The organism is Methanobacterium petrolearium, from assembly GCF_017873625.1.
GTDB classification, from domain to species: Archaea; Methanobacteriota; Methanobacteria; order Methanobacteriales; family Methanobacteriaceae; genus Methanobacterium; species Methanobacterium petrolearium.
Genome location: NZ_JAGGKL010000001.1, coordinates 25,001 through 82,671, shown reverse-complemented (window position 1 = coordinate 82,671; position 57,671 = coordinate 25,001). Strand labels below are relative to the sequence as shown.

The 57,671-nt window shown below is 39.2% G+C and carries 57 protein-coding genes and 2 tRNA genes (1 of these 59 cut by a window edge); 27 read left to right on the top strand and 32 right to left on the bottom strand.

Translation table 11 applies throughout. The features are described 5' to 3' along the window. From J2743_RS00390 to J2743_RS00380, 3 genes are all read right to left on the bottom strand, one after another. Nucleotides 1–1,013 carry the 5' portion of a CoB--CoM heterodisulfide reductase iron-sulfur subunit A family protein gene (locus J2743_RS00390; protein WP_209624274.1) on the bottom strand. It extends 964 nt beyond the left edge of the window, so 1,013 of the gene's 1,977 nt are visible here — the first part of the coding sequence; it begins with the start codon at nucleotides 1,011–1,013; the stop codon falls past the left edge of the window. A gap of 655 nt (nucleotides 1,014–1,668) precedes the next feature. Continuing rightward, nucleotides 1,669–2,604 (bottom strand): DNA repair and recombination protein RadA, encoded by a 936-nt coding sequence (gene radA / locus J2743_RS00385; RefSeq protein ID WP_209624272.1) that lies wholly within the window; start codon nucleotides 2,602–2,604, stop codon nucleotides 1,669–1,671. 116 nt (nucleotides 2,605–2,720) lie between these two features. After that, complete coding sequence (locus J2743_RS00380; protein ID WP_209624270.1) at nucleotides 2,721–5,096, bottom strand: OB-fold nucleic acid binding domain-containing protein; 2,376 nt, start codon at nucleotides 5,094–5,096, stop codon at nucleotides 2,721–2,723. 257 nt (nucleotides 5,097–5,353) lie between these two features. Between J2743_RS00380 and J2743_RS00375 the strand changes: the two genes are divergently transcribed. From J2743_RS00375 to mmp11, 7 genes are all read left to right on the top strand, one after another. Beyond that, nucleotides 5,354–5,779 (top strand): MarR family winged helix-turn-helix transcriptional regulator, encoded by a 426-nt coding sequence (locus J2743_RS00375; RefSeq protein WP_209624268.1) that lies wholly within the window; start codon nucleotides 5,354–5,356, stop codon nucleotides 5,777–5,779. 108 nt (nucleotides 5,780–5,887) lie between these two features. Next, a complete protein-coding gene (hacA, locus tag J2743_RS00370) occupies nucleotides 5,888–7,138 on the top strand; it encodes a homoaconitase large subunit (protein WP_209624266.1) in 1,251 nt (416 codons plus the stop codon). A gap of 94 nt (nucleotides 7,139–7,232) precedes the next feature. After that, nucleotides 7,233–7,733 carry a 3-isopropylmalate dehydratase small subunit gene (locus J2743_RS00365; protein ID WP_209624864.1) on the top strand — a complete coding sequence of 167 codons (501 nt, stop codon included), beginning with the start codon at nucleotides 7,233–7,235 and terminating at the stop codon, nucleotides 7,731–7,733. Nucleotides 7,734–7,802: 69 nt separating this feature from the next. Continuing rightward, entirely contained in the window at nucleotides 7,803–8,789 is a 987-nt protein-coding gene (locus tag J2743_RS00360; protein WP_209624264.1) for an isocitrate/isopropylmalate family dehydrogenase, read from the top strand. A 175-nt stretch (nucleotides 8,790–8,964) separates the two neighbouring features. Then, entirely contained in the window at nucleotides 8,965–10,161 is a 1,197-nt protein-coding gene (locus J2743_RS00355; protein ID WP_209624262.1) for an aminotransferase class V-fold PLP-dependent enzyme, read from the top strand. Between the two features lie 192 nt (nucleotides 10,162–10,353). Continuing rightward, nucleotides 10,354–10,764 carry a 6,7-dimethyl-8-ribityllumazine synthase gene (ribH, locus tag J2743_RS00350; protein WP_209624260.1) on the top strand — a complete coding sequence of 137 codons (411 nt, stop codon included), beginning with the start codon at nucleotides 10,354–10,356 and terminating at the stop codon, nucleotides 10,762–10,764. A 108-nt stretch (nucleotides 10,765–10,872) separates the two neighbouring features. Further along, complete coding sequence (mmp11, locus tag J2743_RS00345) at nucleotides 10,873–11,805, top strand: methanogenesis marker protein 11 (RefSeq protein ID WP_209624258.1); 933 nt, start codon at nucleotides 10,873–10,875, stop codon at nucleotides 11,803–11,805. 128 nt (nucleotides 11,806–11,933) lie between these two features. Here the strand turns inward: mmp11 and J2743_RS00340 are convergent, their stop codons facing one another. Beyond that, nucleotides 11,934–13,655 carry a glycosyltransferase gene (locus J2743_RS00340; RefSeq protein ID WP_209624256.1) on the bottom strand — a complete coding sequence of 574 codons (1,722 nt, stop codon included), beginning with the start codon at nucleotides 13,653–13,655 and terminating at the stop codon, nucleotides 11,934–11,936. Between the two features lie 196 nt (nucleotides 13,656–13,851). Here J2743_RS00340 and purE point away from each other — a divergent pair, with 196 nt between their 5' ends. Beyond that, complete coding sequence (gene purE, locus J2743_RS00335) at nucleotides 13,852–14,916, top strand: 5-(carboxyamino)imidazole ribonucleotide mutase (RefSeq protein ID WP_209624254.1); 1,065 nt, start codon at nucleotides 13,852–13,854, stop codon at nucleotides 14,914–14,916. A gap of 446 nt (nucleotides 14,917–15,362) precedes the next feature. Next, a complete protein-coding gene (locus J2743_RS00330) occupies nucleotides 15,363–16,646 on the top strand; it encodes a UbiD family decarboxylase (RefSeq protein ID WP_209624252.1) in 1,284 nt (427 codons plus the stop codon). 134 nt (nucleotides 16,647–16,780) lie between these two features. Here the strand turns inward: J2743_RS00330 and amrS are convergent, their stop codons facing one another. The 4 genes from amrS to J2743_RS00310 form a co-directional block, all read right to left on the bottom strand. Then, nucleotides 16,781–17,785, bottom strand: coding sequence for an AmmeMemoRadiSam system radical SAM enzyme (gene amrS, locus J2743_RS00325; RefSeq protein ID WP_209624250.1), 1,005 nt, complete (start codon nucleotides 17,783–17,785; stop codon nucleotides 16,781–16,783). Between the two features lie 151 nt (nucleotides 17,786–17,936). Next, a complete protein-coding gene (gene thiL, locus J2743_RS00320) occupies nucleotides 17,937–19,022 on the bottom strand; it encodes a thiamine-phosphate kinase (RefSeq protein ID WP_209624248.1) in 1,086 nt (361 codons plus the stop codon). 5 nt (nucleotides 19,023–19,027) lie between these two features. Then, nucleotides 19,028–19,483 carry a sirohydrochlorin nickelochelatase gene (cfbA, locus tag J2743_RS00315; protein WP_245247878.1) on the bottom strand — a complete coding sequence of 152 codons (456 nt, stop codon included), beginning with the start codon at nucleotides 19,481–19,483 and terminating at the stop codon, nucleotides 19,028–19,030. After that, nucleotides 19,455–19,853, bottom strand: coding sequence for a Zn-ribbon domain-containing OB-fold protein (locus J2743_RS00310; protein ID WP_209624244.1), 399 nt, complete (start codon nucleotides 19,851–19,853; stop codon nucleotides 19,455–19,457). The genes cfbA and J2743_RS00310 overlap by 29 nt, the downstream gene beginning before the upstream one ends. A 330-nt stretch (nucleotides 19,854–20,183) precedes the next feature. Here J2743_RS00310 and J2743_RS00305 point away from each other — a divergent pair, with 330 nt between their 5' ends. Both J2743_RS00305 and J2743_RS00300 read left to right on the top strand, forming a co-directional pair. After that, nucleotides 20,184–21,188 carry a hypothetical protein gene (locus tag J2743_RS00305; protein ID WP_209624242.1) on the top strand — a complete coding sequence of 335 codons (1,005 nt, stop codon included), beginning with the start codon at nucleotides 20,184–20,186 and terminating at the stop codon, nucleotides 21,186–21,188. A 21-nt stretch (nucleotides 21,189–21,209) separates the two neighbouring features. Further along, nucleotides 21,210–22,220: a hypothetical protein gene (locus J2743_RS00300; RefSeq protein ID WP_209624239.1), complete on the top strand. Its 1,011-nt coding sequence runs from the start codon at nucleotides 21,210–21,212 to the stop codon at nucleotides 22,218–22,220. Between the two features lie 85 nt (nucleotides 22,221–22,305). Here the strand turns inward: J2743_RS00300 and J2743_RS00295 are convergent, their stop codons facing one another. The 20 genes from J2743_RS00295 to J2743_RS00200 all read right to left on the bottom strand — a co-directional run bounded on the left by J2743_RS00295 (nucleotide 22,306) and on the right by J2743_RS00200 (nucleotide 44,397). After that, nucleotides 22,306–22,605, bottom strand: coding sequence for a hypothetical protein (locus J2743_RS00295; RefSeq protein WP_209624237.1), 300 nt, complete (start codon nucleotides 22,603–22,605; stop codon nucleotides 22,306–22,308). A 34-nt stretch (nucleotides 22,606–22,639) separates the two neighbouring features. Next, complete coding sequence (locus tag J2743_RS00290) at nucleotides 22,640–23,569, bottom strand: hypothetical protein (protein ID WP_209624235.1); 930 nt, start codon at nucleotides 23,567–23,569, stop codon at nucleotides 22,640–22,642. A gap of 14 nt (nucleotides 23,570–23,583) precedes the next feature. After that, complete coding sequence (locus J2743_RS00285; RefSeq protein ID WP_209624232.1) at nucleotides 23,584–24,774, bottom strand: hypothetical protein; 1,191 nt, start codon at nucleotides 24,772–24,774, stop codon at nucleotides 23,584–23,586. Then, nucleotides 24,761–25,744 carry a hypothetical protein gene (locus tag J2743_RS00280; protein ID WP_209624230.1) on the bottom strand — a complete coding sequence of 328 codons (984 nt, stop codon included), beginning with the start codon at nucleotides 25,742–25,744 and terminating at the stop codon, nucleotides 24,761–24,763. The genes J2743_RS00285 and J2743_RS00280 overlap by 14 nt, the downstream gene beginning before the upstream one ends. Nucleotides 25,745–25,805: 61 nt before the next feature. Further along, on the bottom strand, nucleotides 25,806–27,224 hold the full coding sequence (locus J2743_RS00275; protein WP_209624228.1) for an Ig-like domain-containing protein: 1,419 nt from the start codon (nucleotides 27,222–27,224) through the stop codon (nucleotides 25,806–25,808). Nucleotides 27,225–27,264: 40 nt separating this feature from the next. After that, nucleotides 27,265–27,429, bottom strand: coding sequence for a hypothetical protein (locus J2743_RS00270; RefSeq protein WP_209624226.1), 165 nt, complete (start codon nucleotides 27,427–27,429; stop codon nucleotides 27,265–27,267). A gap of 38 nt (nucleotides 27,430–27,467) precedes the next feature. Continuing rightward, complete coding sequence (locus J2743_RS00265) at nucleotides 27,468–27,698, bottom strand: Ig-like domain-containing protein (protein ID WP_209624224.1); 231 nt, start codon at nucleotides 27,696–27,698, stop codon at nucleotides 27,468–27,470. Between the two features lie 47 nt (nucleotides 27,699–27,745). After that, nucleotides 27,746–28,621 (bottom strand): hypothetical protein, encoded by an 876-nt coding sequence (locus tag J2743_RS00260; protein ID WP_209624222.1) that lies wholly within the window; start codon nucleotides 28,619–28,621, stop codon nucleotides 27,746–27,748. 68 nt (nucleotides 28,622–28,689) lie between these two features. Then, a complete protein-coding gene (locus tag J2743_RS00255) occupies nucleotides 28,690–29,586 on the bottom strand; it encodes a hypothetical protein (protein WP_209624219.1) in 897 nt (298 codons plus the stop codon). 11 nt (nucleotides 29,587–29,597) lie between these two features. Further along, nucleotides 29,598–30,620, bottom strand: coding sequence for a hypothetical protein (locus J2743_RS00250; protein ID WP_209624217.1), 1,023 nt, complete (start codon nucleotides 30,618–30,620; stop codon nucleotides 29,598–29,600). A gap of 37 nt (nucleotides 30,621–30,657) precedes the next feature. Then, on the bottom strand, nucleotides 30,658–31,587 hold the full coding sequence (locus J2743_RS00245; RefSeq protein ID WP_209624215.1) for a hypothetical protein: 930 nt from the start codon (nucleotides 31,585–31,587) through the stop codon (nucleotides 30,658–30,660). Nucleotides 31,588–31,603: 16 nt separating this feature from the next. Further along, on the bottom strand, nucleotides 31,604–37,558 hold the full coding sequence (locus tag J2743_RS00240; RefSeq protein ID WP_209624213.1) for an Ig-like domain-containing protein: 5,955 nt from the start codon (nucleotides 37,556–37,558) through the stop codon (nucleotides 31,604–31,606). Between the two features lie 474 nt (nucleotides 37,559–38,032). Next, nucleotides 38,033–38,629 (bottom strand): HemK2/MTQ2 family protein methyltransferase, encoded by a 597-nt coding sequence (locus J2743_RS00235; RefSeq protein ID WP_209624211.1) that lies wholly within the window; start codon nucleotides 38,627–38,629, stop codon nucleotides 38,033–38,035. A 144-nt stretch (nucleotides 38,630–38,773) separates the two neighbouring features. After that, entirely contained in the window at nucleotides 38,774–39,097 is a 324-nt protein-coding gene (locus J2743_RS00230) for a carboxymuconolactone decarboxylase family protein (protein ID WP_209624209.1), read from the bottom strand. Next, nucleotides 39,094–39,936 (bottom strand): 16S rRNA (adenine(1518)-N(6)/adenine(1519)-N(6))-dimethyltransferase RsmA, encoded by an 843-nt coding sequence (gene rsmA, locus J2743_RS00225; protein WP_209624207.1) that lies wholly within the window; start codon nucleotides 39,934–39,936, stop codon nucleotides 39,094–39,096. The genes J2743_RS00230 and rsmA overlap by 4 nt, the downstream gene beginning before the upstream one ends. 36 nt (nucleotides 39,937–39,972) lie before the next feature. Beyond that, the gene (locus J2743_RS00220; protein WP_209624204.1) at nucleotides 39,973–40,551 is read right to left on the bottom strand and encodes a DUF655 domain-containing protein; all 579 of its coding nucleotides are present in this window, start codon (nucleotides 40,549–40,551) and stop codon (nucleotides 39,973–39,975) included. Nucleotides 40,552–40,650: 99 nt separating this feature from the next. Next, on the bottom strand, nucleotides 40,651–40,986 hold the full coding sequence (locus tag J2743_RS00215) for an RNA polymerase Rpb4 family protein (RefSeq protein ID WP_209624202.1): 336 nt from the start codon (nucleotides 40,984–40,986) through the stop codon (nucleotides 40,651–40,653). A gap of 5 nt (nucleotides 40,987–40,991) precedes the next feature. After that, nucleotides 40,992–41,285 (bottom strand): 50S ribosomal protein L21e, encoded by a 294-nt coding sequence (locus J2743_RS00210; RefSeq protein ID WP_209624200.1) that lies wholly within the window; start codon nucleotides 41,283–41,285, stop codon nucleotides 40,992–40,994. A gap of 331 nt (nucleotides 41,286–41,616) precedes the next feature. Further along, a complete protein-coding gene (locus J2743_RS00205) occupies nucleotides 41,617–42,837 on the bottom strand; it encodes a tRNA pseudouridine(54/55) synthase Pus10 (RefSeq protein ID WP_209624198.1) in 1,221 nt (406 codons plus the stop codon). A 228-nt stretch (nucleotides 42,838–43,065) separates the two neighbouring features. Next, complete coding sequence (locus tag J2743_RS00200) at nucleotides 43,066–44,397, bottom strand: signal recognition particle protein Srp54 (protein WP_209624197.1); 1,332 nt, start codon at nucleotides 44,395–44,397, stop codon at nucleotides 43,066–43,068. Between the two features lie 276 nt (nucleotides 44,398–44,673). On the opposite strand from J2743_RS00200, the gene hpt reads away from it, so the two are divergent. The 16 genes from hpt to J2743_RS00120 all read left to right on the top strand — a co-directional run bounded on the left by hpt (nucleotide 44,674) and on the right by J2743_RS00120 (nucleotide 55,743). After that, a complete protein-coding gene (gene hpt / locus J2743_RS00195; protein WP_209624195.1) occupies nucleotides 44,674–45,252 on the top strand; it encodes a hypoxanthine/guanine phosphoribosyltransferase in 579 nt (192 codons plus the stop codon). Nucleotides 45,253–45,402: 150 nt separating this feature from the next. Further along, the gene (dph2, locus tag J2743_RS00190; protein WP_209624193.1) at nucleotides 45,403–46,392 is read left to right on the top strand and encodes a diphthamide biosynthesis enzyme Dph2; all 990 of its coding nucleotides are present in this window, start codon (nucleotides 45,403–45,405) and stop codon (nucleotides 46,390–46,392) included. A gap of 543 nt (nucleotides 46,393–46,935) precedes the next feature. Beyond that, nucleotides 46,936–47,505, top strand: coding sequence for an exosome complex RNA-binding protein Csl4 (locus J2743_RS00185; protein WP_209624191.1), 570 nt, complete (start codon nucleotides 46,936–46,938; stop codon nucleotides 47,503–47,505). 1 nt (nucleotide 47,506) lies between these two features. Then, complete coding sequence (locus tag J2743_RS00180) at nucleotides 47,507–47,872, top strand: DNA-directed RNA polymerase subunit L (RefSeq protein ID WP_209624189.1); 366 nt, start codon at nucleotides 47,507–47,509, stop codon at nucleotides 47,870–47,872. Beyond that, nucleotides 47,766–48,473: an endonuclease dU gene (locus tag J2743_RS00175; protein WP_209624187.1), complete on the top strand. Its 708-nt coding sequence runs from the start codon at nucleotides 47,766–47,768 to the stop codon at nucleotides 48,471–48,473. The genes J2743_RS00180 and J2743_RS00175 overlap by 107 nt, the downstream gene beginning before the upstream one ends. Nucleotides 48,474–48,633: 160 nt before the next feature. Next, the gene (locus J2743_RS00170) at nucleotides 48,634–49,044 is read left to right on the top strand and encodes an NUDIX domain-containing protein (RefSeq protein ID WP_425342789.1); all 411 of its coding nucleotides are present in this window, start codon (nucleotides 48,634–48,636) and stop codon (nucleotides 49,042–49,044) included. 101 nt (nucleotides 49,045–49,145) lie between these two features. Beyond that, nucleotides 49,146–49,460, top strand: a complete 315-nt coding sequence (locus J2743_RS00165) for a transcription factor S (RefSeq protein ID WP_209624184.1) — start codon at nucleotides 49,146–49,148, stop codon at nucleotides 49,458–49,460. Nucleotides 49,461–49,482: 22 nt separating this feature from the next. Further along, nucleotides 49,483–50,172 carry a CvpA family protein gene (locus tag J2743_RS00160; protein WP_209624182.1) on the top strand — a complete coding sequence of 230 codons (690 nt, stop codon included), beginning with the start codon at nucleotides 49,483–49,485 and terminating at the stop codon, nucleotides 50,170–50,172. A gap of 17 nt (nucleotides 50,173–50,189) precedes the next feature. Further along, nucleotides 50,190–50,924: a proliferating cell nuclear antigen (pcna) gene (gene pcn, locus J2743_RS00155; RefSeq protein WP_209624180.1), complete on the top strand. Its 735-nt coding sequence runs from the start codon at nucleotides 50,190–50,192 to the stop codon at nucleotides 50,922–50,924. A gap of 14 nt (nucleotides 50,925–50,938) precedes the next feature. Then, a complete protein-coding gene (locus J2743_RS00150; protein ID WP_209624178.1) occupies nucleotides 50,939–51,886 on the top strand; it encodes a DNA replication complex GINS family protein in 948 nt (315 codons plus the stop codon). Nucleotides 51,887–51,999: 113 nt separating this feature from the next. Then, nucleotides 52,000–52,281, top strand: coding sequence for a 50S ribosomal protein L44e (locus J2743_RS00145; protein ID WP_209624176.1), 282 nt, complete (start codon nucleotides 52,000–52,002; stop codon nucleotides 52,279–52,281). A 9-nt stretch (nucleotides 52,282–52,290) separates the two neighbouring features. Further along, entirely contained in the window at nucleotides 52,291–52,467 is a 177-nt protein-coding gene (locus tag J2743_RS00140) for a 30S ribosomal protein S27e (RefSeq protein ID WP_209624174.1), read from the top strand. 9 nt (nucleotides 52,468–52,476) lie between these two features. Further along, a complete protein-coding gene (locus J2743_RS00135; protein WP_209624172.1) occupies nucleotides 52,477–53,256 on the top strand; it encodes a translation initiation factor IF-2 subunit alpha in 780 nt (259 codons plus the stop codon). Beyond that, the gene (locus J2743_RS00130; RefSeq protein ID WP_209624170.1) at nucleotides 53,253–53,432 is read left to right on the top strand and encodes an RNA-protein complex protein Nop10; all 180 of its coding nucleotides are present in this window, start codon (nucleotides 53,253–53,255) and stop codon (nucleotides 53,430–53,432) included. Before J2743_RS00135 ends, J2743_RS00130 begins: the two co-directional genes overlap by 4 nt. A 147-nt stretch (nucleotides 53,433–53,579) precedes the next feature. Beyond that, nucleotides 53,580–54,353 (top strand): proteasome assembly chaperone family protein, encoded by a 774-nt coding sequence (locus J2743_RS00125; protein ID WP_209624168.1) that lies wholly within the window; start codon nucleotides 53,580–53,582, stop codon nucleotides 54,351–54,353. Nucleotides 54,354–54,477: 124 nt separating this feature from the next. Beyond that, nucleotides 54,478–55,743 carry a TIGR00375 family protein gene (locus J2743_RS00120; protein WP_209624166.1) on the top strand — a complete coding sequence of 422 codons (1,266 nt, stop codon included), beginning with the start codon at nucleotides 54,478–54,480 and terminating at the stop codon, nucleotides 55,741–55,743. A gap of 358 nt (nucleotides 55,744–56,101) precedes the next feature. Here the strand turns inward: J2743_RS00120 and J2743_RS00115 are convergent. The 4 genes from J2743_RS00115 to J2743_RS00100 all read right to left on the bottom strand — a co-directional run bounded on the left by J2743_RS00115 (nucleotide 56,102) and on the right by J2743_RS00100 (nucleotide 57,551). Next, nucleotides 56,102–56,176, bottom strand: a tRNA-Arg gene (locus tag J2743_RS00115). 124 nt (nucleotides 56,177–56,300) lie between these two features. After that, a tRNA-Arg gene (locus tag J2743_RS00110) sits at nucleotides 56,301–56,374 on the bottom strand. An 8-nt stretch (nucleotides 56,375–56,382) separates the two neighbouring features. Then, a complete protein-coding gene (locus tag J2743_RS00105) occupies nucleotides 56,383–57,102 on the bottom strand; it encodes a proteasome assembly chaperone family protein (RefSeq protein ID WP_209624164.1) in 720 nt (239 codons plus the stop codon). Continuing rightward, nucleotides 57,102–57,551 carry a PepSY domain-containing protein gene (locus tag J2743_RS00100; protein ID WP_209624162.1) on the bottom strand — a complete coding sequence of 150 codons (450 nt, stop codon included), beginning with the start codon at nucleotides 57,549–57,551 and terminating at the stop codon, nucleotides 57,102–57,104. The genes J2743_RS00105 and J2743_RS00100 overlap by 1 nt, the downstream gene beginning before the upstream one ends. Nucleotides 57,552–57,671: the final 120 nt, after the last annotated feature.

The following is a 57,671-nucleotide window of genomic DNA, read 5'->3' as shown; positions in this document are numbered from 1 at the left end:
CCGGTGGCCACTATGATGGTACCTACATCAATTTCAATGGTTTCAGGTTTCTGGTCATGGTCGATTGCTCCACGTTCACATACACTGTCACAGAGTTTACATTCAATACAGTAATCTTTGTCTATGGTTGCCACCAGTGGCACTGCTTGTGGGAATGGTATGAATGCTGCTTTGACCATACCCATGCCTTCATCAAAGTAGTTAGGCATTTCGATTGGGCATACTTCTGAACAGCTTCCACAACCGGTACAAAGGTCTTCTATAACGTATCGAGGTTTCTTTTCAATTACTACTTGGAAGTTACCAATGTAACCATGAACTTCTTTAACTTCAGCGAAGGAGATGAGTTCGATGTTTTCGTGTTTACCAACGTCCACAGTTTTTGGGGCTAGAATACACATGGAACAGTCAAGGGTAGGGAATGTTTTGTCCAGTTGTGCCATTCGTCCACCGATGGTTGGTTGTTTTTCTACCATGTAAGTTTTGAATCCCATATCGGCCAGGTCAAGGGCGGACTGGATACCAGCCACTCCTCCACCGATTACCAGGGCTTTATTGTCCACAGACACTTTTTCGGCTTCCAGAGGTTCGAGTAGTCTGGCTTTGGCAACTGCCATTCTTACCAGGTCTTTGGCTTTTTCGGTGGCAGCTTCTGGTTCGCTCATATGCACCCAAGAGTCGTGTTCTCGGATGTTAGCGAATTCGAAAAGGAAGGGGTTCAATCCAGCTTCTCTGATACACCTTCGGAAGGTGGGTTCGTGGAGTCGGGGTGAACATGCTGCTACCACTACTCGGTTAACTTTACCTTCTTTAATATCCTGTTGGATCATGTCCTGTCCAGGGTCAGAACAGAAATACTTGTATTCTTTGGATACCACTACATTAGGGAGTGTTGCTGCGTATTCTTCAACTGCTTCAACATCAACTACACCACCTATGTTGATACCACAGTGACATACGTAGACTCCTACTTTTGGTTCTTCACTTGCTTCTTGTTTATTTTCATCTGCCAATTAGATCACCTAATTTTTTTCTCATGTGATAGTTACTTAATCTTATGATGTAGGGTGTCATCAATTCTATAAATAAAGTTTTCTATAAAAAATTTTAAACAAGCTTTATATAGGGGAACATCAATTCCATTATGAATCGGTTATATAACTCTTAAAATTCTATAAAAAGTTTCATTAATCAATAATTCTACAATATATTATTGAATTCATTCTTATATTATTTTTTAATTACAAATCAATCTTCATTACTTAAAAAAAACCCTTGTTTAAAATATATACATTCTATGGATGTACTGATCTAATATTGAGAAATTATAATATATACACAATTATTCTATGGATTGAAATTGCATGCATTGAAATTGTAGGGGTTCACATTGGAATGCTTGAAACCTGCAAGGTTTAATGAGGATTGGAATAAATTAACTTAAAAATCATTGAAATGAGAGAAATACAGTTATTTACAGGTTTTCCACGTTAAACACATTGTAATCAATGCAATTTTAGTATAATTTATCATAAAATAATGCCACAACCCAAATAAGTTATACAGTACTTTTCGTGGGGAAATACACTTTTCTAATGGTGAAATATATATGGGGTGGTGAAATTAAAAAATAAGGAAATTGGAGTTGATATACTCCTTTTTCGTAAGTTAATCCACGATTCCTTCGGTGGCTATTTTGAAAACAGATTCACCCTCTGGAAGGTGGGGGCTGTCCACTAAACGGGCGATACGTTTACCTGCCAGTCCTTTTTTCAACCATATTCTGTAGGTGGCAGCGTGTCCCAGGACGTGCCCTCCAATAGCCTTGGTGGGACTGCCGAAAAAGGCATCAGGACGTGCCTGGACCTGGTTAGTTACAAAAACTGCCACGTTGTAGGTGTTGGCGATATTCTGTAGTGTGTGAAGGTGCTGGTTCAATTTCTGTTGTCTGGTGGCCAAGGACTCTCTTCCCACGTATTCTGCCCGGAAATGAGCGGTTAGGGAATCTACAATCACTAAACGAATATCAACATCTTTTTGTATGAGTTCGTTAACTTTATCAGCCATTAATATCTGATGAGCGGAGTTAAAGGCACGGGCGATATGAATATTGCCTAGAACTTCATCCACATCCAGTTCGAATCCTTCTGCAATCTGTTTTATTCTTTCTGGTCGGAAAGTATTTTCAGTATCGATGTAGACACATTGTCCGCCGAGTCCACCTTTTTCAGGTGCTAATTGCACGGTGACTGCTATTTCATGAGATATCTGGCTTTTACCCGATCCGAATTCTCCGAAAACCTCGGTAATTGCCTGGGTCTCTATCCCCCCACCAATTAACTCATCCAATCCTGTGCTTCCAGTGGTCACACGACCAACATCTTGTCTGCGCTCCATCACATCTAAAGCTGTTTCAAAATCGATTTGTTCAGCTTTACGGGCAGCTTCTATCACTTTTTCTGCTACCCCTTCTCCAATTTCAACTTTAACACTGAGTTCCTTGGCAGTTGATGTGGCAAGCCTCATCATATCTGCAAAACCAGCGTCTCTTAATTTTTGGGCGGTTTTTTCTCCTACATTTGGTAAATCTTCCAGTTCCACCATAATTAATCTCCCCTTTGAATTTTATTTATTTTGATTATTTAAATCTCATTTTGCCTTTTCAATGGATTTTGCCTTTTTAAATTATTGTATATTTTTTAATATTGCCTTTCAACTAATTAAAGTTTGACATCCACCAGTTTTTTGGCGTTTAAACGCACTTCTTCGTTGTATTCATCAAAGTTGGCATCTGCGATAACTGTAATCTGTCTACCCACCAGATCACCCACTTTTTCTTCCAGGGATCCTTCGTCTCCAGTGGCAGCAATGATTTCTTCTGCTTCGGCTGTGGTCATTCCCAGCACTTCCTCGGCTGATTGGCGGAAGAAGGTCATGCTAATGGTCCCGGTATCATCTTCCATCAGGAGTCCAATGATCATCAACATGTTGGGGTTTTCTATCTCTTCACCACAGATATCACATATGTAGGCATCGTCAACATAATTCACTCTCTTGTTACAGTTGGGACACATTTCAAAGAGTATTTTGTTTCCACGGATATCAACAACCTCTCCAGTTACCTTGATATTCTGGTCTCCCTCTTCAATATCTTCAATCTTTTTAAAAGGATATAATTTTTCTTGAATCTCATCCAGGGAGGGTAGGGATACTTCATCTTCTTTGGGTTTGGTTATAAGAGTTGTTCTGCCAACACTAATTTCCACACGGTCATTTCTCAAATTAACACGAGGATTTTCTATTTTAACCAATTCACCTTCTTTTAATGGGGCATTAGATTGGTCATCCCAGAGAGAACCCCTTATTACTCCGGTATCATCAGCTATTTCTATTGAACGGACAATCCCCGTGCTGCCATCGCTTTTGGTGAACTGGTTGGGTTCGTTTACACTTAAAATTCGGCCGATGATGCTAACATCCCGGTCTCCTTCAGCCAATGCTTCAATTTTTTTTGTCTGGTAGAGCATGGATTCTGCGTCTTGCAGGGAAGGTAAACTTGAGATCTCTTCCTCTGTGGGTTTCAGTATTCGTGAAGTTCTGCCCACACTCAGGTCAACCTGATATTCTCCCAGACGAGTACGTGCATTCTCGATTTTAAGGGCATCTCCTTCTTTCATGGGATATTCTGCTTTACTATCCCACATGGAAACTCGTACCATGCCTGTTTCATCTGCCATTTCTGTCGTTCTCACCAGACCCGTGGTTCCATCATCTCTCTGAAACTCATTGGGTTCGTAAAGATTAACCACTCGTCCAATGATGTCTACTTCTTCCCCGTCCTCTTCAATATTGTTTAAATCATTGATTTTAACTGGTTTTATATATTTACCTACTTCACTCAGGATTTCCTTCATTTTTTCATCTAGAGGAGGGTTTATTATGAGTTTACTGTTCCAATTAGTGTTTATTCTGTAATTGGTGCCAGAATAATCGTCAAATTCAATGTTTCCTCCTATGATTTTCATGATGTCTCCTTTTTTAATCTCAGTTTCAGTATCTTCGTTCCACATGGTCACCCGTATAGCTCCAGTATCATCCTCTAACTCCAGGGATTTAACTTTTCCGGTGCTTCCGTCATCTCGTTCAAATGTTATAGTATCGTAGACTTTACTCACCAAACCTATCAATGTAACATTCCTTATTTCATGAGCGTCTCCGAGTTTAATAATATTTTCCTGATATTCAGGGGCATCAAAATCTCCTTTTATTATTCTACCGATCCAGGAGTGATTTAAAGATATTTCACCATTACGGGCCCTGCTTTGGGCTCCCAGTACTTTAATGGCATCTCCTTCTTTTAGATCAAGATCATCTATTAACTGGGTGTCTTTGTTCCACAGTGTTAACTGCATGTTGCCACTTTCATCTTGGAGTTCCAGGGATACCACCTTCCCGTCTCTCCCGTTCCGGTCAAAGGATCTTATCCTGGGTATCCTAACGATACGGGCAACTATATTAACTTCCATATCTTCTTTAATCTCTTTAAATGGGGTTATCTTATCATTGTATGGGGGGAAATCAGGATAATCTTTTGACTCAAGCTTTTCCACGGATGAACGTATGTTCATGTGGGTTTCATCCTCTCTGAAACCCTGTTTCACATCCACGTCATTGATTTTAACCACATCTCCTTCCTGAAATTTATCGAGAAGTTTGATGTTTTCTGTCCAAAGGACAACTCTTATCCTGCCGGTGGCATCGGCAAGGATCATGTTAGCCAGTTTACCTTCCTTACCTTTTTTACTGGTGAATTTTTTCACATTGGAAATGCTCATTACTCTCCCAAGGAGGTTAACATGTTGTGTGCCTGTTTCTAACTCGTTTATCTTCCAGAATTCCTTTTTTTCTCCGAGAGGTTCATTTTTTTCGGTAATGTAATCTCCTACAACCATATGTGCAAAACTAACGTCGTCGATAAAACTTACATCGGCATTTTCCTTCTTATATTCATCCATTTTATTCAAAAATTCTTCAAATGAGATTTTATCCTTAATTTTCTCGTACTCATCCTTTATTTCTTGGCTGACTTCCCTCATTTTATGTCCCTCACAAAATATCTCTCTTCCATCTCTATACTTAATAATATAATATCTCATATACAAGTGAGTATTACCTAATATATATATTTTATTACTATCTGGAGTTATACTGTTCAGTGATTGTTCATTGGTGTTATGGTATAATGGTATTTTTCCGAGCTTGTGAGAAGTAATCGACTGATTCAATTAGGGGTAAGTAAAACTTTTATAATAGTTAGTTAGATAAAACTATGTATCTGGTGGAATGATAACCCATGAATCAGGAACTTGAACTGGTAGAATCAATGGATAAACTAAGCAAATTAATGAGAAAATTCCAAACACAACTTCAAACAGGGGATTTAAAAGAATATACTTTACGACAATTGTATTATATTGAATTAATCGATAAAAATGAAGGAATAAGCGTATCTGAACTGGCAAAAACCATGAACGTAAAAAAATCAACAGTTTCAGTAGCCATCAACCAGTTGATTGACCTAGGCATTGTAACCAAAATACAATCCAACGATGATAAACGTTTTTATTTCCTTGAATTAACTCCCAAAGGTAACCAAATAATGGAAATGCACAAACAAGTGCATAAAAACACAATTAAAAAAATTTTAAACATATTGGCCCCGGAAGAAGTTGAAAGCTTCGTGAATATTGTAAACAAGATCACCACTTCCAAATTATGAAACCTTATAAAAAAAGAAGCCTTACGAGAAAAAGAAGCCTTAAAAACCCAAAATATATCAGAATTTTTCAAATAATAAGATAAATTTTGTTTAAATGGAGGATATCCAATGTCAATGACCATGGCAGAGAAAATACTTGCAAAAGCAGCAGGATTAAAAGAAATAAAAGCTGGTAATATTTTAATGGCCAACATCGACGTGGCCATGACTCACGATCTAACTGGACCATTATCTGTGAAGTCATTCCAGAAAATAGGAGTGGACCATGTCTGGGATCCAGATAAAATCGTGGTTCTTTTTGACCACCAGGTACCAGCAGACTCCCTGGAAGCAGCTAAAAACCACATATTCCTGAGAGAATTCGTGGAAAAACAGAAAATAAGCAATTTTTACGATGTCAGAGAAGGAGTATGCCACCAAGTACTACCTGAAAAAGGCCATGTAGTTCCAGGAGAAGTGGTGGTAGGAACAGACTCCCACACCTGCACCCATGGGGCATTAGGGGCATTTGCCACAGGAATCGGATCAACAGACATGGCCATGGTATTTGCCACCGGAAAACTCTGGTTTAAGGTTCCAGAAACCATAAAATTTGAAATAGAAGGAAAACTCGGCAAATATGTATATTCAAAAGATGTGGTACTGGATATAATCGGACAAATCGGAGCAGACGGTGCAACCTACCAGGCCTGTGAATTTGGGGGTGAAACCACCCGTAACATGTCAGTATCCCAGAGGATGGCAATGTGTAACATGGCCATAGAAATGGGAGGAAAAACTGGTATGGTGGAAGTGGATGATGAGACCATCAACTACCTTAAAGGCCGTACAAACAAACCTTACCAGACATTTACAACTGATGAAGATGCAAAATCCCTTACTACCATGTATGTGGATGTGGATGATCTGGAACCTCAAATCGCCTGCCCACATAATGTGGACAACGTCAAACCAGTAGGTGAGGTAGAAGGAACACCCATAGATCAGATATTCCTGGGATCATGTACCAACGGACGTCTGAACGATCTTCAGGTAGCAGCAAAACTACTCAAAGGAAAACAAGTAGCCAACGGTGTGCGAATGCTGGTAATACCAGCTTCCAGAGAAATTTACAGCCAGGCACTGGAACAGGGATTGATAAACACATTTGTGGATGCTGGAGCTTTAGTATGTAACCCCTGCTGTGGACCATGCCTGGGTGGCCATGTAGGGTTCCTGGGACCTGGAGAAGTGAGCCTCTCCACTTCCAACCGAAACTTCAAAGGAAGACAGGGAAGCCCTGAAGGAGAAGTTTACCTTAGTTCAGCAGCAGTAGCAGCAGCATCAGCTATCAAAGGTGAAATAACCGATCCCAGATAGTTAATCCAAAAAGGTAGTTCCAACAAAAATAGTTGATTAAAAACATTGATCACGAGTAACGATACGTAAAATGGTGGTAAATATGGAAAACATGATTAAAGGTAAAGTTTGGAAGTTTGGAGATGATGTGGACACTGATATGATTCTCCCGGGCAGATATCTGGTTTTAAGTGAAGAGGAAGAGCTTGCAGCATGTGTAATGGCCGGCCATGACTGTGAATTTTCCAAAAAAGTGAAAAAAGGGGATATTCTTGTGGCGGGAAAAAATTTTGGTTGCGGATCATCCCGGGAACACGCACCCATAGCTATCAAAGCGGCAGGAATATCTGCAGTGGTGGCAGAATCATTTGCAAGAATATTCTACAGAAACTCCACGAACATAGGTTTACTACTTATAGAGGCCAAAGGAATCTCAAAAAACATCGAAGAAGGAGATGAAATCGAAATAAACATGGAAAAGGGAGTATTAAATGATTTAAATAATTCTAAAGAGTTCGAAATAAAACCACTCCCTGAATTCATGATGGATATCATGAACGAAGGAGGGCTCATCAGTTACCTGAAAAACCACTTTGCAGAAATAAAGGGCGAGTAAAATAATGATAACAAACTTAAATTTGAAATAACTAACGAATAACCAATAATACAAAGAAGGTGTTAATATATGTACAATATATCTGTTATACCTGGAGATGGAATAGGTAAAGAGGTTATGGAGGCCACACTCCATGTTTTAGAAGCAATAGATCTTGAATTTGATTACACATTCGCTGATGCCGGAGATGAGTACATGGAAAAAACAGGGGTGGCCTTACCTCAAGAAACCATGGACATAGTCAAAGCATCAGAAGCATGTCTTTTCGGAGCGGCAGGAGAATCAGCAGCTGATGTTATTGTTAGAATGAGACAGGAACTCGAATTATACGTCAACCTCAGACCAGTGAAATCATACCCTGGCACCAAATGTCTTTCCGATAACCTGGACTTTGTCATAGTCCGGGAAAACACAGAAGGATTATACATAGGATTAGAAGAGGAAACTGACGAAGGAGCAATTGCTAAAAGAGTGGTAACCAGGAAAGCCTCAGAAAGAATATGCAAATTCGCATTTGAATACGCTAAAAAGACCAAACGAAGCAAAGTAACCGCAGTTCACAAGGCAAACGTTCTCAAAAAAACAGATGGAGTTTTCAAGGGCACCTTCTATAAAGTGGCAGAGGATTATCCTGAAATGGAGTTGGATGACCGTTACGTGGATGCCACTGCCATGTTCTTCATCACCAAACCAGAAATGTTCGATGTAATTGTAACCACCAACCTCTTCGGGGACATACTGTCAGATGAAGGAGCTGGACTGGTAGGGGGATTAGGATTAATCCCATCAGCTAATATTGGAGATAAACAAGGGTTGTTCGAGCCTGTTCATGGTTCTGCACCTCGGATTTCCGGGAAAGGAGTTGCGAATCCTGCTGCCATGATGTTATCTGCAGTGTTAATGCTGGAATACCTGGATGAGAATGAAGAAGCACGCAGACTTGAAAATGCCCTGGTAAAAGTCCTACAAGAGGGTAAAGTAGTAACTCCAGATCTGGGTGGCAGTGCATCCACCATGGAAATGGCTGCAGAAGTCAGGAAAAAGTTGGAAGTATAAAAAATATTAACCTCCACTGTTTTTTTAGTTATTTTTTTTTATTTGTTCCAATTTTCTATATTTTTTTTATTACAGTAAGATGTTAACAACTTGTAATTAGACGATTATTTTCAAATTTTATATACCACATCAAATCATATCATAACTAGATTTAAAGCAAAATTTAGGCTATGCTATGAAAACTGATGATGTTAGAAGAGATATTCCCCTACTGGATGAGATCATATATCTGGATGCTGCCAGCACCACTCCCACACCTCGACCAGTGGTAAAGGCCATGTGTGACTATTTTTATAATTACAATGTTAACACCGGGAGAGGAGCGTACAGATTAGCACTTAGAGCAACCCAAGAATTGGACAATGCCAGAGAAATCATTGCTAAATTCGTTAAATCAGATCCTAATGAGATAATATTTACTAAAAACACTACAGAAGCCATAAACATTGTGGCCCATGGAATTGAATTTCAAAAAGGTGAAAATATCGTGGTTCCCAACATTGAACATCACTCCAACCTGGTTCCATGGCTCAACTTGCAAAGTCAGGGTGTTGAAGTCAGAATAGTGAAAGCCGATGATAATGGTATTGTACACCCAGAAACAGTTGAAAACCTGGTTGATCGGAACACTAGGCTGGTAAGCATCACCCATGTTTCTAACTCCATCGGATCGGTCCAACCAGTGGATGAACTAGGTAAAATAGCAGAAGATAACGATGCACTTTACCTGGTTGATGCAGCACAATCTGCAGGGCACATGAAAATTGATGCAGGCAAGTTAGGGGCAGATTTTATGGTATTCCCGGGACATAAAGGATTACTGGGTCCGGTGGGGACAGGGTTCCTCTACTGTGCTCATGATTCACATGGAAAATTGGAACCCCTTAACCTGGGAGGGGGAACAGTGGAAGATGTCACTGAAGAAGATTTCAAACTTATTGAAGCACCATCCTGTTTTGAGGGCGGAACTCAGAATATTGCCGGGTTCATTGGCCTGGGGGCAGCAATAACCTATTTGGAAAAAATTGGAATGTCGGAAGTTGAAAAACACACCAGAAAACTCACCAAAGTCATGTATAATGAGATCCGGGAAATAGAAACAGTCCGGATTTATGGAAGTCCAGAAAATATTTATGGTATAGTTTCCTTCAATATAGATAATATAAACCCTCATGATCTGGCTAAGATCTTGGATGAACTTAAATCCATATGTGTTAGAAGCGGATATCACTGTGCAATACCATCTATAAAGCATGTAGGTGCTTATCAATTAGGGGGCACGGTTCGAGCATCTATACACTACTACAACACCAGAGAAGAGATAAAGGAATTAGGTGAAACACTTAAACAAATTTCCGAATTCATGGCATAACTAAGAAAGGAGATAAAAACATGGAACGATCTCAAATCATCGCTATTTTCATAATATTGGTAATGCTTTTTAGTTCAGTAGCATATTTCATAACCATGGCCTTATAATGGAAAGTATAAAATGGTTTGATGGGCTTGGTTAAGTGAGTAAATTTGATTTATATAAATAAAAGTGTTAAAAGAGGTATAAATAATGGTGAAAGTTAGATTAGGGGCAGTAGTTGCGGAATTTAACTATGACATCACCCACATGATGTTAGAACTGGCCAAAGAACATGCCAAATTTTTAGAATCAGAGATAACTGAAGTGATAACCGTTCCAGGAGTTTTTGACATGCCACTGGCCATCAAAAAACTTTTAGAACAGGATGACATCGATGCTGTGATTACCCTGGGAGCGGTAATTGAAGGATCCACAGACCATGATGAAATCGTGGTTCAGCATGCCTCCCGTAAAATCGCTGACCTGGCCCTGGAATACGACAAACCAGTATCTTTAGGTATCACTGGACCTGGCATGACCCGTTTAGAAGCCCATCAGAGGGTGGACTATGCTAAACGTGCAGTGGAAGCCGCAGTAAAAATGACGGAACGGCTTAAATAATTGGATTATTATTTTTTATCATTTTTTATCCAATTTACTTTATTTTCAAGGGACTCTAATAAATAGAGACTCTGTTATTTTTGAACCCATTTTCTGGAGAACTATATCATGGAAACACTCACTCCTAAAGATTTAAAGGATAAATTCAAGGACCCCTGGATCGCACCATACCAGAAAATCCTCACCATGGTAGAGGGGAATATGGTGGAGATCGTGGAGTACCATCCCTGCATTTCAGGATCCCAGTGGATGATCTACCAGTACCAGCACAGCAGTGACATAGTCTTAAAGGCTAAAAGGGATGGAAACCGGCACACATTTCTAGTAAAGGTGGGAAAATCCAATTTAAGGCTTAAACCCAGCCTGCACGCTGCAGGAATCGAAGAAGTCTCTGTTGTGGGTGATGAAGTTAGAGTGGTACATGCTGGTCTGGCTGGTGCAGGTGTGGGAGCTGCCATGTGCCGTGGAATGGCAGAAGGTGTTAAAAGAGTGGAACTTCGGGACGTGGGGGGAGGATCCAAGGTGGGAAGGGCTACTGTGGTAACACCACGTCTTCAAAAAGTAGTTATTGGCATCGATGATACTGACACTAAAGATGAAGGTGCCACCTGGACACTTGCGCACAATGTAGGCGTACAAATAGCTAAACAAGGATATGAATATCTGGATCATGTAACAGTCCAATTATATCCTCACAACCCCAACAAAACCCAGAACTGTGTGGGTATAGCACTGGTCTTCGCGGTCAAACCCGGACAAAAAGATGATCTGGTTCGTGAGGTAGTAAAACTACTTAAAAAGGGTACATTATCTGATAAAACAGCTATTGCAGTTCTTGAAGGGATTGAAGTTCCGGAAAAACTTAAATTTTATGGTGAAGACGCTAAAAAGTCCATGATAACTCTTGAAAAAGCTGAAAATGTGGCTGAGGCTGTTGGGGTGGAATTAATCGAAGTTACCGGTTCTCAGGGAAAAATAGGCGCTTTAGCTGCTCTGGGGATGTATGATGATATCGAAGAGGCAGTTAAAGTTTACTATTAAATCATTTTAATTTAATCCCAATTTTACTTATTAATTTTTCAATTTCCTTATTTTCTTACCAAGATGTGGCAAATTCAGTGAAGAATCTCCAATTATTTTTCATGTTTTGGAAAAAATTAGGTAAAAAATTAGAAGTTGAAATAGAACAGAATCCCATTATCTGAAGTAGGGAACTCATTACTGGACTTAACATCTCCAGCAACTTCAATTTTAATCACATCGTCACCATCAGTTACCAAAAACGTTTTTTGATTGGCATCTTTGTCAATAGTGATTATTTTGTATAGATAACCATCCACATAGATCCGGTAATTCCCATCTTTCAAAATACCAGATGTACTGCCAATTTTTTTATTATTAAGATATAAATTGATGATTTTGGCATCTTTGGCTGTGTTTTTTATTATTGTTCCTTCGGTAGCGGTTATGTTGGATGTGTTTAGCGAAATTTTCTTCTCAGCATAGATGTCTTTAAATAAATTACGCAGTTCACCGTCGCTGATAACATCACCCACATTTAAACCCATGGTGGTTCTGGCATCATAGGGTATCCTCATTATGCTGTCTTCACCATCAATAGGTGGTCTAAGGGCATAACTCTCATCACCTATTATTATACTATCTCCGTAATTTAATTCAAGTGTTTTCATGGCATCTTCAGGCATTCTGATAATGGAACTCTCATTTTCAATGGCACTGTCCACAGTGTAAGGTCCTCTGATGTCGATGGTCTGGTTTTCTACGGGTTGCTTCCAAAATATCACATTTCTGGCTGCAGGTTCAATGGAAATCTTCCCTTCGTCCACATGAACCGAGCCCAACATGGTAAAAAGAACTGCGAACATGATCAAAGCAGAAACTATCAGGGGCGAATGCATATAGAAGAAGGATCTAAGGTTACGGGACTTAGAATCCGGCCTTAAGATGGTTTTGATGGATGCTCGGAGTATTTTAACTATATAATAGGCGGCCATTATAATGCCGATTATGATTATAGCGAAGCCCAGATACAGGGCTAAGTATGAAGGTCTAATTCTGATGAAGAACAGAAAGAAAAATCCTAAAGTGGTTAATGAAAGTCCTAAAACTCCCATCCTTATGTATCTTCCCAGGGAGTCGATCATGGTGATTCTACCGTAGATGTTGGCCCGGTCCACAATGGTCCGCACCACTTCGGTAGCCACAATGTTTAGTTCATAGAGCGAGGACATGGTATGGCTTATATTCCCAATATCCACCTCCTTTACCCGTGCTCCCATAACATCTGCGTCCAGTACTATTCCCACATCCACACCGTAGTCATCTTCCAGTTCGATGTTTTTCAGGAAAGATCTTTTGGCTGCAAATTGACCACTGAGAGGTTGTTCAAACTTGATTTCTGGGAAAAAAAAGTTTAACAAAGGTTTAGCTGTGAGTTCTGTTACTCTTCCAGCTTCTCTTTTGAATTTAGTCTTGACAACGTCAGATTCCCCATTTAAAATGGGTTTGATCATTTTATCCACTTGTTTGGGCATTAATTTATGGAGATCAGCATCTAAAAATAGTACTATCTCTCCTTTAGAGTTTTTAAAACCAGTTTTAATAGCAGCACCCTTTCCCTGATTTTTGACGTGGCTTAAAACAGTTGCTCCTGCTTCTAGAGCCTTCTGCTCTGTGCCATCTACTGATCCATCGTTAACTACAATGATCTCGTCAACATAGTTCAAGGATTTAACCACACCTACAACGTTAGCAACGGTTTTTTCTTCATTGTAGGCAGGTATTATGACTGATACGCTCATCGGTTTTTTTGAATTCATGGTTCGCACTGAAGCGATGATCAGGACAAGTAGTAAAATAATCCAAGACACTTAAATTACACCTCTAATTCTTACCTTACATGTTAACTATACTGACTTATAAAAGATGTTATCAGAATTCTGATTTTTTTAAATGGTTTATTTACAAAAGTATATTATCAGTTTTGGGCATAAAACATTTTATGTGTAATGGTTTACAGCCAGATTAAAATTATATTACAATACTCATTAGAAAGTGGAGTTTATCATGGAACCAAAGGTTATGATCATACTGGGCAGTGCTTCTGATTTTAAAATTGCCGAAAAAGCCATTGGCATACTGGAAAAACTGGAAATATATTATGATTTGAGAGTGGCTTCAGCCCACCGAACCCACGAAAAAGTTAAAAAAATAGTAAAAACTGCAACCCAAAACGGAGTCGATGTTTTCATAGGCATAGCAGGACTATCAGCACACCTACCTGGTATCATAGCCGGAATCACCCATAAACCTGTGGTTGGAGTGCCAGTGGAAGTTAAAGTGGCAGGGTTGGATGCACTTTTTGCATCAGTGCAGATGCCATTAGGCGCACCAGTAGCGACTGTAGGGATTGATAGGGGGGAAAACGCTGCAATACTGGCGGCTCAAATTATAGGAATCCAGAATAGGGACGTGAGAAAAAGGCTATCCGTCTTCAGGCACGATTTTTATTCTAAAATTTCTATAGATGAAGCAAACCTTTCCCCAATGTTAAAAGGAAAATATTACAGCAAAATCAGCCAGGATTCATATGATGAAACCAAAGCCAGAGAAACTAAAAATGCAGGTTCTAAGGATAAAACTCAAACCACAACTCATCCTGGAGAACTAGTAGATAATCCCCACCCACCACAGGTAGCGGTGATTTCAGGGAGTTACAGCGATATCAAAGTGGCTAAAAAGACAACTATGTTCTTAGATAAACTAAACATTACCCACGACTCTACAGTGGTATCACCAGTCAGATCTCCGGAAAAATTTGCGAGTTTCCTTAAAAGAAATAAAGATGCCAAAATATTCATTGCCATATCTGGCCTGTCTGCCCACGTAACAGGAGCAGTAGTGGCCTACACAGAAAAACCAGTCATTGGAGTGCCATGTGCAATAAGGATGGAAGGAATAGATGCACTACTTTCCATGGTGAACATGCCTCCTGGAGTGCCGGTGGCAACTGTGGGTGTAGATTCAGGTGGGAACGCAGCCATACTCGCCGCTGAAATGTTAAGTATTGGTGATGAACTGATTAAAAATGATCTTTTAAGGTTTAAGGGGAATATTAACTGTAAACGGTAAATATCATAATAAGTTTATTTAAAATTAAATAAGTTTATTTAAAATTAAATAAGTTTATTTAAAATTAAATAAGTTTATTTAAAATGTTCTTTTGTTGTGGTTTTATAGATAAGTTGTTTTAATAGTTTATTTATAAAATATTTGGCATAACGTTATAAATAAAAAATGTTTTTATTGAATGTTTGTTTGGCTATATTGCCTGGCCTGAATCATTTTTTGGGAATATCTAGTTTATTCACGAGAATTTATATACGTTAAATATATTCATAAAATGAGCCATAATAATGATATGTGAATTACAATGGAAAAAAAGATGAAAAAAATACCAAAAACCTGTTCTACAAGCAGATTTTGGTGTCCTGGAAATTTAATATGGTTCTTAATATTTGCAGTACTCCTATTAACGTTTGTTATAATATAGTATCAGATGAATTGTTGGTGATTTTATGCAGAAATTTTTAGAAATCCTTAAAAAAGATTTTAATGTTATTGAAATTGAAGATGAGGTTTCAACCAATCTTGAAGCCGCTGAATTTTTGAGAAAATACCCTAAAGACACTCTCATCATGGGAAATGTAAAAGAATCAGATATGAAGGTGGTGTCCGGGATCTGCAACACCCGTGAAAAGATCGCAAGGGCTTTAAACACCGATGTGGCAGGAATCACCCAAAAAATAATGGATGCAACCAACAATCCTCAGCCCATAAATGATTATGTAGATGTGAGGGACTGTTTCGGCGTGTCTAAGTCAGCAGATCTCACCGAAGTACCTGTTCTGACCTATTACCAACGTGATGGGGGTCCCTATATCACTTCAGGGGTGATCATTGCCAAGGACCCAGAAACTGGAATTCGCAATGCATCCATTCACCGTATGCTTTTACTGGGAAAAGACCGACTTACGGCTCGAATAGTCCCTCGTCACCTTTATACCTATCATAAACGTGCTGAAGAATTGGATGAACCACTGGAACTGGCCATTGCCATAGGAATGCATCCAGCTACTCTGCTGGCTACCACCACTTCGGTGCCCATTAACGTGGATGAACTGGAAGTGGCCAACCATTTCCACCAGGGAAAAATGAAACTCATAAACTGCGAAACGGTGGATTTGAAGGTTCCTGAATGCGAAATACTCCTGGAAGGGCGTATGTTACCTCATGAAAGGGCTGAAGAAGGCCCATTTGTGGACCTCACCGATACTTACGATGTGGTACGTCAAGAACCGGTAATTGAACTGGATAAAATGCATTACCGTCATGATTCAATTTATCATGCAATAATGCCTGCTGGTTTCGAGCACAAACTCCTGCAGGGCCTTCCCCAGGAACCAAGAATATTTAACGCAGTTCAAAACACAGTACCCACAGTGAAAAACGTTGCCCTTACAGAAGGGGGCTGTTGCTGGTTACATGCTGCGGTATCCATACAGAAACAGACTCAGGGTGATGGTAAAAACGTTATAATGGCGGCTCTGGCCGCTCATCCCTCACTTAAACACTGTGTGGTAGTGGATGAAGATGTGGACATCTTCGATGCTGAAGATATTGAATACGCCATTGCCACCAGGGTGAAAGGTGATGAAGACATACTCATAGTCCCAGGTGCCCGTGGATCATCCTTGGACCCCTGTGCCAAGCCTGATGGCACCACCACTAAAGTAGGGGTGGATGCAACCAAACCATTGGACAAGTTAGAGAAGTTTGAAAGGGTTAGTTTCTCTGATTAGATTTTTTGAGCATTTAACTTAGATAAAACCCCTATTCTCTTCTATTTCTTATTTTATTTTATTTTTATAATTTTCAGATTTTACTTTTTTTAGAATTTTTTTTTTTAAACGTTTAAAATTTCTTAAATTCAAAATTAAACCACAATATCAATCTTCTCTCCACAAATAGGGCATTTTTTATCTTTTTTCAGATTGTTGGCTCTGATACTGAAACCATCTCTGTTTATGAGCAGTTCTTGGCATTCAGGACACCTTGTATTCTCACCATCACTGCCGGGAACATTCCCCACATACACATATTTAATCCCAGCGTCCATAGCCATTTTTTGAGCTTTCTCCAGGGTGGCCACTGGAGTTGGAGGCACCTGTTTCATATGGTAATGGGGATAGAAGCGTGTGAAGTGTAGAGGGATCTCCACACCTACATCAGCTATGAATTTTACCAGTGCATTGAGATCCTCTTCTGAATCATTGTATCCGGGTATCACCAGATTGGTGATTTCAATATGGATGCCATTATCATGCATGGTCCGGATGTTTTCCAGCACAGGTTCCAACCGGGCCTGGCACAGTTCCTGGTAGAACTTATCTGACATTCCCTTCAGATCAACATTGGCCGCATCCAGATATGGGCTGATGAGATCCAGGGATTCTTCACTCATGTACCCATTAGTTACATAAACGGTCTTTAAATTGTCCTTTTGGGCGAGTTTAGCCGAGTCATAGGTGTATTCAAACCACATGGTTGGTTCGTTATAGGTCCAGGAGATGGACTGGCAGAGATTATCCTGAGCCATCTTCATAGCCTCCTCAGGAGGGATATCTCTGGTTCCTATTTTCTCCAGATCTGCCTGTGATATGGTCCAATTCTGGCAGTAGGGACAACGGAAATTGCAACCAACACTTCCCAAACTTAATGAAAGACTACCTGGATAAAAATGGAAAAGAGGTTTCTTTTCAATTGGATCTACAGCCACTGAGGAAGCAGCAGCATAGTTAAGAGTGTACATTACCCCCTCTTCATTTCGTCGCATACCACAAAAACCAGTCTTACCATTGGAAACAATACAGCGACGGTTGCAAATCTGGCAGTTTAAAACCCCATCTAACTTTTCATAGAGAATAGCTTCCTTTTTCATAAAAAACCCCCAGTTTTCCATTTCCAATACAGTGAAATGTCCTTTGCCAAATCAAACTTTTTACTAAATTAAACAATTCAATGAACCTGAATAATAAAGGTCCTAATTAAAAAAAATTTACAATCAGGATGATTAGATTATAATTACATAATCACTTAAAGTGCTGGTAACCTTTTGGCTCTAATATTTTTGTTTTTCCAGCTTTATCTACTATTTCCATCTGACCCGAATCGGTCACCACACCCACAGGAATAAGATCAAATTCATCCTTCAATTGTTCAAATTCATCTTTTTGAACTGTTAAAAGGAGTTCAAAGTCCTCACCATAATATAATGCCAAGTCCAGAGGGTTTTTGTTTAAAGCAGCTGCAACCTCCTTCACCTCGGGAATGATAGGGATCATATCCTGAAAAAGAGTTATTCCCACCCTGCCTGAGGAGGCTGCCACCAGTTCACCCACTTCACTGGCCAAACCATCGGTTATATCTGTGGCAGACGTCACTGCACCACTATCTGCCAGCAATATTCCTTCTTTTAACCTGGCATGGGGTTGAAGTGCATGTTTCTCGATTAATTCGAGGGTAGTAGGTTTAAAACGTTCTGCAAATTTTTCTCCATGATCATTTGATTTAGAACCATCATTTGATGGGGGATATAATAAAAATTCAAATCCTGCCGCTGCCACACCCAGGGGCCCAGTAACTGCCACTATGTCTCCTTTATGGGCACCTTCTTTCAAAAGAACCTTTTCTTTATCTACCATACCTAAACAGGTCCCACTGAGGATAAGTTCATCTGACTGATTGGTGTCACCACCCATAAGTCCCATTCCATATTCCTTGCAGGCTTGCAGCACTCCTTCCATAGTTGCATCGAATTCATTCAAGGAAAGTTCCCGGGGTAATCCTAGAGACAATATAAAACCAATGGGTTTAGCCCCCATGGCCGCCAGGTCACTCACATTAACTGTAACTACTTTCATACCTTTTTGATAGGCACTCATTTTTGATGGAAAATGGGTTGATTCAATTAAAAGGTCAGAAGTAACTACCAGATAGTTATCATCAATATTTAGTAGTGCAGCATCATCACTGAGGCTTTTAAAATAAAATTCATCAAAAAAAGGTGAATCAGGTTGAAGGGCACGGCTCCTTGAGAGGAGTCGTTTGATTAGTTTTTTCTCACCCAAATGGGAAATTTTAAGATTTTCCTGATTTTTAAAATTTTTAGAAGGCATTATCTTTAAAGAGCACCATCAATCCTTTCCTTTATTATGTCAACGATTTTAGGGTCTGGACCTAAAGGTTCAGTGTAGATTATCTCCCCATTGAAATCGATCTCTTCGTTTTCGTCGTGTTTGTGGCTATGCCCATGTTCGTGCCCATGCCCATGCCCATGGGTGTCATCTCCATTGTTCAATCCTAGAATACCTGGAATGTCTTTAGTGGTATGCACTCCATGTGCTAGGAATACTGGAGTTACTACAATCTTTTCCACACCCTTCTCGGCTAATTTATTAAGGGATGTTGGGATGGATGGTTTACTCATCTCCATAAAACCTACTTCCACAGGATATTCTGATTTTTGACTGTAAAGATCTGCTAACTGGCTTATGACTTCTTTACTATAGGGTAACCTGCTTCCGTGGCCCACTAACAGCACACCTATCTTACTGTTTGAGTTTGAATTTGTAGCCATATGATATAACTCCTTCATCGCCTTCTGCTCTAATTTTCCTGAATACTAACTCCACATCCTGGCCTATCTCAACATCATCGATGTTACAGTCCACAATTTGGCTTGTAATTTTTGCTCCTTCTTCAAGTTCAATGATTGCAACAGCATAGGGAGATATGTTCTTAAATTCATCAGTTGGTGTGTGTATAACTGAGTAACTGTGGATTTTACCATTACCACTGAACTTTATATCTTCTAATTTGCCCTTTCGTCTGCATTTTGGGCAGATGACTCTCATGGGGAAAAACACTTCACCGCACTGTAAACACTTCGATCCAATGAGATTATAACGTTGTGGAATATGACGCCAACCTCTTACGATATCTTTCATTTTATACCTCGCTAATCTTTGATTTAATTGTAATTTAACAAAAAATTTAATCAGTATATTTTTAGATTTTAGTTATAATAATCGTGTAATCCCTTTTATATAAATCCTGATGTTTTAATGTTTTATGATGATGCAGTGAATAGATACAAATTTTTGATGCACCTTGGCTGGAGTTATATTCGAGTGATTAATATATTTTTTTGTTTTTGGAATAACTTTATATTGTATTACATTTTTATTAATTAATATTAATTAATACTATTATTATAACAAATATTAATTTGTACTCAGGCTGTGATCTCCAACAAAAAAAATGTCAGGAAAAAAATAATGAATGATAAAGGTTACGTAATGAGCTTAACTTCATTTTTGCTTATCTTACCGGCGGTTCTAATGGTATTGGTATTTATTAATATGGCAGTTGGCCAAGCAGATGTTCAACAATCCGTTCTAACGTCAGAAGATGTCTTGGGTGTAACAAAAGATCTGGAAACAAATATGCCTCAAATAGGAAGAGAAGTGGTAAAAGATAAAACTGAAGGGGTAATTAAAAGCGGAGTTCCTCTTTCAGATAGTAGAAAGACGATTAGGGATGAAATGCAGAGACGGATGGATATTTGGTGTTCAAGATATAATTATTTGGGTATTAAGGCTAATTGCGATGTAGTGTACGTGGATAATAGTCAAGATCCCTTTCAGATAGAGGTTAAATCGAAAATTAAGGTAGAAAAAGGTGAACTTAAACATCAAGAGAATTTGACTCAAAATATTTCTCTTATCAACGATTCTTTTCCAATTATGGATCCTTTACCCTTTGTTAAGTGCAGGGAACATGGGGGTGCAACTATCGGGGAAGATAAAATAATATATGGTCATAGTTTGTCTAATTATCTCAAATCAAGGGGGATTACCAATTCAGAAGCTTATGAAAACGCCACATCACCATTATACATAAAAAAATGCCCATATGATCCTTATGATCTTCATGGAAGTTCTCAAGATCTTATGAACCTCAAAAATTGCTTAGATAACGGTTTTTATCATGAAAGTAGTGATGGGGCCTGTTTTCTCTGCAGGCTGGAGGGGAAGGGTGTATGTCCACACTATGGTATGGAAACCTTCATTGTACCTGCACCATCAGTTAACCTATCTTCATCAAATAATTCCTCTGCAACTGCTACTAGTGCTCCGGATCATGTGATTTTTGATGATACAGGTCATGGAACATATCCTGGGCACGTACTCGTGTATTTCAACAATGGAACCCACTATTTTTACCTTTATTTGGATGATTCCCACCGTAAAAAGTATGGGTTGCCCCTATTTGATGATTAGTAATTCTATTTCAGTGATGGTATGTTAAGTTATCAAATTAAAGAAGAAAACAGTGGAATGGTATTTTCTATGGATTTAATGCTGGCTTTGATTATAATAACTGTGTTGTTGGGACTATCAGCTGATGCCATGGATATTGCTGGCTGGAAGATTCAAGATTCTTCTTATGCCAATTTTTTGGAGAGGATAACCATAGGTGCCGCAGATATGTTAATTAAAAATCCGGGATCACCAGAAAATTGGGAAGAGTCAGGGGATTTTTGTGGGGTAACACCAGGATTGGCTGAGGTTGATCCGGTGACTATGAAAGTTCGCCCCAACATTCTGAGTGTTAGAAAAATCAACTGTCTTAAAGAAAATTATGATGAATTAATGAGGGGAAGAGTAATCCCTCCCTATTGTAACTCAAGTTTGACCATCGCTCCTATGGATCAATCTCTGGAACCGGTTACCATGGGAAAACTAAACTCGTCCTCTTCTACAGATGTGATAGTTGTAAACAGGTCTGTTCTTTGCAATTTTTTCAACACCACCACCGTGGTGTTCATTGATACTATGAAATACAATTCCAGTTTACCAGAGAATAGCTATGAATATCAATGCCCCCATCATGGTATTGAGGGAAAATCAGATCATCTGAATGTGGATTATCCAAATAAAAAACCAGGATGGATTTGTTACCCGTTTAGAATCACTCAAAGTATGCTGAATTCAACTGATTTTTATGTGATGACTGATCCGGCTGAAATATCAGATTCATCTGCTTGTTGGATAATTGATTGCCCGGAAAACACCACAGACGATACTCATTTTTTCAGTAACTCGCCGATTCTGGTCAATGACATGATAGGTGAATGTTTAGGAAATAGAAGTACTGCAGTATTATGGGTACATGTTTTTTCCTGTGGAAATTCAGAAAAAACATTCAACACGTATTTGGCAGGATTTCCCAAAGGAACACCTATTGAACTGGTTAAAACGCAGTATTTAAATCTCCAACCATGTTATTTCATTTTTAAATTACATACCTGAAGTTTAAAAGTCCTTAATTAAGTTTAAATTAGTTATATTCCATATTATCAATTTAGGGGGATTTCTTAAATTATCTTTTATCTATTCAAATCCAAACATTTCTTGCATTGATGGTTCCTTCTATTCGTATGGTGTGGATGTCGAATGTGCTATCTGGTGGTATGGTGTAATTGGTGGTCCAAATTCCGGTTCCGTTGGTGAAGGTGAGGTTGATTCTTTGTGTGCCTATGATGACCACTACACTCTGCGTGTCAGGGGAGGCATGGACGGTTATGTTTATTGTTTCTCCAGGTTTAGCTGCTTCTGGGTTGATTTCAGGGTTGATTATGGGGGGAGTGTTGTCTACTGTGAATGTGAGTGGTGTGTGGTTGGTGTTACCGACCATGTCCCGGGCCATGAGTAGGATGGATTTAGGGTTTTTAGTTGTGCGGTGAGCCCAGGTATTTTAATTTGCCTCCGCATTCGCATTCATTGGAATAATCGTCTGCAGATTCACCTTCGGGGATCTGATAATAGGTTCCGCATTTTTTACAAACCAGATAGGCTCCATGATCTTCTAAACCGATTATGCGTTTAGGGATGGCTTTGTATTTTGTGACATCTGTTTTAATCAACTTTAGAAAAGTTTTATAAGCCACAATAGTATCATTAACTCCAATACCCAAACGGCCATTATTCACAGCATTACAAGCAGCCAAAAATTGAATAAAAAGATCCTCTGTAGATCTATATTTGGAATAAGAATATTTAACGCCGGGATAATTCAAACTAAAATCCATGACTTCAAACATTAACTCGTTTAGTTTTTTATAGAGTTCTTTTTCAGCCCAATAGGTTTTGCCGAGTGATTTAATGTATTCTGGAGTTGGTTCTGGTAGATCTTCAAGTTTAACTTGGTCAAAATTTTCTAGAGCAAAAATTATACGTTCATCTAGTCCGCTAAAATAAATGTTCAAGAGATCTTCTTTTTCTAATGGATTTTTATGCAGATAATATGTTGTTTCAATGAAAGAATACAAGGTGAGAGTGTCTTGGACTGTGATTATTGATTTGGTGAAAATAGTGGTTAATAGTCCTCCTTTTTTTAGGTTATCATATGCTAAGATTTCTATTCTGTGTTTTGGCAGATCTCCTAAAAAATCAACATTTTCTTCATATTTATTATTATTTGAAGCCTCAATGAGCTTTTTATAAAAACCCGAATCTCTGATTTCTTTAATTTCAGAAAGAATACCATCTAACCCCACAATATCAAGATCACTCAAATAATTAAACAGGTTCCCCATATCCTGCTGACGTTTCTCATCCATTTCCTCTATTTTCTTTTCCATTCTATCAGTAAAGCCCATAATAAGCCTCTGTTTTATTTATCTTGTACTGGGTCGAAAATAAATATTTTCTCAAAACTTTCACGGTCGGGAAGTTTTCCTTTCATAATGCTCGTGATTGTGTCAATTATGGCGTTTATTGTGCCATAGGGGTCATTGAGGAATTGCCAGCTTGAAAATAATAATAATAGGGAATCTATTTCAGATTTTTTGTCTGGGAATAATTTATATAGTCCTCTTTTGAAAACTGACATTCCATAATTGAAACCGACTTTGTTTAAAAAGCGGTCCCACGCTTTTAAAGCCTTTTGGACAGTAGGGTTATTAATAACTTTATTTACTTTAGTTAAAGCGTTCGAAATTTGCTCCACGTTCTTCATTTTATTAAAGTAACTAACTATTGTATTAAGTGCTTTGAAGTTGTTTAGAAATGTGCTTTTTATTCCTTGTAGGTATTCTCCGGTTGCTGAACCACCACTGGGTGTGAATTCAATGAATGCTAAAATAGCTACTTCCACGGAGAATTTTAGCATGGTATTTAACCATCCTTCATATTCTTCATTGGTGGGTGGTGGGCTTGGATCTTCCTTCCAGTCGGGTATAAATGATCGGTTCATTTCGTCTTGGAAGCTGCCTTGTTGCACTGCCTGGCGTACTCCGGCTATGTCACGTTGTAACTGTGTGCTTAGGTTTAAGGGTTCGGGTGTTGGTTCTGGTTCAGGACTAGGCCCAGGTCCTGGCCCTGGGTTGGGCCCGAGATTAGATCCAGGTCTTGGATTGGGATTAGGATCCAGTATTTCGTAACTGGCGGTGTTCTTTCCTACATTTCCCACGGTGTCTGTTCCTTCTATTCGTATGGTGTGGATGTTGAAGGTGGTGTCTAGTGGTATGGTGTAGTTGGTGGTCCAGATTCCGTTGGAATATGTTAAAGTGATTCTTTGTGTGCCTATAATAGCCACCACACTTTCTGTGTTGGGGGAGGCATGGACGGTTATGTTTATTGTTTCTCCAGGTTTAGCTGCTTCTGGGCTGATTTCAGGGTTGATTATGGGGGGAATGTTGTCTACTGTGAAGGTGAGTGGTGTGTGGTTGGTGTTACCCGCTAGGTCCCGGGCCATGAGTAGGATGGAGTAGACTCCATCACCAATTTGTGGTGTGGTGTATTCCATGCTCCAGGTGTTGTATGGGGTATTGAGGGGGTCTCTATTTTTTTTAGGTTCTTTCATCATGAACCTGCTTCAACTCACCTCCACAATGGCAGCTTTCGAAATCATCCACTGATTCACCTGGTTCCAGTTTATAATAGCTTCCACAATTTTTACACACTATAACATCCTCATAATCTGGATTATCCTCATCCATATCCCGTACGAGTTCTGGATCAGCTTTATACTGTGTTACATCAGTCTTTATAAGCTTGAAAAAAGTTCTATAAGCTCGAATAATATCTTCATTAACGATTTCTTCACGGTTATGTTGCACAGCACTACAAGCTGCTAAAAATTGGATAAATAAGCTCATTGTTGGCCAATAATCTTCGACAGAATTCTCAAATCCCATTCCAAATATTTCGCCCTCTATGTGTATTAGCACTAGCCCTATTTTCTCTTCGAGGTTTTTGGTTTGTTCGCTGGTCATGCTTGTTTCTTTTAGTTTTTGGAAAAACTCAGCAGTCGGTTCAGGAACCTCTTTCACTTCATCAAACCTATTTAACGCAAAAATCAGGCGTGTTTCCAAGTCACTGAATGCTAAATTTAACATATCCTCCCAATTAAACGCCCGCCCACTATTTAAGTGGTATATTGCCTCAATCATGGGTCCCATAGCACGAAACAAGTTTAAATCGGTTTTACCAGACATTAGGGTATTAAAACCTGTTGAAGGTAGATTGGTCGCAGCTAAGGTTGATAACTTATTATGGGCTAATTCTTCAAAGGTTAAAGGGCGACTTTCCATTTTTCGTTCCCCAAATGCCCATACAAAATCCTGATACAATCCAGAATTCCATGTATCTTGGATTTCATTCAATATTTCTGGCAGGCCTTGGACACTCAAACCTCTTAAATAAACACAATACTCCTTAAGCACCCTTTTATTCCACTCTGAACTTGTTTCTCGTCCTAAAGATGTGTTGATTTTGTCTTGGAAGTCTGATAAAACGTCGCTTATTTTCATCCAGGTTTTTACTTTTTTCAATTTTGTGGTGTCTCCTGGTGGTTGTTTAATGAGAATTTTTTAACTTTTATTATACATCCTGTTATGGTAGTGGATTAGGTATTGGTTCGGTGAAAGTTTTTCTAATGGCTTCCCAGAATTTTTGAGTGGTTTCTTCATAGTTGCCTTGTGGTATTCCTTTTGTAAATAGGCTGTATACTACATCTCCCCATGCTTTAAGTATGCCGAATGGGTCTTCAATAAAGTTTATGCTACCTAGGAGTGTGAAGAATGTTCGGATTTCTGGTGCTTGTTTTGGGAAAATTTTGCACAGGCCCCTCACTAATGCTTCTTGGGCAACATTGGGATCAAGCATGAAAGTTCTGTCTGATACGGACTTCATGAAACTATCATCAACAAAACTTTTACCAATAGTTTTAAATCCCTTTTTTATTAGATCAAAAGCAATTCTTCGGTCTTTTGTGAAGTATCTTAGGCCGGTTTTAATGCTTTTTATGCCTGTGCTCATGCCGGTTTGTACTTGTTGTAGGTATTCATTTCCTCCTGGTGTGGTTGCTACGTATCCGAGGAATAGTAGTTCTCCTGCTGCGTTTATTGTCATGTCGAGTATGTCCCATTGGTCTATGTCTGGTGGGTCGATGGTTAGTTTCCAGTTTGGTAGTTTGATGTCTTCAATGGTGTCTTGGGCTTTGGTAATTCCTGTGATGTCTCTGAATCTTTTTCGAATGTAATCAATGTCATCTTCAAGCTGAGTGGTGGTATTGGGGTTGTAGTTACTGCCTGTTCCAGAACCACTGTCTGAGCCATCATTGTCTGAGCCGCTGCCCGAACCTCCATTACCTGAGCCTCCATTATTTCCGGGTCCGGTGTTGGTTGTTATAGTTGGTTTATTTCCAGGGTTAGGTGTGTCTGGGTTTATCAGGTCTTCAAGCCAGGGAGGTATGGGGTTAGGATCCAGCACTTCGTAACTGGCTGTGTTCTTTCCAATGTTTCCCACGTTGTCTGTTCCTTCTATTCGTATGGTGTGGATGTCAAAGGTGGCGTCTAGTGGTATGATGTAAGTGGTGGTCCAGATTCCATTGGTGAAGGTGAGGTTGATTCTTTGTGTACCTATAATAGCCACCACACTCTGCGTGTCTGCGGAGGCATTCGCGGTTATGTTTATTGTTTCTCCAGGTTTACCTGCTTCTGGAATGATTTCAGGGTTTATAACTGGGGGAGTGTTATCCACAATGAAGGTGAGTGGTGTGTGGTTGGTGTTACCCACCAGGTCCCGGGCTATGAGTAGGATGGAGTAGACCCCATCACCCACCAAGGGTGTGGTGTATTCCATGCTCCAGGTGTTGTCTTGGTTCTTGGTGAGTTGGTAGGTGTTATCCTGGATGTATGCCTTCACTGATTGGGTGTCAGGGTCTGATGTGGTTGTTATGGTGATATTGTCACCTGATTTAACCAGTGTATGGTTTAAGGTGGGGTTTAGTGTGGGTGGGGTGTTATCCACTGTGAAGTTAAGGGTGTTTTGTGCCTGGTTGCCAGCTTTATCAGTGGCAGTGATATGGATGTTGTAATCCGTCTGTTGCAGTTGGTACTGCGTATCTGAGCATCCAGGTATTAGGGGATTGTTTTTTCAGTTTCAAGGTTTCCCCAAATATAACTGCAGTTACCTTCTCTGCATCAGAACTGGTGGTGGTAGTTATGGTAAGCACGTTACCTGTACGTACCAGTTCAGGTGTTAATAGGGCATCTAATTGTGGTGGGGTATTATCAAGGTGAAGGAGAGTGTGGTATTCTTTTGTGTGCCGTTGTTATCAGTGGCGGTGAGTTGTACAGGATAAGTTCCTTCAGGAGTGTTGGGTATGGTGTAGGTGAGTTTCCAGGTTCCATCTGCTTGTTGGATGGGGTTTGTATGATTGTGTGTTCTGGTATTCGAGTCCGAATGGGAAATTGTAAGTAACGTTGGTGTTGCTGCTATCATTTAGCTATTATTATCTGAGTGCGAAACTATTTTGGTGGTTTCTGTACTTATCCGTGTGAGATTCCTATTTTTAGGCTGAAATATACAAATCTGGCTTTGAGGCTGTTGTAATTAGTGTTATTGAATACATTTTTCCTGAGCTTGTATTGTGTCACATCAGTCTGTAGTAGTTTGAAGTAGGTGTTGTAGGCGGTTATTATGTCTTCTACTTTAATTTCGTTTCTTTTGTTTTTAATTGCTGAGGAGTGTACTAAAGTTTTGATAACATTTTTTTCCAGTTTGTGGTATGGTTGGCAATTTCCGAAGGTATTTTTTAATGATAGGTAGATTAGTTCTTCTAGTTTAATTAACATCATTTTTATGGTGTTATTTTGGTATTTAACATATTTTATGGCTTGGAAAAATTCTTTTGTGGGTGTAGGTATTTCTTCATCATTTATTTGGTCAAAATCGTCCAGGAAAAAAACCAAACGCTCATCTAAACCCCCAAAATAAAGATCCAAAAGATCATCACAACCAAGCTTCCGATTAAGTTGAATAAAATACAATTGTTCTAGTATTGTGTAAACATCAGAAAAGATTCCATAGTCATAGGTGGTTGAGGGCCAGCCTCGTCTCCAGTCTACAAAAATATTTGAAGTTCCAAAATTTAATGGTAAAATTTTGTATGCTAATCTTCGAAGTCTGATATCATATGCGTATTTGAGAAATTTTTTATGATCTTTTCGGAAAGCCCAATTATCACCACCAACGCCTTCGATAACAGGCCACCAAAAATCATTTTTAACTAATTCCCTTGAATAACCCAATTCCCATGGAGTTTCTAAGTTCAAGATAACATTTTCAATATTGATAAAGTCTCCAAAATAATCTATGAATTCGTTTGCCACGTTTTTAAGTTCAACATGTGTTTCAGCAGTCATTGGGGAACCTTATTTACTGGATTGATGTTGTATTACAGATAATTATGGTGTTTTTTGCTTTGTTTTTTTTAGCCATATAGAATTCCAATTCTTAGACTAAACTGAACAAATCGAGATTTTAAGCTATTGTAATTGGTGCTCTCAAAAACGTCTTTCCTGATGGAGTATTGGGTCACGTCTGTTTGTAGAAGTTTGAAATAAGCATTGTAAGCTTTTATGATATCTTCAGCTATTATTTCATTTCTTCCATCTGTAACTGTTGAGGAAAAAATTAACGTTTGTATTACGTTTTTTTCTATATGTAGAAAATTGTCACATTTACCAAACGTATTTGTTAAAAAAGCACCAATTATTTTCTCAAAATCAAAGAAAATATTTTTCAATATGTTATCTTGATATTTAACATACTTCATTGCTTTAAAAAATTCTTTAGTTGGTTCAGGGACATCGTCATCTTTTACCAGGTTAAATTCATCTAAAAAATATAATAAACGTTCATCTAAACCACTAAAATAGATATTTAATAAATCTTCACATCCAATTTTATGATTTACTTTTTTATCATACAAATTTTCTAATAAAGTATATGTTTCCATAAAATTTTGGTAAGAAAAAGTTGTAGATGGCCAGCCACGAGTCAAATCCACAAGAATATCAGTTCCCACAAGATTTGTTGGTAAGATTTTGTAGGCCACCCTTCTAAGTCTCACTCCATAAGCATATTTAAGAAAATCCTTATAATCATCAGCATAATCTCTATTAAATCCACTAAGGCCATTTATTAATGGATCTAAAATAACTGTGGAATTATTAACTAATTCATAAGTATAACCTAGCTCCTGTGGATGGTTTAAACTGGAAATAACTTCATTAAAGTCTATGAAATCACTATAAAATTCTGAAAATCTTGAAATTAATTCTTCTAGATTTCCTGATATATTTAAATCTAATTTTTCGTTGGACATCTTAATCTCTTTTAATCTATTGAAAATATATTTTTTAGTCTTGTGGTGATATCTTTTAAATCATTTTTTATTAATTCCATTTTATCACCGGGATAATTAGCAATTTTTGCAGCATATGATATGAGGATTAGGGATAGAATTGCAATACTATACAGTGTCATTAATGTGCTATTCATCATCTGCGCAATGAAATTAAAAAAGAATCCTAATGCTCCAATTAAAAGTATAATGGCATCAAATACGTTAGGATTTATTGTAAAACCAAACCAAGATGCAACAGTTAAAACAGCTGAAAGCCAATTAACTTCTATTTTACCACTTTTAGTTTTTTGATAACCATATAATTCGCCAAATTTACCAAAAAAACCTCCTTTAGATTCTCTTTGGCCTAATATGGTGGCAGCAGCTGATGTAGCTATCATAAAGGTAGCGAGAAGTATTTCACCAATCAAACTGGTGTCTATTTCCCATCCTGGCATTTCTGGTGGTGGTGTGGTGGTGTTGGTGTTTGGGTCGGTGGTGGGTGTGTAGGTTAAGGTGTTTCGGATGTACATTTGGTCTCGGTATAGTTGGTTGTTGCCTCCGATTGTTCCGGATCCTGGATTATTGGAGCCTCCATTATTTCCGGGTCCGGTGTTGGTTGTTATAGTTGGTGTATTTCCAGGGTTAGGTGTATCTGGGTTTATTAGGTCTTCAAGCCAGGGAGGTATGGGGTTAGGATCCAGCACTTCGTAACTAGCGATGTTCTTGCCAACATTTCCTACCATGTCGGTTCCTTCTATTCGTATGGTGTGGATGTCAAATGTGCTATCTAGTGGTATGATGTAAGTGGTGGTCCAGATTCCGTTGGTGAAGGTGAGGTTGGTTCTTTGTGTGCCTATAATAGCCACCACACCCTGCGTGTCAGGGGAGGCATGGACAGTTATGTTTATTGTTTCTCCAGGTTTACCTGCTTCTGGAATGATTTCAGGGTTGATTACGGGTGGTGTGTTGTCTACTGTGAATGTGAGTGGTGTGTGGTTGGTGTTACCCACCAGGTCCCGGGCCATGAGTAGGATGGATTTAGGGTTTTTAGTTGTGCGGTGAGCCCAGGTATTTTAATTTGCCTCCGCATTCGCATTCATTGGAATAATCGTCTGCAGATTCACCTTCGGGGATCTGATAATAGGTTCCGCATTTTTTACAAACCAGATAGGCTCCATGATCTTCTAAACCGATTATGCGTTTAGGGATGGCTTTGTATTTTGTGACATCTGTTTTAATCAACTTTAGAAAAGTTTTATAAGCCACAATAGTATCATTAACTCCAATACCCAAACGGCCATTATTCACAGCATTACAAGCAGCCAAAAATTGAATAAAAAGATCCTCTGTGGCCCTATATTTTGAAGGACGGTTTGTAATTGCAGGATAATCGAAAATAAAATCCATGACTTCGAACATTAGCTCGTTTAGTTTTTTGTAGAGTTCTTTCTCTGACCAGTAGGTTTTTCCGAGCGATTTAATGTATTCTGGAGTTGGTTCTGGTATATCTTCAAGTTTAACTTGGTCAAAATTTTCTAGAGCGAAAATTATACGTTCATCTAGTCCACTGAAATAAATATTTATTAGGTCTTCTTTTTCTAATGGATTTTTGTGTATATAATAAATGGATTCTACAAAAGAATATAAGGTGAGAGTGTCTTGGGCTGTGATTATTGATTTGGTGAAAATAGTGGTTAATAGTCCTCCTTTTTTTAAGTTATCATAGGCCAGGATTTCTATCCGATGCTTAGGTAAATCTCCAAGAAAATCAATGTTATCTCCAAATTTATCAATGGTGACTGTTTCTATTAATTTTTTATAATATTTTGAGTCCATAATATCTTGAATTTCAGACAGAATATCACTTAATTCATCAATATTTAATTCTGCAAGATAGATGAAAAGATTTTCCATGTCATGTTGTCTTTTTTTGGCTCTTTCTTCTAACTGTGCTTCCATTTTATCAATGATGCCCATGGCTGTATACCTCTGTTTATTTATCTTGAGCGGGGTCGAAGATAAATATTTTCTCAAAACTTTCACGGTCGGGAAGTTTTCCTTTCATAAAGCTTGTGATTGTGTCAATTATGGCGTTTATTGTTCCATCGGGGTCATTAAGGAATTGCAAGCTTGAAAATAATAATAGTAGGGAATCTATTTCAGATTTTTTGTCTGGGAATAATTTATATAGTCCTCTTTTGAAAACTGACATACCATAATTGAAACCAACTTTGTTTAAAAAGCTGTCCCACGCTTTTAAAGCCTTTTGAACAGTAGGATTATTAACAGCTTTGTTCACTTTATCCAAAGAATCCGTAATTCTTCCAATATATCTGCTGTTGCTAAAATAACTTTTTATTGTATTAAGTGCTTTGAAGTTGTTTAGAAATGTGCTTTTTATTCCTTGTAGGTATTCTCCGGTTGCTGAACCACCACTGGGTGTGAATTCAATGAATGCTAAAATAGCTACTTCCACGGAGAATTTTAGCATGGTATTTAACCATCCTTCATATTCTTCATTGGTGGGTGGTGGGCTTGGATCTTCCTTCCAGTCGGGTATAAATGATCGGTTCATTTCGTCTTTGAAGCTGCCTTGTTGTACTGCTTGTCTGACTCCGGCTATGTCACGTTGTAACTGTGTGCTTAGGTTTAAGGGTTCGGGTGTTGGTTCTGGTTCTGGTTCAGGATTAGGTCCGGGTCCGGGTCCTGGCCCTGGGTTGGGCCCGGGATTAGATCCAGGTCTTGGATTGGGGTTAGGATCCAGTACTTCGTAGCTGGCGGTGTTCTTTCCGATGTTTCCCACGGTGTCGGTTCCTTCTATTCGTATGGTGTGGATGTCAAATGTGCTATCTAGTGGTATGATGTAAGTGGTGGTCCAGATTCCGTTTGAATATGTTAAAGTGGTTCTTTGTGTGCCTATGATGGCCACCATGTTTTGTGTGTCTGGGGAGGCATTGACGGTTATGATTATTGTTTCTCCAGGTTTTCCTGCTTCTGGATTGATTTCAGGGTTGATGACGGGTGGTGTGTTGTCTACTGTGAAGGTGAGTGGTGTGTGGTTGGTGTTACCCACCAGGTCCTGGGCTATGAGTAGGATGGAATAGACCCCATCACCCACCAGGGGTGTGGTGTATTCCATGCTCCAGGTGTTGTCTTGGTTTTTGGTGAGTTGGTAGGTGTTGTCCTGGATGTATGCCTTCACTGATTGGGTGTCAGGGTCTGATGTGGTTGTTATGGTGATCTTGTCCCCTGATTTAACCAGTGTCTGGTTTAATGTGGGTTTTAGTGTGGGTGGGGTGTTGTCCACTGTGAAGGTGAGGGTGGTTTGTGCCTGGTTACCAGCTTTATCAGTGGCAGTGATATGGATGTTGTGTAATCCGTCGGTTGCAGTTGGTACTGCGTATCTGAGCATCCAGGTATTAGGGGATTGTTTTTTCAGTTTCAATGTTTCCCCAAATATAACTGCAGTTACCTTCTCTGCATAAGAACTGGTGGTGGCAGTTATGGTGATTATGTTACCTGTACGTACCAGTTCAGGGGTTAATAGGGCATCTAATTGTGGTGGGGTATTATCAAGGGTGAAGGAGAGGGTGGTATTCTTTTGAGTGCCATTGTTATCAGTGGCGGTGAGTTGTACAGGATAGGTGCCTTCAGGAGTGTTGGGTATGGTGTAGATGAGTTTCCATGTTCCATCTGTCTGTTTTGTGAGTTGGTGGGTTACACCCAGGATCACTGCAGCTAAGGTGATAGTTTCAGGGCCAGTAAAGGCCTCGATGGTTATATTTTCTCCGGACTGGGTAACATCTGGGGTGATCTTACCCATGAGTGTTGGTGTGCCCTGTGGGGGGAGGGGTGTGTTATCTATGGTTAGGGGGATGTAGTTAGTGGCAGTGTTACCCAGATTATCCTGACCTACAAGTATCAGAGTGTATAAACCATCAGGAGTGGATGTGGGTATCTGGTACTCCAGATTCCAGGTTCCATCAGTTTCTTTAGCCAGGTTAAGGGTCTCACCACGGAGTAATGCCTGGATTGTCGCGGTGTCAGTGTCGGAATCAACCTTAAAGGTGAGCGTATCTCCTGCCCGAAGGTGGTCTGTGTTTAGGGTGGCACCCATTAATGGTGGAGTGTTATCGATGGTGAAGTTGAGATTGAATTGCTGTTCGCCTCCAGAGGTGTTCCAAGCTGTGATGAGGACAGGATAATTACCATCAGCCACCTGTGGTGTGATGTATTTGTATCGCCAGATGTTGTCGGTTTCTTTCACCATGTCGTAGCTTTCGTCCTCAATGTAAACTTTTACTTTGGTGGTTGAAGTGGTGGTGTTGGCTTCAATGGTAATAAGATCACCAGATCTAACAGTGTCCGGATTTAAATCAGCGGTATCAGGGGGTTCATCAGCAAATGCTGCTCCAGATGCCATCAGGGCGAAGAATAAAGTGGTAAGGAGGAATAATTTCTTGTTTTTCAGGTGTTTATTTTTGTAGGTGGAAACTCCCAGAAAGACTGTGACAATCAATAGATTCATGATGTTAAGTGGCACACCTGTATTCTGCATAGGTACAGTCTTAGGATCACCATCATCTCCAGGGGCACTGTTGTAGGTGGCAGCATGTACCGGGAGAGTGGTGTAATTAGATGGTATTAAGTAAGCCAGTAAAGAGGATGAATCCCGATTATTCGACAAATCAGGGTCGAATTCCATGCCATAAGCCACAGCTACAGGTTGCAGTAATTCCAGGCTCCGTGCCTGGCCTTTTAAGAGGAGGGTGATTACTCCTCCACGGGGTATGTCTCCCAGCAGCCACCTGTTACCCTGCCGGTCATAGATATAGTTTCCAATGATTTCCAGGCCAGGTGGTAGTTCATATTCAACCATTGTCTGTGTAGCATCACTGGGGCCCTGATTTTCCACCAGGATAGTTATCCGGAAGTCTTCATCTAAATGGGGATGAGTATTGTTAATGGTGAGGGTGATTTTAAGGTCTGCTATTTTATCCAAACCAATGGGAGGGCCAATGAATCTTTGGGGATCCATATTCTCTGTTAAGATGGAGGTGGTGAAGTTGAATGTTCCATTAAATGAAGGTGAAACCTCTCCATTGAAAATAATGTTCATGGACTGATTTTCAGGTATTCGGCCCAGATCTACTTGGCCCATCCAGGGGTTCCAGATAACTCCATCCCATGAATATTGAGGATTGAGTAAAGGTAGCATTCCAGTGAGGATTACATTCTCTGCAGTGGAGGGTCCCGGGTTAGTAACATCAAGGTTGAAGTTAATGCTTTCTCCGGCACGGATACTGGTAGGTGTTTCCGTGTTCACCTGGAATTGTGTACTTTTACGTGTTAATAAAACAATTGCATCGGAGCTGTTAGTCCCGTTTACCCGGGCTATGATGTTCACAGCCCCTTGCAGAGCAGAAGGTATGGTTCCTCTTACCCTGATAGTGCGGGTTTCCCCTGCAGGTATGGTTCCCAGGTTCATTAAGTCTACCAGTGGCACCCAGTTATTGTTCACGAATTCCTCCAGGGATTCCAGAACTGATTCCAGTGACACAGTAACATCCTGAGCATCTGAAGGACCACTATTAGCCACAGTGATGGTTGTAATGATTTTATCACCAGCCACCGCATCAGGAATTTCACTTAGGGTAACTGAGAGATTGGAAACACTCTTCAGGAGGGTTGATTCATTACAAATGTTATTAGAATAGTCTATATCTGGAGTATCACTTTCTACCTGTGCAGTGCAGTCCAAAACTCCCGTGGCAGAGGATGCTACCAAGCCTCTCAGTAATAATGATTTCAAACTGCCAGGTTCAAATGTTCCCAGGTTAAGGTGACCGGTCCATGATTGCCAGGTACTACCGCCATCCAGGGAATATTCAGGGTTTTGGAGGGAGAATGTGCCAGTTAGGTTAACATTTCTACCAGTGGAAGGTCCTGCATTCTGGATGGTAAGGTGGTAGGTGAGATTTTCTCCTGAGGTAACTGGATCAGGGTAATCTGTTATTTTGATGGAAAGATCACACAGTGTATTTACAGCTGTGAAGTGATCATAAATATTATTTATGGTGTTAATGTCCATGGTATCTGATAAAACTCTTCCAACCAGTTTTAAATTACTATTGGTCCAGAAAGGTGTTAGGCCTGTGATTAGGAGGGTTTTATAATCGCCATTATTGAAATTTCCAAGGTTCAGCATCCCTGTCCAGGTGTTCCAGGTTGTTCCATTGTCCAGGGAGTATTCTGGATCTTTTAATGGTACATCACCAGTAAATATGGTGTTGGGGGATTGGTAGGGTCCCTGATTTTCTATGGTGACCTGATAGCTTTGTTGTTCTCCAGCAATAACTTCAGAATCCCCAATAACCTGTATGGATAGGTCGGCCACAAGGGCTTTGACTGTGAGGTCGTAGAGTATGGGTGAGATACTTCCCTGAAATCTTTGCAGGGTGGTTTCTATCATCAGGTACTGGCCGGGTGGTGTTCTATTTAAAAGCTCATTTTTAGTCACGGTTTCCCAGGGTGACCAGTTGGTGTTATCATTGGAACTTTTAACACGTACGGTGATCTGGGTATTGGTTGGTTCGTAGCCTGTCCAGTTTATGATGCCCCAGGGTGTGTTGGGAGTTCCTGAGTCATGGATCACTGTCCAAATACCTTTCTGGGTGGTTATACTCTGGGAGACTGCTCCGGTCATGTCACTGTAACCATAATGGCGGGTTCCAGGAATTGCTTTACTGAGATCCAACTGGTTGGTGAGGGGGTCAATGCGGTGGATGTATTCATCACCATTATTCACCACCCAGATCTTGCCATTGTTATCAATGGAGACTCCTTTGGGGGTTTTGCCAACGATTATGGTGGCTTTGAAGTCTCCATTATTAGTGTAACGTGTTACTGTTCTGGCTGCTTGGTTTGCAATCCAGACGTCTCCGTCATCGGTGACTGCCACTCCACTGCCTGGGACTGCTGGTTTTCTCCAGTCTATGGTCCCGGTGATGGTGTTAATCCTGGTTAACCAGGAGTGCTGTCCTCCTGAAACAAAAAGATGGTTGTCCTGATCCAGTGAAATACCATAAGCACAGTGTGCTACACGAATGATGGTGAAAGTGTTGGTTTTTGGGTCGAGACGGAGAACCTGCTTACTGTTGGATCCTGAAGACCATAGTATTCCGTTTTTGTCGACAATTGCACCGTATGGTGTGTGTCCACTGGATTTGATGTTGATGTTGTGTATGATTTCGCCAGTAGTTCCATTGATATAGTAGTAAATCTTGGTCCCATAGGTTCCGGCCCATACATTGTTATACCTGTCTACTGCAATACCACGTGGGCCGGGTGTACCAGAATAACGTCCAGTGTATTCTCCAGGACGGTAGGTACCTTCGAGTCCGGGTATGACTATTATTTCCCATAGTACACATTCATCCATACCCCAGTCCAGGAGTTCTGCTCCTTCAATTAAGCCATTTCCATCCAGATCACGGCTGGTTTCGATTATACCGTTATGGTTACGGTCATAGAATCCTCCGTTCTCCAGTAAGCCCATTTTAACCACAGTTCCAATTCCCCGGTTGCCAACCCAGCAGTTACCATTCAGGTCGATGGTGGTACGGGAGGGGGAAGCAGCACTGGCTGAACTGGATGGTGCTACTCTGTAACGTGCTAACTCCATCCCTGTGATGGTATTTATCTTTGATACTGTGCCCTGGTTGCTGTTGGGCACCCAAATGTATGGGAATTCAGATTGAGAGCTGTTGGAAAGTTGCAACTGGTTATGGGTGGTGTTATGTTCCAGTCCAACCATGGTGCCATTATCAAAATCAGAATCATTGGTGTAGTTTTGCTGTAACTGTGCAGCAGAAACTGTTCCAGATAATATTAATATGAATAATGAGGTGAAAATTAAGATCAGGATTTTATTACTCAGTCTATTCAAACTTGCCGCCCCCAATGTGTCATAACTCATTCTGGATATGTAAGTACTATATTATGTTAAGATAATAATACACTATTCCACATGGATATAAACCTTTCCATTTAACTCTTATAAATTTTGAACTGTTAAAAAATTATTCAAATGATTAAATGTATAAAAAAACACTAATGGACTTGTTTTAAACTAATATTATCATAGAAAAAAAATATATGCATTTTATAGGATATATAAATAATCTAAAACTAACAAAAACGTTTTTTAAGTGATAAATAAAGTAATTAATATCTGGGCTCTTAAAGTTAATTATTATTATAATATTTAAATTAAGTCAAAAATAGACTATTCTTAAAGGGTTGAGATTCTTAAAAAATAGGATTTGATAATACTATATCTTATAATAAAAATTTGTAAGTTGTAAGAAGTCTATAATTTTAGTATGACCATCCCCAAAATAAATTGATCAAACAGAAACCATTAGGATGGTAAAACTCCAGTTATTACCACCACTTCTTCGAAAAAGAATTTTTCTCGGGCTGTTACCGCAGCATCGAAACCCATTTCCTCTAATTTTTCAAGGGTGCGCTCGACATTGGATAGGGAGGATTGCACCAGTTGAACTCTTCCACCTGGTTTTAGATGGTCTTTTAAACCTTCCAGGAATTGGTCAATAACTTCCCTTCCATCTACACCACCATTCCAGGCAGCATCAAGTTCATCATCAACCCTTTCATCTTCATCAGTTGGGAGGTAAGGGGTGTTAAAAAGGATCAGATCGAATTTCTCATCCTGCACTGGTTCAAACAGGTTTCCTTTCCTTAACTCTATATTGTAGGCTTTATTGGCGATTATGTTTTTAACTGCGCAGTCTATTGCCTGAGGATTTACATCAGTGGCAGTCACTGTACGGCATCCTCTGGAGGCTATTATTGCTATGAGGCCGGTACCGGTACCTATCTCCAGCACGTTATCTTTTCTTTCCACTTGAAGGTTCTCTGCAAATAGAAACGTATCTTCGGCGGGTTCATACACCTCTGGGTGTGTTTGGTAGCGAATTCCATTGTAATCCAACATAATAATTTGCCTCTTCATTTATAGTTAGGGGGTAATGGTTGAAATCAGATAATATTGTATTTTCTGGCTTTTTATTCCTTTATTCTGCTTTTTTTATCTTTCTTTTTAGTATTATTTGTCATTCCATTATAAACTTTGATTTTTTCACAATTCAAGACCTTCCACGGCAGCGGGAAGGCAGTCTAACACGGTTGCTAAACCGGAAAGATGAAGGTTCATCACTACCGCCCCTAAAATCTCGTCCCTGGACGCTCCCCGACTTTTAGCCATTTGGGCATGCATTTTCACTCCCATGGGGTTGTGATTGGCTGTTTGGATGGCGATATTTACCAGTTGCTTGGTTTTTGGATCCATCCCCTTTAGGGTTCGCTGTGCATCCACCAGATCATTAAAAGATTTTGCCAGATCCGGGAATTCTTCCTGAAATATCTGGAAGGGATTTTTTCCTGCATCATGTTTTTTGTTCATAATAACTCCTCCATCACTTCTTCAAGTTGTGTGGAAATCCTTAAAATTTCTCCAGGATTAAGTTTAAAAACTCTTTCCTCAATTAGTTTCCTATCCAATTGTGAGATCAGATCCCGGATAGTGCCACGTGCAATATCCATATCCGATATTTCATGGAACGATTGTAGCAACGCCTTTCCGGATTTCTTCTTTTTATGTTGGAATAGTGCTCTGCAGGTTTTCACAAAGAATTCATCCACATCCTGGTTCTTTTTTGGTGTTAATTTAATCACCGCAGAAGAAATTCGAGGTGGGGGGATGAATGCTTTCTTGGGGACCTTGAAAAGAAATTCTGTCTGGCTGCAAAGACTCATCATTACTGAAAGACGGGAATAATTCGATTCTCCAGGTTTAGCAACCATTCTCTGAGCAAATTCCAGTTGGTACATTAAAATAGCAAAATCGAAATCGTATTTAAGGAGTTTGAAGGTTATGGGGGATGATATCTGGTAGGGTAAATTGGAAACTACTTTGTTAAAATAGGGAAAATCGAGTCTGGTAGCATCTTCCTCCAGGATTTCCACATTGGAAATTCCCTCCTGCTGAAGTCTTTCCCTTAAAACCTGGACAATCCGTTTATCTTGCTCAACAGCCACCACTTTCGATGCGTTCTCAGCCAGAGGAATGGTTAAAGTACCTATACCTGCCCCGATTTCCAGAACAACATCAGAATCAGTGATCTGGGAATTTTCAATAATTCGGGATAAAATTTGGTCATGGATAAGGTAATTCTGACCTTTCCTCCGATCTAACCGTATTTGATACTTTTTTAACAGGTTAAAAGTTTCTCTGGCCAACATTTCCCATCATAACACATAAAAAAAAGTTTTTAATGTTTAAAATTTCCTTTTCGGAGGTCTGGTGAATAGGATGTACTTCTTTTTACCCTTCCTATCTTCAGTTGCTTCCAGTTCCAACTGAATTCTTTTAGCAATCAGCTTCACAGGGTCGGAAAGCATGGGCACTCGTTTTTTCACATCATCGAAGTCTTTGAAGGGAGCTTCCTTACGTGCCTGTATAATGTCCCACATGTGCTTTTTGCCAATTCCAGGTAAAAGTTCTATTTGGTGTAATCTAGTGGAAATAGGTCCTGCTTCATTGAAGAATCGGATAAATTTATCTTCTCTTTCCTTTATAATCTCTTCAATGACATAATTAACCTCGATTTTCGCGGTTGCAGTCATTTTATTGTATGGTAATCTGCGGTTTACCCTGGCGATTTTGTCCCTTTTACCTGCACCAATGTAGACCTTTTCATGAATGTCCAGGGTTGTATTTTCCTTGGGTGTTAACTCCAGTAGGGTGAATTCCTCCGTTCCGATGGCTTGAGCCACAGGTTTACGTTTGTAGGTGCTAGATCCTTCTTTAACATAACCTAGAGGTAGAAAATCTAAAATAATAGCATAATCTTCCATTTAACCACCCTTACTATGACTTAAATTTTTATTATTTAATTTTTTAATACAGTTTCTAAAATGTCTGGAAGTTTACCCGAGGAGGTTAAACCCTGTAATTTAATCTTCCCTGTATTTGTTTACAATTTTTAGTATGTTTTCGAGTTCTTCCTTTTTGTGTGAGCCTCTTTCTTTGGCGAAAATTAGTCTCATGTCATCCATATCTTCAGGCATGACATCTGCTATCTTGATGGCCTGGGTCCTTTTAATGATATCTTCCAATTCACTTACCAGTTTGGCTGCGTTTTCCACTGATATTTTTGAGAATTTGGTGACATGATCCAGAGCCAGATTCTGCTCATAGCTAAGTTCATGATTTTTTTCTAGTTCCTCCAGTAATGGTTTAACATTTACCAGGGGAATTGGATCAGTTTCCAGGACTTTTTTACCAATCATCACCATCACTCTTGTATTTTAAGGTGTTCAGGTCTAATAATCAGTTTTTTAGCCTTATTACCATCATTTATTGCTACTATGTATGCCCTTCCTCGTTTTTCTGCTACTTGGCCAGTTTTCCCATGGAAACGGGGGTGGGGTTGTCCTTTATGAACACTGGGATCTATTATTATGTGAACCAGATCATCTTCCTGGAAGGTCTGTATTTTTTTGGTTATGGGGTTGGTTCTTCCTGCTCTTATGCTTTTTTTAAGCTTGTACCTTGTTTTACTTCTAAAACCTCTTGATCTCTGAGTCATTTTCAATCCTCCACTTCAAAGAAATGGTTTGTTAAATTTATTGAATCTGTATTTTTAAGTTATGAATATTCAAAGGTTATCTGCAACATTTATTTTCTAAATATCATATGTAGTGTGTTAACATGTAATCAGTGATTACTATGTGCAGATTTTAGTGTGTTATATTGATAACATGACCTCATGAGAAGCTTAACCTAATTTTAAGGAAAAAATTCGCATGAATCTTCAGTGGTTGATAGTCGGCAAATCGATTAATTTAATGTATATTGTTATAGAGTTTATAAAACTATCTTCCAATTTATAAAAATATCTTTTTGTCATTTTCACCCATTTAAATGTTGACTTCCAGAACATCTAAATGGACACATTTTGCTGAATTTCCAAGGAGGGAGGTAACACTGGGCTGGGTTCGATCTTCATCCCCGGATATCAATTCTTTTATGTACAACCCACCATCACAATTAACAATAAATTCGAAATGGTTTGAATCAACTAATTTGGTTTCAACTTCCTTCACTTCTCGGACACGTATTTTATCTGCTCTACGATGAGAAACACGAATTGGTGTTCTCTGTTTGATAACATTAAGGGAATTTAAAATATCTAAATCTTCTTTAGAAATCGTTTCATCCATTTCCACCAGTGCACGGTATGTTTTGGATGTTTCTGTTGAGGATGCTTTCACACCACTTCTTCGATCCTTTTCTGCCATTTTCAGATTCAGAACTTCAACTTTGTCCTGGCAATGTTGATTAATTTGTTCAGTTAATTTATCTAGTTCCAACTCTCTAACCTTTGGTTCTTTAATCTCCAGTACGAATGGTCTTCCCCTTCCCAACATCCTTACATCTATATCTTCTCTACCTGCTCCGTGAAATTTGGATTCTCGCCCTTTGGTTGCCTGTAGAACCTTTTTTGCTATTAATTCTTCAACTGATTCAGGGTACATTTTACCGGTGTAGTTACATTTCTCACAGCCCCGGCCCCTGCATTTGCGACAGGGCCATCTGGTTTGTGGGATTCCCCTTACAAGTTTACGGTATCGGCCTTCCAGGAATAATGGGTTTATCTGGATTTCCACATTATCTGTGGTAAAATCCATCATAACCACCAGGTTAGGGTTATCAAATTCCACTTCTTTGTCCAGACGAAGGGATAATCCTTTACCTAACTCCCTGTTAATCTCTTTTTTTATACTTTCACTTTCAACACCTATTTTATCCCCTATAAATTTCTCTTTTTCCAGGATTTCAGGGGACAAACGGCAGCCAACCAAAAAATTTGCAAATTCTACATTTTTTTCATTTATTTCCTGGATTATATTTTCAAGTTTATTCTCAAGAATGCGAAAGAGGTCCCCGCATATACAACATGGTTCGTTTTTTTCAGGTAAGTTCTCTTCCTTCATCAACTGGTTTTTAAGATAAGCACCCCTCTCATCATTATCTTTCCCTGGGACTTTTGGGTAGAAATATCGGCCTAAACATCGATTACAAATATTTCCGTCGGTTATATTCATTATTTTGGTGGTTTGATCCTTAATATTTTCCATTATAATCTTCCTGATGAATTGACTTAATTTAAATGTTCTCTGCACTGATTTATTCGCTGATAAAATGTTTTTCTTAAGCAGAATAAGATTTTTCTGCTGAAAAATTATTCGCTGATAAATATAATAGTCTATTATTCTTAATTATCTATTATTTACCCTAGTTATTTATTATTCTCAATTGTAAAATAGCTATTCCTCTGTATGCTTAGGTAAACAAGGTTTGGGGTGTTATCGCATCATTTGACGCATCATTTGACCCAACGGTCCGCCCATTTTACGTTTTCCAAATCCTTTAATGGCCTTTTTGGTTACCTGATAATATTTTAGAAGCTCTTTAACATCTTCGTTACGCATTCCTGAGCCCCTGGCTATTCTCTTTACCCGGGATTGTTTGATTATCTCAGGGTGAGTGAGTTCGTCTTCGGTCATGGAATCCATGAGTATTTTGTATTTGGTTAGTTTCTCTTCAGTCACCTGGGATGCGTTTTTTGGTAATTTATTGCCCATACCCGGTAGCATATTCATTACCTGCTGCATGGGTCCCATTTTGTTCATCATCTCAAACTGACTGTACATGTCTTTAAGGGTAAACTTACCACTGAGCATGGCGTCCATGGCTTCGGTGTCAACATCTTCATCTACAATTTCCTCGGCACGTTCAATGAGGGTTTTAATATCTCCCATTCCAAGTAATCTGGAGATAAATCGTTCTGGATCGAACACTTCCAGGTCATCAATGCGTTCACCAGTACCAATGAATTTAATTGGGGCTCCAATTTCTGCTACTGCTGAAAGAGCTCCACCACCTTTAGCTGACCCATCTAGTTTGGTGATAACGATGGATCCAATGTCTGTGGTTTTGCTGAATGCCAAAGCCTGTTCTCTGGCCTGCTGACCTATGGTTCCATCAATGACCAGCATAACTTCGTCAGGTTCCACAACTGCTGATATCTGCTCCATCTCATCCAGGAGGTCTTTTTCCTCCTTATGGCGGCCAGCAGTATCTACAATTATGATGTTCTGTTTTTTAAATTCTTTCAAACCTTTCCTGGCCAGATCCAGAGCATCAGTATTATCTGGGTCTCCGTATATGGACAAATTCAGGCTTTCTGTAAGCTGACGTAGCTGTTCATATGCTGCAGGCCTCCAAGTGTCAGTACAAATTATGGCAGGGTTGAAACCCTTCTTCTGCAAGTATTTGGCCATTTTTCCAATGGTAGTGGTCTTACCACTTCCCTGCAGACCTACGAAGAGTATTTTATATGGTTTCTTTTCGATTTCAACTTCTTCTGCCTTGTCTCCTAAAAGATGGACCAGTTCATCGTAAACGATTTTGATGACGTGTTCTTTAGCGGTAACGCCTTTTGGAGGTTCTTCATTCAGGGCTCTTTCTTCTATGGTTTTGGAGAGATTCAGAACCAGTTTTATATTGACATCCGACTGGATTAAAGCCCTTTGAATGTCTTTAATTACTTCTTTAACTACTTCTTCATCTATGATGGTCATTCCGGCAAGTTTCTTCATGGTTTTTGTGAGATTCTTGCCTAAGTTACCTAACATGGTATTTCACCGAGTTATAATGATTTAATTTATAAAATTTTTTTAATTTTATATTGTATCTACAAATTGCAATGAAGTTGATCCTTTGATAAATATATGTTTTAAATTTATCATATTCTTATACAATCCTTATACATAAATCCTCATACATATATTATTTATGTGCAAGTAGTAAAGTTTGACATCCATATTAGTTCATGATCTTAGAAATGTTCTCTGGCAATTCAATGTCATATATTACAATATAAGCCTTAAAATAATATTCATGGTGATAAAATGCTCGAAAAGCTCACAAAAAGTCTTGTTGAAGCCCCAATTGTGAAAAAAGGTGATTATAATTATTTCGTACATCCCATCACTGATGGTGTTCCTTTAGTTGAAGCAGATGTGCTGGAAGAAGTAGCAGTGGCTGTTTCACAGTTTGCAGATCTTGATGTGGATAAGATAGTCTGTGTGGAAGCCATGGGAATCCATCTGGCAACTGCCATCTCCATTTTAACTGATATTCCCTTTGTGGTGGTAAGAAAACGTTCTTATGGTCTGGAAGGAGAAGTTGCAGTTCACCAGACCACTGGATACAGTGAAGGTGAATTATATATTAATGGCATCAAAAAGGGAGATCGCGTGTTCCTGGTGGATGACGTTGTCAGTACAGGGGGTACCATGAGCGCAGTTATCCAGGCTCTCCAGCGCATGGGCACCAAACTGGTCGATGTCATGGCTATTATTGAAAAAGGGGAGGGTAAGGAACTTGTGGAAAAAAACACAGGAGTTAAAGTTAACACTCTGGTCCGAGCCAATGTTGTGGATGGTAAAGTGGTGATAGAGGAAATTACTGCCGGTAAACAAGAGTGAAGGTTCTCACTGAAAATTTGTTTTATTATGGACTCGTCTAAATATGAAGATCATTTAATCAAAAAGATCATTTAATCAAAATTTAATTACAAGTCTATTGAACAAAATTAATCTAAATTTATAAACCAAACCTAATAAACGCAGTTTAACATGACTAACTACCAATTCAAACTGGATGCAATCATTAACAAAATCAAAGATATTGGGGCAGAAAATATTGGTTTACAGTTCCCTGAAGGCCTCAAAATCCACGCAACACAATTAGCCAGTGAAATTGAGACCAAAACAGGGGCAACAGTTTTAATATCTGGAGATCCCTGTTGGGGTGCCTGTGATCTTTCTGATAGGGAAATGGAAGGTTTAGTGGATTTACTGGTGCACTTCGGACACACTCCTCTGCCTATTGAATATAAAGTCCCCACACTTTTTATTGAAGCTTCTTACCAGTTAGAATCGATGCAAATATTGAATGAATCATTAATGTTTCTTGAAGGAAAAGAAAAGATTGGTCTGGTAACCACAACCCAGCATCTGCACCTTTTAGATGATGCTGCCAATTTCCTGGAGGAAAATGGTAAGCAGGTAATAATGAAGGAAGGATCAGGGACACGGAAAGGCCAAGTTTTGGGTTGTAACTTCTCATCAGTGCAGAATTTACCTGTGGACGCCTTCCTGTACTTGGGCAGCGGCAACTTCCATCCCCTGGGAATAAAGCTTTCCACTCAAAAGCCGGTGATAATTGCTGATCCTTATCTAAATCAAGTAAGAAACATAGATGAATTCGCGGACAGGATTCTTAGAATACGTTTTGCACGCATAACCAGGGCCAAGGAGGCCCAAAAATTTGGAATACTCCTCTCCTCTAAAGTTGGACAGTCACGATGGGAACTGGCAAAATCTTTAAAGAAGATGATACATAAAGGGGGTAAGGAGGCTTATCTGATCCTCTTGGATGAAATAAATCCTCCCAGTTTAATGCCATTCATGGATTTAGATGCGTTTATCGTCACAGCTTGTCCTCGGATAGCAATAGATGACTCAGAAATGTACGAAAAACCCCTTTTAACTCCTCATGAACTGGAGATAGTCTTGGGAGTCAGGGAGTGGGAAGATTACAAGATGGATGAGATTAAATACTAAGATTACATAATCATTAATTCATAACAAATTCAGATTGACTCACGATTACTAACCCATTGAAGCTGACTAAAAATTATACTAAAAAAATAACATTGTAAAAATTTCTCATCATCCTATACTAAAAAAAATCATGTTTACAGACATCATGTTTTCAGTGAATCTGTTACACTTAACAAAAGTATTCAGATTATCCTCAACATATAAATCATCACACTTAACAAAATAATTTAACACGGAATCAAACTTACTAAACAATTATTTACTAATATTCCTAGCAATTTTTATCACATGCTTGAAACATTCACATAATCAACATATATTACTAAATCAGTGTTTAAATCAGTTCATCCAGTTCAATGTTCTTAAATAATATTAAGTAATAAGATAAAGTGTTTTTTTAAGGATGTTGGAGTTTATTAAACTAAAAAACTAAGGAATTTTTAATTGCAATTGTTCCTATTACATTTGTTCAACACCAAAAGCAAAGTTAAATAAAAAAAAGTTAAAATTTGAATAAGCTTGTTTTAAAATGAGGTGAATTAGATGAAAGCAAAAAACGGAGATTTCGTTCTCCCAGGTGACGCATTAGGGGTCACTGAGGAGTTTCTTCCGTCGGAATGGACCTACGATGACTATGGTGAAATCAGGTCCCTGGTGGCGGGAACAGTAACCATAGACCAGAAAAACAAAAAAATATCCATAATTCCCAAAGCAAAGTCCCCTGCAATCTTGAAAAAAGGAGACGTTGTTTTAGGGCAGATAAGGGAAGTCAGAGGGCAAAGAGCCCTAGTAGATGTGGAAGGGATCAAAGATAGTAAGAGAAGCCTTCCTGTCACGTTTTTAGGAGCCATACACATTTCCCAGGCAAGAAAGGGATATGTGGACAAACTCACCGATGATTTCCACATTGGAGATCTTATACAAGCAAAGGTCACCAAGGTGATGGGAGTGGACAACGCTGATCTGACCACGGCTGAAAATGAACTGGGTGTGGTAAAGGCCATGTGCACCAACTGCAGACATTTCATGAAACAGATAAGTAAAAAAGAAGTCAAATGTCCTAACTGTGGTAGAAAAGAGACTCGAAATATTTCTTCAACTTATGAGGGATAAAATGAAGGTTATAACTGATAAAAAGAATGAATTAGAGATTGAAATTACAGGAGAAACACACACACTCTGTAATGCTCTGAGAAAGACCCTTATGGAAGATAAAGATGTAGAAGCTGCAGCGTATGTAATAGACCATCCAATTATTGGAGAACCCAAACTCTACATAAAAGCAAAGAACCCTAAAAAATCCCTCAAAAATGCAGCTGAAACTTTAAAATCAAGATGTGAAGAGTTCAAAGAGCTCATAGAATCTGATGCTGATGGAAAACCTAAATCAAAAAAGAAAACCAAAAAGCCAGCTAAAAAAGCAGCTAAAAAAACCACCGGGAAGACCACCAAAAAGACAACAACTAAAAAGAAAAAATGAACTTAAAACGTTCAGGAACATCAAGCAAGAAATCAGGATCCTGGGAATTGATGATGCACCCTTTGTTCCCCACACCAACCAGCAGGTTATGCTTATTGGAACAGTTTTCAGGGCAGGAAACTGGTTGGATGGTGTACTCCGCACCTACATAACTGCGGATGGTAACGATGCCACGGATTCCCTCATTGAAATGGTGAATAAATCCCGGCACCTGGAACAACTGGGAGTTATGATGCTGGATGGAATCACCTTTGGTGGATTTAACCTGGTTAACATCCAGAGGATCTTCCAAGAAACAGGAGTACCAGTAATAGTTATCATGCGCAAGTACCCTGATTTGGATAAAATAAAAAAAGCTCTAAAAAATTTTCCAGACTGGGAAGAACGATGGAACCATATTCTCAAAGCAGGAAAAATCCATAAAATCGACAAAATCCATGATCAGGAACCAATTTACATGCAAATCAGTGGAATCAGCCAGGAAGATGCCTACAAGATTGTGACACTTTCTTCAACCCGAAGTGCAATACCTGAACCTATTAGAGCAGCACACATCATAGCAGCTGGGGTAACCACCGGAGAATCCAAAGGAAATGCCTGAAATCTTTAAATCAGATGGGCAATGCAATTTTTAAATCCATGGATGATCATTGAATGGGGATTTTTGAGAATTTCCTTGTGTTAAACGTTTACTTAATAATAAAATGAAATTCATCGCAACGGTTTAATTGAGTTTGAGATTTGTGAGGGGGATTGTACACATAAAAAATTCTAAACATCCTTTATTAACTGTTGATGCAGTGATAACTGCTGAAGATGGAAAAATAATATTCATCAGACGTAAAAATCCACCATACCAAGGATCATGGGCTTTTCCTGGCGGATTTGTGGAATACGGCGAAACTGTGGAAGAAGCGGTTTTAAGAGAGGTTAAAGAAGAAACCGGAATTTCGATAGAAATTCAAGATTTATTAGGAGTATACTCAGACCCAGAAAGAGATCCCAGGGGCCATATGATCACAGTATGTTTTTTAGCCACGAAAACGGAAGGTGATCTAAAAGCAGACACCGATGCTGAGGAAGTCTCTTCTTTCACACCTCATGAAGCACTTGAAATGGATTTAGCCTTTGATCATCATGAAATTTTAAAAGACGCTTTAGAGAAGATATGAAACTGAAGAATGGATAAGTAATAATAAAAATCAACATCAAAGATGACTATAATGGTATCATGAGAATTAATAAACGTTTTAAGATTATGAGGAGGATTTAAATGGAGTTTTGCCCTAAATGTGGGACTGTAATGTTTCCTAAAGGGGACCGTTTTGAGTGTTCATGCGGTTACCAAAAAAAGATAACAAAGGAATCACTAAGTGAGTATGAAGTTTCTGAGAAAGTATCCCCCAAGGAGAATGTGATTGTAACCGGGGATGATGTTAAAACTCTGCCGACCACCAAGGCATTATGTCCTAAATGCGGCAACCGAGAGGCCTTTTGGTGGTTACAGCAGACAAGAAGAGCTGACGAATCCGAAACTCGGTTTTTAAGATGCACCAAGTGTGGACAAACCTGGAGAGAGTACGATTAGTGATTGGAAAGGGGCGATTTATATGGAAAAAGAGCCCAAGAAGGAAAACCAAAAACAGAAAACCTCTGAAGATGCCAAATTAGCAAAAGAATCTCTATCCAAAAACACAGCAAAGACATCTACCAGAGATGCATCTTCCACAGATCAATCACCCAATAAAAAGTCCACTAAACGATTCAGAGACTTTTTAATGGGTCCTAGCTTGGATGAACTTGAGTTAGATCCTTCTAAGACGTTTTCTGAAAAATCAAATGAAAAATCTCATACTAAAAAAGTAAATGACAAAGAAAAAACTAATGGCTCAAGTGATGGGCATGAATTCTCTTTTAGCCATGAATTCATGAGTTTTAAAAGCTTTAAATATTTGCACTCAAATAAAAAACAAGTTATTCAGATTATTGGGGGTATTATTGGGGTATTGTTCATCATTGCCGGGATACTGTATGAATTTGGCGCATCAGTGCGCTTAGCTGATAATGTGATATATGGTGAAAGAGCAGTATTATCAGTTTTTTCAATTCTCATAGGAATCCTGATAATTGCAACTTTCTTTGGCCGCCATTTGTTGGCCGGGACATTCCTCAAAAAAATACATTCAGAATTAGAAGAAGTGGAAGATAAACCTTCCAAAAAAGAATCATCAGACCAAAAAGAAAAATCATTAGATGGAAAAGAAAAACAAAAGGATATAGATGAGAAGGATAAAAAGTAACTTAAAGGAGGATGAACATGTTCAAGGCAGTTTTAAGTGATTCCAATATTTTGAAGACCAGTTTCGATGCTATATCATCTATTGTAGATGAGGTGCAAATGCAGGCAGATGAAGAGGGCCTCCGGTTGGATGCATTAGACCGTAGTCATATCACATTTGTGCATCTGGAGCTCAAAAAAGCTTTATTTGATGAATACCAGTGTGAAGAGTCAATGAAGATCAACGTGGACACTGAAGAATTAATGAAGGTCTTAAAAAGGGCTAAAGCAGAGGACATGGTGGAGCTCTCTGTGGATGAAGGTAACCTTATCATAACTTTTGAAGGTGAAGCCCACAGAACATTCAAAATTAGACTTATAGACATAGAATACGAAGCCCCCAGCCCACCACAACTGGAATACCCTACAGAATTCGAAGTACCATTCAATTTACTCAAAGAATCTATTCAGGACATAGGCATAGTGTCTGATAAGATATCTCTTCAAGTTAACGCCGATAAATTTGAAGCTTCTGCTGAAGGAGAGTTTGGAGACGCTCAAATTGAATATTTGCATGGGGAAAAGATAGAAGAATCTGCTAAATCAATATTTTCCCTTGAAAAAGTTAAAGAAATGCTAAAAGCAGATAAATTCTCCGAATCTGCGATAATACGGCTGGGAAACGACATGCCTCTGAATCTTGCCCTTCAAATGGCTTCTGATGAAGGTGAACTAAGTTTTCTCCTGGCTCCCAGAATAGAAAGTGAAGAATAAAGTGAGGAATAGGGTTGGATGAATTTTTCCAGAATTTGAGGGAGATCCAAAAGAAGGAACGAAGTTTAAGTAGTCTATCTCCTGTGGGAGATGATTTTTATCAACAGATCTCCAGATATTTCAATAAACTCATGGAAAAGATAGATAATAATCCATTTTCATTTGAATCATACCTCCTCCGCGATGCTCAAAGAATTGTAGCAGAGATTTGCGAGAGAAGAGAGCACAAAATAACAAACAGTGCAGTAATGAACGTTCAACGTTCTTATCAACTTTTTAAGGACTCTCAAGAGGATAGAATAGCAAAAATTCCATCAAATGTAACTCCTGAAGAAGAAGAACTTTACAGGGCGTTATATCAATCACTTGCCACTTACCGGCAGGAAATGAGATCTCCTCTGAGATCTTACACCAATAAAGGGGATCCCAAACTCAAAACAAGTTCAACCTCTTCAACTACAGATTCTAAAATCTTTAAAAAAGATTTTAAGGGGTTTGTTAAAGATGAAGATAGCAGTTTAAACCGAAGTAGTGGAAGCATTGATTCGAAAAAAACAATAATTCCGCCCAGTGTTGATGAAATCCCTCCTGAAATTCAAAATGAAATCTACAAACAGTTTGGAAAGGAACCTTCCAGGCAAAGTTCTGATGAATCATCTTTTTCTCCAAAAAAAGCTGAGAATGTGGATGTAAGAACTAGTTCTGAAATTTCTGACGAGTTTAAAGGAAAAACAGTTGAAAAAGTTGGTAATAATACTTCATCCATATCAAAAGATAGTTCCAACATTCGAAAATCATCAACAGAGATTTTAATGATCTTAGACAAGCTACCCTCCATCATGGGGGTGGATAACAAGGTTTACGGTCCATTTTACCCTGGTGATATCATCACCATGCCTGAACCCAATGCCAATATAATCATTAAAAATCATAAAGGAAAATCCATACAAAGGTATAAATAAACAGTGAAATATAAATAGCGAGATATAGAGTTAGGCTTTTTATAATAGTCCGAGGACCATTAATCAATTTTACAGGTCAGATGACTTATTTTTACAGCCAAAGAGGTGATTATATGAAGATTCCTAAGGAAAGGAAAACTTATTGTCCAAATTGCAAGAAACATACAATTCACATAGTTTTAGAATCAAAAAGAAGAAAGGCCAGTGAATTAAAATGGGGTCAACGTCAGTTCAGAAGGGTGACCAGTGGTTACCGTGGATACCCTCGTCCATTACCATCAGGTAATAAACCCACCAAAAAACTGGACTTAAGATACAAGTGTAAAGAATGCAACAAATCCCATATCAAACGCTCCACATTCCGAGCTGGAAAAGTAGAATTCGTCCAGCAGTAGGTGAAAAACATGTCAAAAAGTAAAAGCAACTTTTTAAGAGTAAAATGTGGGGATTGTGGCAATCAACAAGTAGTCTTTGATCACGCTGCCTCCAAAGTGGAGTGCATAATATGCGGTAAATCCCTGGTAAAATCCAAGGGTGGAAAATCAGAAATCGTAGCCCAAATAGTGGAAGTCCTGGACTAAGGTGTTTTAATGGTAAGAATGAAGCATAAGTGGCCGCAAGAAGGCGATTTAATAGTGGCCACCGTGCACAAAGTCCTTAACTATGGTGCATTCGCCAAACTGGAAGAGTATCCTGGAGAAGAAGCATTCATCCACATCTCTGAGGTATCAGCAGGATGGGTGAAAAACATCCGGGACTACGTAAGGGAAAATCAGAAGATCGTAGCCCGTGTGCTGCGGGTTAACCCCAAAAAAGGACACGTAGATGTGTCCATGAAAAGGATCCGGGAAGATCAAAGAACCCGTAAGATCCAACAGTGGAAGATTGAACAGAAAGCAGAAAAACTCCTTGAATTCGCTGCAAAAAGCATAAACAAGGATTTAAATACAGCTTACGATGAAGTAGGCTACGCTATCATGGATGAATTCGGAGATCTCTATGGTGCATTTGAAATATCAGCTGAAGAAGGTGCCGATTCCCTTATAGAAAGAGGAATGGATGAAGCATGGGCTAATGCCATAACTGAAGTGGCCAAAAAGAATATATCCCCTCCTGAAGTTCAGATTACCGGATATGTGGATCTCACTTCTTATGCTCCGGATGGTGTGGAAATCATACGTAGTGCTCTATCTGCCATTAATAAGGATGATGTGTCGGTGCAGTGTGTAGGAGCACCTCGTTATCGCTTGCTTGTCAAATCTTCAGATTACATCACTGCAGAAACTATTCTTAAGGAAGCCGCTGATAAGGCCATTGCAACTGTTTTAGAAGCTGATGGTGAAGGTGAATTCCGTAGGGAATTAGAATGAAACTGAAAATGAGGCGGTGCAGATCCTGCAAGGAATATACTCTAAAGGATCGCTGCCCACATTGTGGGGGAGAATTAGAAGTGATATACCCCCCAAAATATTCTCCTGAAGATAAATACGGGAAATACAGGAGAATTCTCAAGAAACAGGCCATAGAAAAAAATCAAATTACTTGATTTTTCACTGAGTTTTCAGAACCTAAGAGTTTCTTGATGTAAGTGAATCTCTTCATAAATTCCTGAAACTTAATAAATCTCTTAACTAATCCTTTATTACTATTTGAATATTTGATGGGAGTGAATTAGTATATAGGAGTGTTATAGATGAAAGAAACTTTCATAAAAATGATTAGAGAAGTGGATCTAAAGGATCCCATATTCATCGAAGCCCTACCAGGCATAGGTCATGTGGGCAAACTGGTGGCAGAGCACATCATCCACGAGTTAGGGGCAGAAAAGTTCGCAGAACTTTACTCACCATCATTCCCACCACAAGTTTTCGTTGATGAAGACGGGATAGTAGAACCCATGAAAAACGAGTTTTACTACCTAAAAAGCCAGGGAGAAGATGAAAGAGATTTCATTTTCCTGGGAGGGAACACCCAGGGACTTAGTCCAGAAGGACAATATGAAATCTGTGGACACATATTGGATTTCGTCGGAAACTACGGTGTTAAAGAAATTTACACCCTGGGAGGTCTGGGAACAGGTCAACCGGTGGAAAAACCCAAAGTTTTCGGAGCAGCCACCAACAAAAAATTAGCAGAAACGCTTAAAGAACAAGGAGTAACCTTAAGATCAGCTGATGGCGGAATAATTGGGGCATCAGGTCTAATTTTGGGTCTGGGAACCTCTAGAGGTATGAATGGTGTTTGTCTCATGGGTGAAACCCCAGGATACTTCATTGATGCTGATGCATCAAAGGCAGTACTCACAACCCTATTACAAATGATCAAAATCGATGTTGACGTGGCAAAACTGGAAGAACGGGCTGAAGAAACCCGAAAGATGATTAGCAAGGCTCAGCAAATGGAACGTGAAATGGCTGAACGGATGAACATCGTACCTGGAGAAGAAGACCTGCGATACATAGGTTAATTCCCATTTGAATCCATAAAAAAATCCATAACAACTTCAAATCCACAATAAAAACAATTCAGTTATTTTTTCTTTTTATTCATTTTTTGGTAATTTCACAGTTTATTCAAGAAGGGATGTAAAAATGATCATAAGGGCAGATCTACATATTCACGGACCTTATTCTATGGCTACTTCTAAAAATATGACTCCTGAGTTATTATCTTCTCAAGGAACTTTGAAAGGACTGCATATCGTGGCAACTGGAGATGCGTTTCATCAAAAATGGCTTAACATGATAGAAAAAGCCACTGAAGAGGATGGGGAAGGGATTTTCAGGATCAAAACCAGTGAAAAAACCCACAATGAATTTCTTCAGGAGGAAATTCCAGAAGGACTTTCCAAAAATCCGGAAACCAAACTTATTCTAACTTCAGAAGTGGAAGATTCCCGGCGAGTACACCACCTAATAATACTACCCTCCTTTGAAGCAGCCTACCATATGCGGAAAAAACTTAAAGGGAACCTGGATTCTGATGGCAGACCGCGACTTAAGATGAATGGTACCCAAATACAGGAATTAGCCCTTGAAAACGGTTGCATGGTAGGACCTGCACATGCATTCACTCCATGGACCAGCATGTACAAGGAATATGACAGTATCAGTAACTGTTACAGCCAAACTCCTGATTTCCTGGAGCTTGGACTTTCTGCAGATACAGATATGGCGGATCGTATCGAAGAGTTGCAGGATATACCTTTCCTCACCAACTCAGATGCACATTCACCATGGCCCCATCGTTTGGGACGTGAGTTTAATGAAATTGACGTTAAAAATTTAAGTTTCCCTGCCCTGAAGGATGCAATTAATGATAAGAAGATCACAGCAAACTATGGCTTTGACCCGAGACTGGGCAAGTATCATCGCACTGCCTGCACCAAATGTTACCAGCAGTACCATCCAGAGGAAGCCATCCGAATGAACATGAAATGTCCCTGTGGAGGTACCATAAAAAAAGGTGTTGATTACCGGGTAGAAGAACTAGCCACCTGGGATGAACCACATCATCCTACGCACCGACCACCTTACATCCATATAATGCCCCTGGCTGAGATCATTAGCCTCACCTACAGTAAAGGAGTCACCACCAAATTTGTGCAGAGAAAATGGCAGGAATTAATTCTAAAATTCGGTGATGAGATTTCAGTTTTAATTGACGCTCCCCTGGAAGAATTAACTGAAATCGACCCGGAACTTGCCAGAAGGATACATGCTTTTCGTGATAAAACCCTGCGGATCAAAGTAGGTGGCGGGGGAAGATATGGGGAACTGGTATTTGATGAAGATGAAGTGATTAATGAAGTGATTCCTAAAAATGAAAATTCCACATTAGATGCATTTATGAAATAAATTATTTTGGCCTGTGGGGTGACAAGAAAAGTTTTTATATATTCATTCAGTTAACCCATATTAATTAGGGAATTAACAATTTTAAGATTAAAATATTTCAAAGGAGAATAAAATATTAAAAATAATAATTATTGAGGTGTTAACAATGAGCATGTATGTTTTGACAGTTTTAGGTGTTATTCTTGGTGGATTTGTTGTAGTAAGTTTAATGACACAGATTTTAAACAGAAATCCTGCAGAATAAGTTAATTATTGATGTTCATGTCATTCTTAATTTGATTCATTTTATTTAATCTATTTTTTATCCGGAATATTCAACACGCTTTGGTTGGTTGCTTTAAAAATTTGGGAAATTAAACGGACCCGCCGGGATTTGAACCCGGGACCCTCAGATTAGGAGTCTGATGCCCTGTCCTGGCTAGGCTACGGGCCCATACATTTATTCAAATAGATTTTAAGTTTATATATTTTATTTTTTTATTTCCATATCCATCCAGATTAATTCTTACATCATCCAGATTAACTAATTATTGATATACAAAAAAGGTTACAAGTAACGGACCCGCCGGGATTTGAACCCGGGACCTTCGGATTAGAAGTCCGACGCCCTATCCAACTAGGCTACGGGCCCGTATGAAGTTAACTGTATGCTGGGGATTCCCCTTCACCTTGAACAGCCTGAGCCAGTTCTTTAAGTCTTGACTCTATTTCTTCGGCTTCTTTCAAAAGTGGTTCGGGATTTACTTCTATGTCCAGCATCCTATTTAAAACATCCACCACACTGGCAGCAGCACGGGGATCAGGATACTGATTTAATACCTCAGCAAAAAGACACGAACCTGGAATGTCACGACTCATGCTTCTGGTAAGCAGAGTACCTGAAAGTCCATTAATATTTCCAAAGGGGAGTATGGGCAGTTCAAGGTCACCCAACCTTTTAAGACCTTCAAATGAGTTAGCAGCACCGGCAACTCCGTTGGTTTTTTGACGGACCGCAATGCTGTTTAAAGTGACGATTTCTTTGCTGTTATTTCTTACCATCCAATCTACAATGGCGTTTGTCATGTCATAGGTCACGTTTGGCGGAACAACAAAGTCAGAAAGGAACAAAACCATATCATCGATTGCGTAAATCCTGAATGGGCGTATAGCAACTCCTTTATAGAGAACTGCGAGTGGTGGGAAATATTTGGATTCTATATGTCCAATTTGTTTCATTTTTAGTTCTTCCACCAGAAGCCACCCAACTATATTACCAATAAGCCCCAATTCTGGAGATCCTTCTATAACCACTGCGTTTTCCACATCTTCAGAGATTATTTTACAGCATTCGACTTCGGTTTCCACCATTTCAACCATTAGGGAGCACCTCCCTCTCCTCCTAAATTCTCACCAGTCTGGGCATCAATGTAGATTGACCCAACCTGATTACCATTAAGAACAACTGGCACTAAGTAAACCTGTTTACCATCTGAAGTAATCAGTTGAGGGGTTCCTGCTGCTGCTCCATCTTCTTCAATAGATTGTTGAGCAATTATTTTAGCTTCTGAAGATGATATTTTCACATTATCACTCCCTGATCCACTTGCTTGTTGACTGTAAGATGTTGAAGCACCGGATGCAGAACCAGAACTTTGTTGATTTCCAGATCCAGTTCCAGTGGAAGAACTTGACTGCTGGTTTGAGTCCGGGCTATTTGATGCCACTGGTTGCCATAGTCCGGGAGTGTTGGATATCTGGTAACCTGCAGCAGCCACTCCTATAACCAATACAATGACCACTGATACCAGAATTTTGGAGTCTATCATCAGATCACCTCTTTGTGCATTATTTACCAATTTTTATATCCCTTGAAGTTATTATATTTGGTTTATTATATGATCCATATTAACAAATAATATATGTGAGACTTTTATGATTTAAATTTT

Bases quoted from the DNA above. Each gene is read 5' to 3' on its own strand.
- J2743_RS00220 (WP_209624204.1), bottom strand. From the start codon at position 40,551: ATGGAAGATTATGCTATTATTTTAGATTTTCTACCTCTAGGTTATGTT.
- J2743_RS00125 (WP_209624168.1), top strand. From the start codon at position 53,580: ATGAAAGAAACTTTCATAAAAATGATTAGAGAAGTGGATCTAAAGGAT.
- J2743_RS00135 (WP_209624172.1), top strand. From the start codon at position 52,477: ATGGTAAGAATGAAGCATAAGTGGCCGCAAGAAGGCGATTTAATAGTG.
- rsmA (WP_209624207.1), bottom strand. From the start codon at position 39,936: ATGTTGGCCAGAGAAACTTTTAACCTGTTAAAAAAGTATCAAATACGG.
- J2743_RS00300 (WP_209624239.1), top strand. From the start codon at position 21,210: ATGTTAAGTTATCAAATTAAAGAAGAAAACAGTGGAATGGTATTTTCT.
- J2743_RS00245 (WP_209624215.1), bottom strand. From the start codon at position 31,587: ATGGGCATCATTGATAAAATGGAAGCACAGTTAGAAGAAAGAGCCAAA.
- ribH (WP_209624260.1), top strand. From the start codon at position 10,354: ATGGTGAAAGTTAGATTAGGGGCAGTAGTTGCGGAATTTAACTATGAC.
- J2743_RS00175 (WP_209624187.1), top strand. From the start codon at position 47,766: ATGGAAAACCTAAATCAAAAAAGAAAACCAAAAAGCCAGCTAAAAAAG.
- J2743_RS00180 (WP_209624189.1), top strand. From the start codon at position 47,507: ATGAAGGTTATAACTGATAAAAAGAATGAATTAGAGATTGAAATTACA.
- J2743_RS00215 (WP_209624202.1), bottom strand. From the start codon at position 40,986: ATGATTGGTAAAAAAGTCCTGGAAACTGATCCAATTCCCCTGGTAAAT.
- J2743_RS00290 (WP_209624235.1), bottom strand. From the start codon at position 23,569: ATGGGCTTTACTGATAGAATGGAAAAGAAAATAGAGGAAATGGATGAG.
- J2743_RS00360 (WP_209624264.1), top strand. From the start codon at position 7,803: ATGTACAATATATCTGTTATACCTGGAGATGGAATAGGTAAAGAGGTT.
- hacA (WP_209624266.1), top strand. From the start codon at position 5,888: ATGTCAATGACCATGGCAGAGAAAATACTTGCAAAAGCAGCAGGATTA.
- J2743_RS00380 (WP_209624270.1), bottom strand. From the start codon at position 5,096: ATGAGGGAAGTCAGCCAAGAAATAAAGGATGAGTACGAGAAAATTAAG.
- J2743_RS00265 (WP_209624224.1), bottom strand. From the start codon at position 27,698: ATGATAGCAGCAACACCAACGTTACTTACAATTTCCCATTCGGACTCG.
- J2743_RS00100 (WP_209624162.1), bottom strand. From the start codon at position 57,551: ATGATAGACTCCAAAATTCTGGTATCAGTGGTCATTGTATTGGTTATA.
- J2743_RS00255 (WP_209624219.1), bottom strand. From the start codon at position 29,586: ATGTCCAACGAAAAATTAGATTTAAATATATCAGGAAATCTAGAAGAA.
- J2743_RS00375 (WP_209624268.1), top strand. From the start codon at position 5,354: ATGAATCAGGAACTTGAACTGGTAGAATCAATGGATAAACTAAGCAAA.
- J2743_RS00140 (WP_209624174.1), top strand. From the start codon at position 52,291: ATGTCAAAAAGTAAAAGCAACTTTTTAAGAGTAAAATGTGGGGATTGT.
- purE (WP_209624254.1), top strand. From the start codon at position 13,852: ATGGAACCAAAGGTTATGATCATACTGGGCAGTGCTTCTGATTTTAAA.
- J2743_RS00210 (WP_209624200.1), bottom strand. From the start codon at position 41,285: ATGACTCAGAGATCAAGAGGTTTTAGAAGTAAAACAAGGTACAAGCTT.
- cfbA (WP_245247878.1), bottom strand. From the start codon at position 19,483: ATGGCTACAAATTCAAACTCAAACAGTAAGATAGGTGTGCTGTTAGTG.
- J2743_RS00230 (WP_209624209.1), bottom strand. From the start codon at position 39,097: ATGAACAAAAAACATGATGCAGGAAAAAATCCCTTCCAGATATTTCAG.
- J2743_RS00330 (WP_209624252.1), top strand. From the start codon at position 15,363: ATGCAGAAATTTTTAGAAATCCTTAAAAAAGATTTTAATGTTATTGAA.
- dph2 (WP_209624193.1), top strand. From the start codon at position 45,403: ATGACTAACTACCAATTCAAACTGGATGCAATCATTAACAAAATCAAA.
- J2743_RS00260 (WP_209624222.1), bottom strand. From the start codon at position 28,621: ATGACTGCTGAAACACATGTTGAACTTAAAAACGTGGCAAACGAATTC.
- hpt (WP_209624195.1), top strand. From the start codon at position 44,674: ATGCTCGAAAAGCTCACAAAAAGTCTTGTTGAAGCCCCAATTGTGAAA.
- J2743_RS00295 (WP_209624237.1), bottom strand. From the start codon at position 22,605: ATGGTCGGTAACACCAACCACACACCACTCACATTCACAGTAGACAAC.
- J2743_RS00305 (WP_209624242.1), top strand. From the start codon at position 20,184: ATGAATGATAAAGGTTACGTAATGAGCTTAACTTCATTTTTGCTTATC.
- J2743_RS00130 (WP_209624170.1), top strand. From the start codon at position 53,253: ATGAAACTGAAAATGAGGCGGTGCAGATCCTGCAAGGAATATACTCTA.
- pcn (WP_209624180.1), top strand. From the start codon at position 50,190: ATGTTCAAGGCAGTTTTAAGTGATTCCAATATTTTGAAGACCAGTTTC.
- amrS (WP_209624250.1), bottom strand. From the start codon at position 17,785: ATGAAAAAGGAAGCTATTCTCTATGAAAAGTTAGATGGGGTTTTAAAC.
- J2743_RS00235 (WP_209624211.1), bottom strand. From the start codon at position 38,629: ATGTTGGATTACAATGGAATTCGCTACCAAACACACCCAGAGGTGTAT.
- thiL (WP_209624248.1), bottom strand. From the start codon at position 19,022: ATGCCTTCTAAAAATTTTAAAAATCAGGAAAATCTTAAAATTTCCCAT.
- J2743_RS00310 (WP_209624244.1), bottom strand. From the start codon at position 19,853: ATGAAAGATATCGTAAGAGGTTGGCGTCATATTCCACAACGTTATAAT.
- J2743_RS00205 (WP_209624198.1), bottom strand. From the start codon at position 42,837: ATGGAAAATATTAAGGATCAAACCACCAAAATAATGAATATAACCGAC.
- J2743_RS00200 (WP_209624197.1), bottom strand. From the start codon at position 44,397: ATGTTAGGTAACTTAGGCAAGAATCTCACAAAAACCATGAAGAAACTT.
- J2743_RS00355 (WP_209624262.1), top strand. From the start codon at position 8,965: ATGAAAACTGATGATGTTAGAAGAGATATTCCCCTACTGGATGAGATC.
- J2743_RS00145 (WP_209624176.1), top strand. From the start codon at position 52,000: ATGAAGATTCCTAAGGAAAGGAAAACTTATTGTCCAAATTGCAAGAAA.
- J2743_RS00165 (WP_209624184.1), top strand. From the start codon at position 49,146: ATGGAGTTTTGCCCTAAATGTGGGACTGTAATGTTTCCTAAAGGGGAC.
- J2743_RS00105 (WP_209624164.1), bottom strand. From the start codon at position 57,102: ATGGTTGAAATGGTGGAAACCGAAGTCGAATGCTGTAAAATAATCTCT.
- J2743_RS00285 (WP_209624232.1), bottom strand. From the start codon at position 24,774: ATGAAAGAACCTAAAAAAAATAGAGACCCCCTCAATACCCCATACAAC.
- J2743_RS00120 (WP_209624166.1), top strand. From the start codon at position 54,478: ATGATCATAAGGGCAGATCTACATATTCACGGACCTTATTCTATGGCT.
- mmp11 (WP_209624258.1), top strand. From the start codon at position 10,873: ATGGAAACACTCACTCCTAAAGATTTAAAGGATAAATTCAAGGACCCC.
- J2743_RS00185 (WP_209624191.1), top strand. From the start codon at position 46,936: ATGAAAGCAAAAAACGGAGATTTCGTTCTCCCAGGTGACGCATTAGGG.
- radA (WP_209624272.1), bottom strand. From the start codon at position 2,604: ATGGTGGAACTGGAAGATTTACCAAATGTAGGAGAAAAAACCGCCCAA.
- J2743_RS00160 (WP_209624182.1), top strand. From the start codon at position 49,483: ATGGAAAAAGAGCCCAAGAAGGAAAACCAAAAACAGAAAACCTCTGAA.